The organism is Helicobacter pylori (assembly GCF_011175115.1).
GTDB classification, from domain to species: Bacteria; Campylobacterota; Campylobacteria; order Campylobacterales; family Helicobacteraceae; genus Helicobacter; species Helicobacter pylori_DF.
On sequence record NZ_SHOW01000005.1, the window covers coordinates 1 to 57671 of the forward strand.

A 57671-nucleotide genomic window follows, 5' to 3' on the forward strand; every position below is an offset into this window, starting at 1 on the left:
ATCAAGCGGCTTTTTAAAAGCCCTTGCTGAAACAAGGAAATGAAATTATAGTCATAGAAAGCTTAAGGTTTGCTTAAATTATAAAAATTTTTGACAGAGTAGGTTAAAATTTTAAAACGATTGGGTTTTGAGAAATCTAAATACCACCGACCACCGCCAAAAACACGCACGCATTCCCCATAAAACCACTATTATAAGCGCTAATTTATCTCTGTTTTCAAAAATCACTCCATAATAGAGAGCAAAAAATGAAATCATGAATTAGAAAAATCCGCTTAAGCTAACCCTTTTAAAATGGGTGCTTTTTTGTCCCCTTGGTGTGGGGATCGTGTTAGTTATTCTTAAAGAGTTGGTCTTTAAATGGGTTGTTAAAAGGCTCGTTGGGGGAAAAGTTCTTTTTCTTGGAGGTGTACTGATTTTTTGGCAAGTTATCTACAATGTCAGCGACACTGCGTTCTCTCACATTGCAAGACTTCTTCAAGTCTGAAGGGACAGAATTGGGGCTTTCTTGAATGTTGGCGATGAAGACTTCAAAGCCTTTCTCCCAAGCGGCTTCTAACACAGGCACAAAATCGGTATCCCTGCTGAACAGCAAAATACACCCTCCTTGTTTGGTGCAATACAGCTTGGTAATATCGTGCGCCAACAGCGCATCAACTTGTTTTTGACGCAACTTTAAGTAAGGTATGAAAATCTTGTCTTCTAGACCATTATAGACTTCTTTGTCTTCGAACTCATGTACGAATTTGAACTTTACCCGCCCGACCCGTAATTTCACTTGATTTTGTTGGGCGATCGCATGGTTGAAAGATTGGATAATCCCTGATTTATTCACTCTTTCCTCATATTCTTTAAAATTATTCTTTTTATACTCCTCAAGTTCTTCTTTTTTATTGCTCTTGATTCTAGGTTCAACTTCTGTGAAAGGCTCAGATACATAAAAATAGATCCGCTTCAATTCCTCTTCAGGCTCCAAAAACGAACGGATTAGCGCTAAGAGTTGATCGGGATTGTTGAAATTAAAATTAGACTCTTTTAAACGCTCATCCGTTTCTTGGATTGCTTTCAAATTCTTGGATTGCTTTCAAATCGGCGAGAAGATTTTCCCAATCCACAAAAATCGTGGTTTCAGTTTTTTCCATGCTTTCTCCCAAAATATGAATTTTGCCATAAGGGTTGAGTATAGCATGGGGATTTAAACATGCCTTGTTTTTTAAAATAAAGGTTCTGTTCTCATCAAACAGACACTCAAAGCCTTAATTAATTTCTTTCATTTTTTAAAAACTTTATAGTAAAACTTTCTTGAGAATATAGGGGGATATTTCGTGCTTTAATGTTCTTTCAAACCCTTTAAATCCCCTAACCTGATCGCTTTTTTTAAGGAGTTATCGTTTAACTTGCGTCAAGCTTTTTGTATTTTGATGGTAAAAAACGCTTTTTAACCTTTTTTAAAATTTGACAACCAACGCCCCATTAAAGCCAAAAATTCAGTTTAACAAACAGCAAGCTAGAAAAGAAGCGATTAAAGCTTTGCCTTGAAAAAAAACGAACACCAACGCTAAAAAGAGTTTAGAGTTTTAAAAAAGTCGGTGGTAAAACTAAAAAGGGATTAAAAAACTCTTTTTCAAGCCAATCCAATCCATTTAAAAAGTTTTACGCTAATTTTAAGAGAAGCGGTTAAAAAACGGATTTCAACCCCTAAAGAGCACTCTATCCATCAGCATGATGGATAAAAGAATCTTAAAAAAAATTAATGGCGGACTTCTTTAATCCTTGCTGCCTTACCTCTCCTATCGCGCAAATAGTAGAGCTTCGCGCGGCGCACCCTACCCACGCGCAACACCTCAACGCTCGCCAAACTTTCGCTATAAAAAGGGAAAATTTTCTCCACGCCGATATTGTTAGCCCCTATTTTACGCACGCAAAAAGTCTTATCCACGCCATTGCCTCTAATCGCAATACACACGCCTTCAAAATACTGAGTTCGTGTTTTTTCGCCTTCTTTAATGGTGATACCCAATCTCAAAGTATCGCCGGCTTTAAATGCTGGCATGGTCTTGTCTTTTAATTGAGCGTCTTCAAACTGCTGAATGTAGCGGTTTTTCATGTGTTTTCCTTAATGTCAATTTCATGATTTGTGCTGTTTGAATAAATCAAGGCGGTAGAATTTTGTCCTTAATTTTGACAAATCAAGTTTTAGTTGCTTGATTTTAGCATGATTTCCTTTAGAATATTCTAAAGGGGCAGGGATTTTATTGATTTCTTTGGATTTAAAAACAGCGTTAGCGAAATTAGGGGCCTCCAAATAATGGTTTTCAAAGCTCTCATTTTCTAAAGATTGGGCGTTACCCAAAACCCCTTGAATGTGGCGAGCGATACTATCTATCAAGCACAACGCCCCAAGCTCGCCCCCTGTTAAAATAAAATCGCCTATACAAAAAACCTCATCAGCGCTCAATTCAATAGAACGCTCATCAAATCCCTCATAACGCCCGCACACCAAAACGACATGCTTTTTTTGAGCCAAACGCATCGCGTCTATTTGCTTGAAAGGCTTGCCCACCGCGCTTAAAAAAATCGTGTGTTTAGGGTTTTTAACAGAATGGAGCGCGTTTTCTATCATCTCAGGGTCTAAAATCTGCCCCGCACCCCCACCAATGAGCGTGTGATCCGCTTTTTGATATTTATTAGCGCTAAAATCTCTAAGGTTTAACACTTCTAATTCAAAAAGATTTTTTTCTAACGCTCTTTTTAAAATAGAATCTTCAAAATAAGGCCATACAAGTTGTGGGAAAAGGGTTAAAACGCTGAATTTCACTCAACTATTCTCTAAAAGCGTTTTAGCGTTATGGGTGGTTATTTTTTTGTCTTGCAAAAGGATTTCTTGGATATAAAAATCCCTATAAGGGATTAAAAAAATCTTAGCCAAACCTTTTTCAACCAAGTTCAGCGTGGTTTCAACCATGAAATAATCTGTTTGAGAAATCCTTTGGATTTCTATGACTTTTCCTAGAATCTCGTTTTCTTCCACCACGCTAAGCCCTACTAAATCGCAATAAAAAAACTCCCCATCTTTTAAAACACAGAGTTTTTTACTCTCTGCTTCACTCATAAAAAGCCCTAAATTAGTCAGCTCTTTAGCCTTTTCAGGCGTGTGGATAGTTTCTAAAAACAACAAATTTTTGGCATGTTCATAAGAATGGATTGTATATTCTTTAAAAGAAGAAGCGCAAGAGAAAGCGTTGGTTGGAGCGACACTCACCTTAACGCCTTTTTTTAAGCACTCCGGAAAATCGCTCTCTAAATGAAGCTTTAACCCCCCATTAAGCCCCACGCTTTTACCAATTCTGCCCACTAAAAGCATGAAAAAAATTCAAGGCGTTTGATCGCCTAAAACATGGGGATTTTTATCGCTATTTTTATCGTTACTCGCAAAAACAACGATTTTATAAGAAAACCCATCTTTGGCTTTCACACCAGAAACAAACGCCTTAATCGCGCTCACCATTTTACCCTCTTTGCCAATCACATGCCCCATGTCTGATGGGTGGGTATAAATAGTGATTTGCTTGACTTTATCTTCTAAAAGCGTGTACTCCACGCTCAAAGCTTGCGGAAAAGAAACAACCTTTTTTAAATATTTTTCTAAAAAAGTTGCCACGCAATACGAATAGTCCTTACACTCAGCTTGAGAAAAAGGCGTGTTCAAAGGATCCAATTCGTGCATTTAGCCTCACAAAACCTTAGGCTTTTTGAGAAAGTTTTTCCACCCTCTCGCTCATTTTAGCCCCCACGCCTTTCCAATAATCCAAGCGCTCCTTATCAATTTTAATATCTTTAGGCTCGCTTAAAGGGTTGTAATACCCAATGGATTCAATCCAACCTCCATCCCTTCTTTTCCTAGAATCGGTTACCACCACTCTGTAAAAAGGCTTTTTCTTTCTCCCAATGCGCGTGAGTCTGATGACTGTCATTACAAAAATCTCCTAAAATATTCATATTAAATTTGAGATTATACAACAAAAGTGCCTAAAACATGCTTAAAAATCAGCGCATTTTAGGGGGTGTTTGATTTTTAGCCTGACTCATTAGATTCATCAAATCGCTAATACCCTTTTTATTCGTTAAGCGTTTCGCCATTTTGCTCGCTTGATCAAAGCGTTTGATGATGCGATTGATTTCAGACACTTCTAAGCCGCTCCCTAAAGCGATCCTTTTTCTTCGGCTGCCGTTTAAAATCTCGGGGTTTTCTCGCTCTTTTTTGGTCATGGAATTGACCATGGCCTTGATTTTTTTCACTTCTAAAGAGCTTTCTAAATCCGTGTCTTTTAAAGCGCTTGCCATGTTCCCTAAACCTGGAATCATAGAGATTAGAGAACTCATAGAGCCTAATTTTTTTACTTTTTCAATTTGGTTTAAAAAATCGTTGAAAGTGAATTGCCCTTTTTTGAGCTTTTTGCTTAAGTCTTTGGCTTCATTAGGGTTTAAAACGCTGGCGGTTTTTTCAGCGAGCGAGATAATATCTCCAGCCCCCATCAAACGCCCCACAATCCTTTCAGGCACAAACACGTCTAAATCAGGGATTTTTTCCCCACTCCCAATAAAACGCAAGGGTAATCCTAATTGGTAAGTGATGCCTAAGGCGATACCCCCTTTAGAATCGCTATCAAACTTGCTTAACACCACCCCGCTCACGCCTATTTCTTCATTAAAGGTGTTCGCGCTTTTGACCCCATCTTGCCCGCCCAAGGCGTCTGCAACATACAGCACTTCATGGGGGTTTAAGACTTCTTTAACTTCTTTTAATTCTTGCATAAGCTCTTTATCAATGGCTAAACGCCCCGCGCTATCCACGAGTAAAACATCAAATTGCGCTTCTTTAGCCCTTTTTAAAGCGTTGCTAGCGATTTCTTTCACGCTTTTATTTTCTTCGTAAAAAACTTCCACGCCCACCTGTTCGCCCAAAACCTTTAATTGCTCCACTGCCGCTAGGCGTTGCAAATCGCATGCGCATAAAAGCACTTTTTTATTTTTGGTTTTTAAATAATGAGCGAGTTTAGCGGTGGTGGTTGTCTTACCGCTCCCTTGCAAACCTGCCATTAAAACCACGGTGGGGGGCGTTTGAGCGAAAGTGAAACCACTGCTCCCTTTAGCGCTTAAAATTTCTAACAAACTCTTTTCTAAAGCGTCTAAAAATTGCTGCTTGCCAATGCCGCTCGCTTTAGTCTGGCTTTCCACTTTTTTGAGCAATTCTCTAGCCACTTTATGATGCACATCGTTTTTTAAAAGCGTTTTTTTCAATTCATCTAACGCCCGATCTAGTGCTTTTTCATCATCTTGAAAGCGGATTTTATTGAGCGCGTTTTTAAACCCATCGCTTAACGCTTGAAACATTTTCTATCCTTTGATTATGGTTGTTCTAATAAATCCAATTCTTGCTTGATCTTACCCTCTTTTTCTAAAAGCGTTTTTAAACTCTCTTTGGCTTTTTCTAGAACGCTTTTAGGCGCGTTTTTGACAAAATTTTCATTGTGCAAATTGAGTTTTAGTTTTTCTTTTTCCAATTTTTCTAGCTGCTTTTTTAAACGCGCAACCAGCGGGCTTAAATCAAGATTTTCTAAATCCGCATAAGTCTGGCAAAATTCCCCCACATCGCTCACGCTTTTTAAAGGCTTATAAGTTATCACGCTGACTTTTTCTAATTTCGCTAATTTTTGGGCGTAAGTTTGCAAACGCTCTGTGTTTTCTATTTTCTCCCTTAATCCCACGCTCGCTTCTTTTAAAACAATTGGTGGGGTTTCTAGCATGATTTTCAAACGCCTTAAAGACACGATGCAATCTTTAATCACTTCAAATTCATGCTCTAATGGTTCATCTCGCGCGATTTCTTTAGGGTAAGGCATGACCATGATAGATTCAGTGTTTTCTAGATCCGTGTTACTGAGCTTGTGGTATAAAGACTCACTGATAAAGGGCATGAAAGGGTGCAAGAGTTTTAAAGCCTCTTTTAACACGCTCCCTAACTCGTCTATCGCTTCATTTTCCACTTTGGAAAATTCAATGAACCAATCGCAAAATTCCCCCCACAAAAAGCGGTATAACAAAGTCGTGGCGTCATTAAAACGATAATTGTCTAAAGCGTTACGAACCTCTTTAGTAACAAGATTCAAGCGCGATTTCGCATAACGCCCCAAAGGCGTTTGGTATTCATCCAAACGCTCCCTGTCTTTAAAAGATTCTTGTTTGAGTTTCAAATAACTCACCGCATTGAAAATCTTGTTGGCGAAATTTTTGTTATTTTCTAAATGCGTAGTAGAAAGCTTAATGTCCCTGCCCGTAGCGCACAAATTGGCTAAAGTGAAACGCAGGCTATCTGCGCCGTATTTTTCTATCATCTCTAAAGGATCGATCACATTACCTTTAGATTTGCTCATTTTTTCACCCTTTTCGTCCCTAACCAAGGCGTGCAAGTAAATGTCTTTAAAGGGCAATTCGCCTAAAAGCGATTCGCTGCAAAAAAGCATCCTAGCCACCCAAAAAAAGAGAATGTCAAACCCGGTAATGAGCGTGGTGTTAGGGTAGAAATCTTTCAAATCGCTTTCATTAAACAAACCGCTTTTTTCTTGCCCCCACCCCAAAGTAGAGAACGCCCATAGCCCTGAACTAAACCATGTGTCTAGCACATCTTTATCTTGCTCTAGTTTTTCACTCTTACAAGTAGGGCAACTTAAAGGGGTGTCTAGGCTTACGAACTGGTGGTTATTCTCGCAAGTAAACACCGGTATTTGATGCCCCCAAAACAATTGCCTGCTGATACACCAAGGGCGTAATTCCCTCATCCAAGCGTTATAATTATTGATCCAATTAGAAGGGTAAAACCGCGCCAAACCTTGTTGGATTTTTTCAATAGAACTTTGAGCGATTTCAGGCTTGACAAACCATTGCTTAGACACATAAGGTTCTACCACATTATGACAACGATAGCAATGCCCCACTTGATGCGTGTGTTCTTCTATTTTTTCCAATAGGGCGTTTTCTTTTAATCTTTCTACGACCTTATCTCTGGCTTCTAATCGTTCTAAATTTTCAAACTCCCCGCAATGCGCGTTTAAAATCCCCTTTTCATCAAAGATTTTAATCATCTCCAAATGGTGGCGTTTGCCCACTTCGTAATCGTTAAAATCATGCCCAGGGGTAACTTTCACACACCCTGTGCCAAACTCCATTTCCACATGCGCATCAGCGATAACAGGGATTGTGCGATTGATTAAAGGCAAGATTACTTGTTGCCCCACTAAATACCTGTACCTCTCATCATTAGGATTGACCATAAGTGCGCTATCGCCAAACAAAGTTTCAGGGCGTGTGGTAGCCACCACTAAATAATCTTTTTGATTTTCTAAATAATATCTAATATAATACAACGCCCCCTTACGCTCTTCATACTCCACTTCAATATCGCTTAACGCCCCGTCTTTAGTGCACCAATTCACCATGTAGTTATCTTGAACAATAAGACCCTTTTCATACCATTTCAAAAACGCTAATTTAACCGCTCTTTGCAAGCCCTTATCCATCGTGAAACGAGTCCTAGAAAAAGCCGCGCTCACGCCTAAACGTTTCATTTGCTCTAAAATCGCTCCCCCGCTCTTTTCTTTCCACTCCCACACTTTTTGAATGAACTCTTCACGCCCTAAATCTTCTTTTTTAATCCCTTGATTTAAAAGCTGCTTTTCTACGACATTTTGCGTCGCAATGCCGGCGTGATCCAACCCGGGCTGATACAAGGTCTTATACCCGTCCATGCGTTTATAACGCGCTAAAATATCTTGCAAGCTTAAAGTTAAAGCATGCCCTATGTGTAAGATACCGGTCACATTAGGAGGGGGCATCATCAAGCAAAATCGCTTGCCTTTTTCTTGGATTTTTTCATTGCCATCAATTTCAAAATACCCCCTATGAGAGCAAATTTCATAAATCTTTTTTTCTATCTCTTGGGGCTGGTAAGTGGTGGGTTCTTGTTTCATTATTGTTATTATCCTAAAATAGAGCGTTCTTTCAGAAATGGTTGAATTTGGAACGCCTTTTGCTTTTACGCTTTTAATTGTTGCGTATTTTTTTAAAATTATACAACAAAGCATTTAAATTAAAAAGGATAGTCCAGTGAATTACTTTTTAAAAGCCCCTATTTTAGGATTTGAGCATATCAATGAAGTGCGTTTGGAAAAAATTGATTCCTTATTCAGCCGGTTAATTAGCCAAACCAATTCACCCATGGCGTTGGATATGGTCTTAGTGAATCCTTATTGTTTGAGGGAATACAGCTTTGTGATACCCAAATACATAGAATTACTGCTAGAATTAGATTCTCATTCCAAAGTTGAGGTGTATTGCGTGGTCGTGTTGCAAAAAAATTTAGAAGACTCTATGGTTAATTTCTTAGCCCCCTTAGTGTTTAATTCCAAAAATGGCTTTGGCGCTCAAGTGGCGCTTTCTATGATGGATTATCCGGATTTTGGCTTTAGAGATCCTTTAAAAAGCTTTGTGGTTAAAGAAAGAGAACGAGCTTAAAGGTTTTTAACATGAAGTTCGCTCTTACAGGGGGAGGCACAGGGGGGCATCTCTCTATCGCTAAAGCCTTAGCCATAGAATTAGAAAAACAAGGCATAGAGGCTATTTATTTAGGTTCCACTTACGGGCAAGATAGAGAATGGTTTGAAAATAGCCCCTTATTTAGCGAACGCTATTTTTTCAACACGCAAGGCGTGGTCAATAAAAGCTTTTTTAAAAAAATAGGCTCTTTATTCTTGCAAGCTAAAGCCGCTTTTAAGGCTAAAGAAATCTTAAAAAAACACCAGATCACGCACACCATTAGCGTGGGAGGGTTTAGCGCAGGACCGGCGAGTTTTGCAAGCTTGCTCAATCACATACCCCTTTATATCCATGAGCAAAATGCGATTAAAGGCTCTCTTAATCGCTACCTTTCCCCTAAAGCTAAGGCGGTGTTTTCAAGCTATGCGTTTAAAGATAAGGGTCGTCATGTTTTAACCTCCTATCCCGTGCAAAACGCCTTTTTTGATTTCGCTAGGACTCGAACTGAAATCAAGCATATCTTATTTTTAGGCGGTTCTCAAGGGGCAAAAGCGATCAATGAGTTTGCGTTATTAAACGCTCCTAAACTCACCAAACAAGGGATTAGAATCACGCACATTTGCGGCTCAAACGCTCATGAAAGAATGCGTTTTTTTTACCAGGAATTAGGGCTGTTGGACAAGGTAGAATTGTTCGCTTTCCACAACAATATCATAGAAGTCATGCACAGGGCGGATTTGTGTGTGAGCCGAGCGGGTGCTAGCAGCGTGTGGGAATTGTGCGCCAATGGCTTACCCACGATTTTTATCCCCTACCCTTTTGCGAGCAATAACCACCAGTATTACAATGTCTTAGAATTTGAAAAAGAAAACCTATGCTATGTCGTGCCTCAAAACGAATTATTGCCTAAAAAACTCTTTGAAGTCATTAGAAAGCTCAACCAAAAAGACGATCAAGGCAATAAAAACCTAACCATTATCAGCGCTAAATTGCAACAAAAAATCGCTAAAGACGGTGCAAAAACCATCATTGAAACGATCTTAAGCGCCTAAAATAGCCCATTTTAATCAACAATTAAGCGACCAACCATTAAACTTAAGCGATAAATAAGATAAAATTTAGGATAGCTCAAATCTTTTAAAAAGAAAAGGATAACCCCTTGCAAGACTTTATTTTTAATAAAAAATGGCTCATCTATTCTAGCCTACTCCCCTTATTTTTTCTTAATCCCTTAGCGGCTGAAGATGATGGGTTTTTTATGGGGGTGAGTTATCAAACTTCTCTAGCGGTTCAAAATGTGGATAACTCAGGGCTTAACGCCAGTCAAGACGCATCCACCTACATCCGCCAAAACGCTATCGCTCTAGAATCTGCGGCAGTGCCTTTAGCCTATTATTTAGAAGCGATGGGCCAACAAACCAGGGTTTTAATGCAAATGCTCTGCCCTGATCCTTCTAAAAGATGTTTGCTCTATGCGGGGGGCTATCAACAAAACGCCCAAAATGGCGATACAGGCAACAACCCCCCAAGAGGCAATGTCAATGCCACCTTTGATATGCAATCTCTAGTCAATAATTTAAACAAGCTCACCCAACTCATCGGCGAGACTTTAATCCGTAACCCTGAAAATCTTTCTAACGCCAAAGTCTTTAATGTCAAATTTGGCAATCAAAGCACCGTTATTGCTTTACCTGAAGGCCTAGCCAATGTCATGAACGCTTTAAACGATGACATTACCAACGCTTTAACCACGCTTTGGTATAACCAAACCTTAACGAATAAATCTTTTAATAGCGGTAATTCTGTGAATTTTAGCCCCGAAGTGTTGCAACACCTTTTACAAGACGGGTTAGCCACAGCAAGCGGTAATCAAACCATTTGCAGCACTCAAAACCAATGCACCGCTACTAATGAAGCTAACTCTATCGCTCAAAACGCCCAAAACATCTTCCAGGCTTTAATGCAAGCAGGGATTTTAGGAGGCTTATCCAATGAAAAGCAATTTGGCTTCACTTACAACAAAGCCCCTAATGGTAGCGATTCCCAACAAGGCTACCAAAGCTTTAGCGGCCCGGGTTATTACACCAAAAATGACGCTAACACCACGCAAGCCCCCTTAAAAACCTTGCCCGCTGGAGCGACAGTAGGATCAGGCAATGGCCAATACACCTACCACCCTAGCTCAGCAGTCTATTATTTAGCCGATAGCATCATCGCTAATGGCATTACCGCTTCCATGATTTTTTCAGGCATGCAAAATTTCGCCAATAAAGCCGCTAAACTGACAGGCACTTCAAGCTATGGCCAGATGCAAGAAGCGATCAACTATGGGGAAAGCTTGCTTAGTAACACCGTAGCGTATGGGGATTTTATCACCAATTGGGTCGCCCCCTATTTGGATTTAAATAACAAAGGTTTGAATTTCTTGCCTAACTATGGGGGGCAATTGAATGGCGCTAATAGTCAAACCCCACAATTAACCCCACAACAAGCCCAACAAGAACAAAAAGTGATCATGAACCAACTAGAGCAAGCCGCAAACGCCCCCACCCCTGCGCAAATAAACAGGATTTTAGCCAACCCCTATTCCCCCACGGCAAAAACTTTAATGGCTTATGGGCTTTATCGCTCTAAAGCAGTGATTGGTGGGGTGATTGATGAAATGCAAACTAAAGTGAATCAAGTCTATCAAATGGGCTTTGCTAGGAATTTTTTGGAGCATAACTCCAATTCTAATAACATGAACGGCTTTGGCGTGAAAATGGGTTATAAGCAATTCTTTGGCAAAAAGCGCATGTTTGGGCTTAGGTATTATGGCTTTTATGATTTTGGTTACGCTCAATTTGGTGCAGAATCTTCTTTAGTGAAAGCCACTCTCTCTAGCTATGGAGCAGGCACAGACTTTCTTTATAATGTTTTTACCCGAAAAAGAGGGACTGAAGCGATAGATATAGGTTTTTTTGCCGGTATCCAACTGGCAGGGCAAACCTGGAAAACGAATTTTTTAGATCAAGTGGATGGCAACCATCTTAAGCCTAAGGACACTTCTTTCCAGCTCCTTTTTGATTTAGGCATAAGGACTAATTTTTCTAAAATCCAAAATCAAAGAAGGTCTCGTTTTTCTCAAGGGATAGAATTTGGCCTTAAAATACCGGTGCTTTATCACACTTACTACCAATCAGAGGGCGTTACAGCGAAGTATAGAAGAGCCTTTAGTTTTTATGTGGGCTACAACATAGGCTTTTGATTAAACAAAATAAGGGAAAAATATGATAAAAAAAGCTAAAAAATTCATACCACTCTTTTTAATTGGCTCTCTCTTAGCTGAAGACAATGGCTGGTATATGTCTGTAGGCTATCAAATCGGTGGCACGCAACAATTCATCAATAACAAACAACTTTTAGAAAATCAAAATATCATCAACAGCGTAACCCAAAGCGCGATCAATATTGCAGGGCCTACTACCGGTTTAATCACTTTAAGCTCTCAAAGCGTCATTGACGCTTTAGGCTATGGCGTGAGTAACACCGTAGGTAACCAACTAAAGGGCATTTCTAATATCTTGAATCAAATTGGCAAAAGAAAAGATTTTTATTCTAGCCGTCAAATCTCTAGCATTTCCCAGCAAATCATAGGGCTTAAAGGAAGCTCTGATCCCTTAAAAGCCCATTCTTCACAAATCACAGCCAGACTCCTTTCTAACACCCAAAGCGCGTTTGATCAAGGCATCGCGCTAAGCTCTAGCATCATTAGTTCTGTTAATAGCCTTAATCCCAGCAACAACGCCAAAGAAGTCAAAGCCCAGCTCCAAAACACCGCACAATCCATGGCGGAATTATTGCAACAAATTGAAAACAGTATCACTAAAACCACTAGCACCACTTATGTGCAATCCTTGCTCACCAATCTAACCGATGCGGTGAACGCTTCTAGCAATAATACCGCTTATGTGAGCGCTCTTGTTAACGCTTTAAACACTTTAGGGGTGGGGGTTTTCCCCACCACAACCACAACGCATGTGGTGTTAAACCCACCGGGACAAATCGTATTCTATCCGGCTAATTCCCTTTTAGGCTCTACTTCTTCAAACAGCAACAACCAACAACAATACAACAACACCCTTTTAATGAACACCTTACAAGGGACATTAAGCGCTAATAATCAAATTAACCCCAATGGTTGCGCCAATCAAGTCCAGTGTTTGGAGCAATTCATCCAAAATTTAAGCCCTTTAGCCGCAACCCCCACTTCAAACAACCAAGCCAACCAGCAAGTCCAAGCCATCGCTCAAAAGCTTCAAAGCGTGGCTATCAACGCTTTAGACAACAATGCGATCAACAACACCACCTATAATTTAAACAACTTGCACAACGCTTTGAATTTCCAAGCCTATGAAAGCACGATAGAACAATACAATAACGCTTTAAAACAAATTTCTTGGATCAATTTCACTGAGCCTAAAAACTTGCTCAAAAACACTTCCAATAACTACCAAATCGGCACGGTTACCAACGCTCAAGGGCAAAATATCAGCGCCTATGATTGCGCAAGCGCTACCGGAAGCCTTTCTAGCGATGCTTCTAGCGGGATTTCATGCTCAGCCACAAGCTCTACAAGCTCCACAAATGGCTCTACAAACAGCTTTGACAATTCTTTAGTCGCTACCTCCAAAGTCCAAACCATCAACGGCAAAGAGCAGATCGGCGTGAATTCTTTCAACCTTGTTTCTCAAGTGTGGAGCGTTTATAACTCTTTAAAAACTTCAGAAGAAAATTTGCAAAAAAACGCCAAGATCTTATGCGCTAATGGATTGCCACCTGGGACAAGCTCATGCGGCAACTCTGGGGGTTTGAACATCAGCGGGAACGCCCAATTGCAAAACATTTTAAGCTCTACTAATGGGACTAGTGCTACCGCTCAAACTAAAAGCAACGCTTCCCAACTGAAAGCGGTGGTGGTGGTGAACAATGAAGAAGAAGCTAAAACGACTAATTTAGCTCAAAATAGTGGGCCAACCACACAATCTCCTAACAGCACGGTGATGGGAGCTTTAAACACCGTATTGCAAAATGTCAATAATTTCCAACAAAGCATTCAAAACGCTTTTCAAAGCCAAAGCAGTAATATCCAAGCTTGGGCGAACGCACTTTATAACACTAGTAACCCTAATGAGAGTCAATCGCAAAATTTAACTACTAGCAATAACCAAGATTTACGCATCCAATTGAGAGCGAATTTCTACCAGTTCATCAATACGATTAACCAGCAAGTGCCTACAGACATGAGCGCTTTAATTAATCAAAGCCAACAAACCCAACAAACAAGCGGAGCAACGAGCAATAATAACCCATGCACGAGCGGAACGAATGGGAGTAATAGCAACTGGTGCTATCAGCAATGGTCCGATTCTAAGGCTTATTACAGCGGGTTGCAAAACGCTTTAGGGTATCAAACACAAGCAACAACTCAAAGCGGGAGCAGTGGTGGGAACAGCATCACCTACAATGTCCAACAAATCACGCTCACTAGTAATGGTTTGCTCAATCAAATCATCACAAACCTTAAGGGCGTTAATGGGGGCAATGGTGCGAGTGGCGGAAGCGGAAATGGCACTAGCCCAATCAACACAGCCTACCAAATGCTCACAGACGCCAGCGATGGGAAATTAGGGACTTATAATAGTAGCGGTAATAGTGGCAGTAACAACGGCTACCAAACATGCACCAACGGGAGTAACGGGGCGAGTGGGAGCAATTGCTACACCCCCAACAAACAAAGCACCACAAGTGCCACCACCGCAAACACTAGCGAAAACAGCTTGCAAAAAGTCTATAATGACGCCCAAAAAATAGCCGACATTATCGCTAGTTCAGGGAATAATAAAGGCGTTGAAAACGGCTTAAAACAATTCTTTGAAGCCTTAAAAAGTAATAGTAGTAGTCTCAGTAATTTGTGTAATGGTAGTAGCGGTAGTAGTGGCAATTGCTCCGGTGGGCTTATCAACCTTTTAGGGGCAATCCCTATAAATGGGGTGAGCGATACGAACAATTTAATTAATCTGCTCACCGAATTTATTAAAACCGCCGGGTTTATCCAAAATAATGATAATAACGCTAGTAATGAGAGTCTCAAAAGCGCTTTTCAAACCATTACGAGTGCTATTTCTCAAGGGTTTCAAGCCTTGCAAAACGATATTAGCCCTAATGCGATTTTAACCTTGCTCCAAGAAATCACTTCTAACACCACCACCATTCAGTCATTCTCACAAACCTTACGGCAGCTTTTAGGGGACAAAACCTTCTTTATGGTGCAACAAAAGCTCATTGATGCGATGATTAACGCCAGAAATCAGGTTCAAAACGCGCAAAATCAAGCCAATAACTACGGCTCTCAACCCGTTTTAAGCCAGTATGCGGCCGCTAAAAGCACCCAACACGGCATGAGTAATGGTTTAGGGGTTGGCATAGGCTATAAATACTTCTTTGGTAAAGCGAGAAAATTGGGCCTTAGGCATTATTTTTTCTTTGATTACGGCTTTAGTGAAATCGGCGTAGCCAATCAAAGCGTGAAAGCGAATATCTTTGCTTATGGGGTAGGCACGGATTTTTTATGGAACTTGTTCAGAAGGACTTACAACACTAAAGCGTTGAATTTTGGGCTATTTGCTGGGGTCCAATTAGGCGGCGCAACTTGGCTTAGCTCCTTAAGGCAACAAATCATTGACAATTGGGGGAACGCCAATGACATCCATTCAACGAATTTTCAAGTGGCGCTGAATTTTGGGGTGCGCACCAACTTTGCAGAGTTTAAGCGTTTCGCTAAGAAATTCCACAATCAAGGGGTCATCAGCCAAAAGAGCGTGGAATTTGGGATCAAAGTGCCTCTCATCAATCAAGCGTATTTGAATAGCGCCGGGGCTGATGTGAGCTACAGGAGGCTTTATACTTTCTATATCAATTACATCATGGGGTTTTAAAAAGGGGTGCATCAATGGAAATCTTACAATTCATCGGCTATGGGAATATGGCTCAAGCGATCTTAGAAGGCTCTCATGAAATTTTATCCAAGCGTTTTATTTTAGAGATTACCGGGCGAAACCCTGAAAAAATCGCCCCCTTTTTACAAGAAAAAAACATTCAAGCCCAAATTGTGCCTTACAAAGACGCTATTGATATACACCAAAAATTCGTGTTTTTACTTTTCAAGCCCTATAACCTTAAGGATTTTAATTATCAAGGGCAAGCCAAAAGCGTTTTGAGCGCTTTAGCTGGCGTGAGTTTTGAAGCTTTAAGCAATGCGATAGATTCTTTACATTACTTAAAATGCATGCCCAACATTGCGAGCAAATTCGCCCTTTCTTCTACGGCGGTGTGCGAAAAATCGGTTATGCCTTCAATAAGCGAGAAAGCTTTGAGTATTATTGAGAGTTTTGGGAATTGCGTGCGAGTGGGTAATGAAGAGCAGGTGGATGCCAGTATAGCGACCAATGGGAGCGCGCTCGCTTTTTTAAGCTTGGTAGCGAGCAGTTTGAAAGATGCCGGTATTAGAGAGGGCTTGAACGCTAGAGATTCTTTAGAGTTGGTAAAAATGAGTTTTAAAGGCTTTGCCAAGCTGTTAGAAAAAGAACGCCCTGAGGTGATCATAGAGCAAATTTGCACCCCTAAAGGTGCAACGATTGAAGGCTTGAGCGTTTTAGAAAAAAAGGGGGTTAGGGGAGCGTTCATCAAAGCATGCCATGAAAGCGTGAAAAAAATGCACCTCTAAAGAATTACACTCTTAAAAAATCAGCACGATGCATTTAGACAGACAGAGTTTAGAAAAAGCCAAGCATTTGATCCAAAGCGGTCTGATTGACGCCATAGAAGTAGGCACGATCAAGGGCTTGCAAGAAATCCATCGGTTTTTGTTTGAAGGGCTGTATGAATTTGCCGGGAAAATCAGGGATAAAAATATTTCTAAAGGGAATTTCAGGTTCGCTAACTGCTTGTATTTGGATTTGATTTTACCCAGAATTGAGAGCATGCCGCAAAATAATTTCAATCAAATCATAGAAAAATATGTGGAAATGAATATCGCCCACCCTTTTTTGGAGGGTAATGGCAGAGCGACTAGGATATGGCTTGATTTGTTGCTTAAAAAGGAATTGAAAAAAATCGTGCTTTGGGAAAGGATTGATAAAGCCGCTTATTTGAGCGCGATGGAAAGGAGTCCTGTGAATGATTTGGAAATCAAAACGCTTTTAAAAAAGCATTTGAGTTCTAATACCAACGATCCCTTAACTCTCATTAAAGGCATCACGCAGTCGTATTATTATGAAGGGCTTTGAAAAAATACTAAAATCATTTTTTATAATCCAATACGAAAGAGTTTGACGCTAGTCAAGAGATAGTTTTTTATAATGCGATCTTAGGGGATTAGTGGGATTTAGTTGGGGGTTGCAGGAGGAAATGTTTTACCTCCTATCCCCCCTTTACTATAAAATAAAATTTAAAATATAAGACAAAATAATTAAAGCCCCATTTTAAAAGAAATTAAAAGCTTTATTTGTAAGCATTAAAGCAATCTAAAACTAATCTTGTGTCCGTTCAATCAAACTCAAAGGCAAGTTAAAGGCTTTAATGAGTTCGCCCTCTTTTTGGCGTTGTTCACCCTTATCTTTTTCATGGTCATAGCCTAACAAGTGCAACACCCCATGAATGAATAAAAGAGCGATCTCATTTTCTAATCTATGCCCTAATTTCAGAGCGTTTTCTTGAGCTAATGGTGCATTAATCACCACGCTCCCTAAAGGGGTGTGAGGAATCGCTTCTAAAGGGAAACTCAAAACATCGGTAGCGTAATCGCAACCCCTTAAATCCCTGTTGATTTCTCGCATGGTTCCACCGCTCACCAAAACAAGCTCAATGATTTGAGTGGGGGCTAAAACATTTGCGATTTTTTCTAATAATAAAAAATCCGATTCTAGTGGGGTTTGGTTGTCTATTTCTAGCATTAAAGATATAAAAAGAAGTTTAAAAAAGCCCTAAAATTTAGGGCTTATAAAGATTAAGCGAAAGAACCTTTAACTTGTTCTACCCATTTTGAAATCCTCTCATCAGTGAGATCGTCTTGATTGTCTTCATCAATCACAAGACCCACGAATTTACCGCCTTCTACCGCTTTAGAAGCTTCAAAATGATAACCATCAGTAGAAGTTTGCCCTACCACTTTGCCGGCTTTAGCTTTTTCATAAATGTGGAAAATGCCTTCCGCAAAAGTTTCGCTGTAAGTGTCTTGATCGCCCAAGCCTACAAGCCCAATGGTTTTATTCGCAAAGTCGCTCGCTTCTAGTGTGCCTAAAAAGTCTTCCCAATCTGTTTGCAAATCGCCCGCACCAGCTGTTGGAGCGACTAAAATAACCTTTGTAAAGCCATTAAATTGATCTTTAGAAGCCTTAGCCACATCAATCACTTCGGCATTACCAATAGCCTTGCTGATTTTTTCGGCAATGGCTTCAGCGTTCCCGCTATCTGTCCCAAAAAAGATACCAATTTTTCCCATGTTCTCAATCCTTATTTTTAAGATATTAACGCACCCACTTTATGCGAATGCTTGTGAGCGTAGTCTAGCGCATTTAATTAAAAATCTTGCTTAAAAACCCATTTTGCGCGAATATCGTTTCAATAAAAACCATATTAAAAGCACGATAAGAGCAAAGCTTATCACAAAAAACGAAGTGTAATGAGAAAGCCTTTCATACAGCGTTTTCACCCAATCGCTCGCTTGAAAAGAAACGCTCCCCACGATTAACGCCCACAAAAAACTGGATAAAACATTAAGCCATAAAAATCTTTTTAAAGGGTATTTGCTAAAACCAATTGCCAAAGGCACAACGCTTTTAATCCCATACAAATATTTATTGACAAAAATCATTAAAAAAGCGTAGCGTTTCACCCACAAACTCGCCAAAGCGAGCTTTCTTCGGTGCTTATGGAAATACTTTAAAAACTCTCTTTTTTGATAGCGGGCAAAGACTACAAGAGCCCCACTCCCTATTAAATTCCCTACAAAAGCGACAAGAATCGTTATTTTTATATCCAAAGCGTGCGTGGTAGCGCTCAAAATGGAAGCGATGACAATCCCCACATACCCACCCCCCAAAGAATACACAAATAAAATAAGATAACCCCACTCTTTAAAGCCCTCTTGAAAACGCAACAACGCTTCTTGCATTCAAACCCTCTTTTTAATTTTCTCATTTTCATGTTATCCAAACTTATTCAACCTATTGGTGATTTAAACGCTATCTTTTAGTATAATAATCAGTTCATGCAATCCTAATCATAAAGATTAAAGAGATGAATACAGAAATTTTAACCATCATGTTAGTTGTCTCAGTGCTTATGGGATTGGTAGGCTTAATAGCGTTTTTATGGGGGGTTAAAAGCGGTCAGTTTGACGATGAAAAACGCATGCTTGAAAGCGTGTTATATGATAGCGCGAGCGATTTGAACGAAGCGATTTTGCAAGAAAAACGCCAAGACCCCAAAAATTAAAAAAATAAAAATAAAAGGATAGAAATGAGCCAAGAAATTTTAGACGTGTTGATAGTGGGTGCAGGGCCTGGGGGCATTGCCACAGCGATAGAATGCGAAATAGCCGGCGTTAAAAAGGTGCTTTTATGCGAAAAAACCAAAAGCCATTCAGGCATGATAGAGAAGTTTTATAAAGCCGGTAAAAGGATTGATAAAGATTATAAAAAGCAAGTCGTAGAGCTTAAGGGGCATATCCCTTTTAAAGACAGCTTTAAAGAAGAGACTTTGGAAAATTTCACTAACCTTTTAAAAGAGCACCGCATCACGCCAAGCTATAAAACCGATATTGAAAGCGTGAAAAAAGAGGGCGAGCTGTTTAAAATCACCACCACTTCTAATACAACCTATCATGCTAAATTTGTGGTGGTTGCGATCGGGAAAATGGGCCAGCCAAACCGCCCTACTGCTTATAAAATCCCTGTTGCGCTCTCCAAACAAGTGGTTTTTAGCATCAATGATTGTAAGGAAAATGAAAAAACCCTTGTGATCGGCGGAGGCAACTCAGCGGTGGAATACGCCATCGCTTTGTGTAAAACCACCCCTACCACCCTCAATTACCGCAAAAAAGAATTCAGCCGTATCAATGAAGACAACGCTAAAAACTTGCAAGAAGTCCTAGATGATAACACGCTTAAAAGCAAGCTTGGAGTGGATATTGAAAGCCTAGAAGAAGATAACGCTCAAATTAAGGTTAATTTCACCGATAACACGAGCGAGAGTTTTGATCGCTTGCTGTATGCGATCGGCGGCTCTACCCCTTTAGAGTTTTTCAAACGCTGTTCTTTAGAATTAGATCCTAGCACGAATATCCCTGTGGTGAAGGAAAATTTAGAGAGCAACAATATCCCTAATTTGTTCATCGTGGGCGATATTTTATTCAAATCAGGAGCGAGCATCGCTACCGCTTTAAACCATGGCTATGATGTTGCACAGGAAATCGCTAAAAGGTTGCACTCTTAAAACCGCTCACTCATCAAACGGCTTAGCCTTATACAAAAAGAAAAAGAGGATGATAAGCGTTAGGGCAAAATGCATGGTGATGATAGTTGGGGGTGAAAAATAACGCAGTTCTAAACTGCTTAAGGATAAAACTAGCACAGAGACCACGCGCACGCAGCTTGATGAAAGCGATGAGAGCGATGAAATGTTGTTTTTAGAAACGAATTTGGAGAATTGATACCCCAAGCAATAACTCATGTAAGTGAAAAACGCCACCATGAGCGCATACACCCCTATGAAACAATAAGGGATATTGCTAAGCAATAAGGGGCTAACGCTTAACAACACCACAAGCGAACTCAAGGCGATTTTTTGGTTATAACTAGAGGCTTTTAAAAAATGAATGAGGATAGAAATCACTTGAAAAGCGATATAAAACATGAAAAGGTATTGCTCTTTAACGCCTTGTTTTAAAAAATACGCTTGCCACATTTGAAAATGGCTCATAAAAAAGATGGGCGCAATCAAATGCCCCACTAACAAAATTTTAAGCTTGGGGTTATCTCTAAGCTCTTTAAGACTGCCTTTGACTTGATCTTTAAGGAGTTTCAGGCTTTTTTGGCTTTTAAAATCCGCTTCTTTTTCTTTAAAATAAAACACAATCGTTAGCGCACAAAGCATGATTAAAAAAATCCCCACGATATACAGCATCGCATGGATTTTGAGATACAAAAACGATCCCAAAGAACTCCCTATAATCATGCCTAAATAAGTAATTTGATTGTTTTTGGCTAAAAACTTGGATAAATCTTTTTTATTTTCTTTAATGTCTGTGATGAGTGAAGCTTCAATCGTGCCGCTAGAGCATGCGCTATACAAACCATACAGCCCCCATGCTAAAAGCATGAAAATAAAGCTATCAAAAAACAGCACAAACGAAAAACTAGCGATTAAAAAAACATTAGAAACCAGGAATAAATTCTTCCGGCTCATCAAATCCGCTAAAACGCCGCTCGGGTATTCAGCCACCAGCACGCAAAAGCTAAAAAAGGTTTGCACGAGCAAGATTTCACTCAAACTAAGCCCTTTAGAAAGCAACAAGGGGGTTAAAATCGCATGAGGCAAGCTTTGAGCGATGATTAAGAGAAAATTCGCCCCATAGTAAGCTAAAATGTTTTTTCTTAACATTTGAAAATTATAATTAAAACTAGCTTATAATACAGCGTTATATCTTTTATTTAAGGGGTATTGATGCTGACTCAATTAAAAACTTATCCAAAATTACTCAAACATTATGAAGAAATCAAAGAAGCGCACATGCGCGATTGGTTTTTTAAAGACAAAGAGCGAGCGAGCCGTTATTTCGTGCAATTGGAAAGCTTGAGCTTGGATTATTCCAAAAACCGCCTGAACGATACCACTTTAAAGCTTCTTTTTGAATTGGCGAATGACTGCTCTTTAAAAGAAAAGATTGAAGCGATGTTTAAGGGCGAAAAAATCAACACCACCGAAAAAAGGGCCGTTTTACACACCGCCTTAAGGAGTTTGAATGACGCAGAAATCTTACTAGACAACATGGAAGTGTTAAAGAGCGTGAGAAGCGTTTTAAAACGCATGCGAGCCTTTAGCGATAGCGTGAGGAGCGGTAAAAGATTAGGCTATACCAATCAAGTGATCACTGATATTGTCAATATCGGTATTGGGGGGTCAGATTTAGGCGCGTTAATGGTTTGTACCGCCTTAAAACGCTACGGCCACCCAAGATTAAAAATGCATTTTGTGTCTAATGTGGATGGCACGCAGATTTTAGATGTTTTGGAAAAAATCAATCCGGCCAGCACGCTTTTTATCGTGGCTTCCAAGACTTTTTCCACTCAAGAAACCTTAACCAACGCCCTAACCGCTAGAAAATGGTTTGTAGAAAGGAGCGGCGATGAAAAGCATATCGCTAAGCACTTTGTAGCGGTATCCACCAACAAAGAAGCCGTGCAACAATTTGGCATTGATGAGCATAACATGTTTGAATTTTGGGATTTTGTAGGGGGGCGTTATAGCTTGTGGTCGGCCATTGGCTTATCCATTATGATCTATTTAGGGAAGAAAAATTTTAACGCTCTTTTGAAAGGGGCGTATTTGATGGATGAGCATTTTAGAAACGCCCCTTTTGAAAGCAATTTACCCGTTTTAATGGGATTAATTGGCGTGTGGTATATCAATTTTTTCCAATCCAAAAGCCACTTGATCGCCCCTTACGATCAGTATTTAAGGCATTTCCCTAAATTCATCCAGCAATTGGATATGGAAAGCAACGGCAAACGCATCAGCAAAAAAGGCGAAACCATCCCCTATGACACATGCCCTGTTGTTTGGGGCGATATGGGTATTAACGCTCAGCACGCTTTTTTCCAGCTCTTGCATCAAGGCACGCATTTAATCCCCATTGATTTTATCGCTTCTTTGGATAAAAAGCCTAACGCTAAAGGCCATCATGAGATTTTATTCAGCAATGTTTTAGCGCAAGCGCAAGCCTTCATGAAAGGCAAAAGCTATGAAGAAGCGCTTGGGGAATTGCTTTCTAAAGGTTTAGACAAAGATGAAGCCAAAGACTTGGCCCACCACAGGGTGTTTTTTGGCAACCGCCCCTCTAATATCCTTTTATTAGAAAAGATTTCACCAAGCAATATTGGTGCGTTAGTGGCTCTTTATGAGCATAAGGTCTTTGTGCAAGGGGTCATTTGGGATATTAACAGCTTTGATCAATGGGGCGTGGAGCTTGGGAAAGAATTGGCCGTGCCGATTTTACAAGAATTAGAAGGGCATAAAAGCAACGCTTATTTTGACAGCTCCACTAAGCATTTAATAGAATTGTATAAAAATTACAACCAATAGGCTTTGTTTGATAACCAGATAAAACCTAAAAAACGATAAAACAAAGCTTAACCCCATTTTCAAGCGCTCCATTCAAAATCATCCGTTAATCATAACGGATTTTAGCACCATATATTAGCCATTTGAATTTAAAGAGAGTAAATTTTCCACAAATTAATCGTTTTTAGCTTTTAAAAGCTTGACTTTCTCATCATATGCATTATTTTACATATTATAATTATTTCAAAGCTAAGAATAATAAAAACTAAAGAATAGATTTATCTTTAAAGTATTTGCATTTATCAATCTCATTTTAGGAGGCATGCATGAAAAAGGCAAGTCAGGTTTTATTCTTTGGGGCATTTTTAAGCTCTTCTTTACAAGGTTTTGAAGCTAAGCTCAATGGCTTTGTGGATCAATCCAGCACGATCGGTTTTAACCAGCATAAAATCAATAAAGAAAGAGGCATCTACCCTATGCAGCAATTCGCAACGATTGCGGGCTATTTAGGGCTTGGTTTTAGCCTGTTACCCAAAAAGGTTTCAGACCATGTTCTAAAAGGCAAAATAGGGGGCATGGTCGGATCTATTTTCTATGACGGCACAAAGAAGTTTGAAGATGGATCTGTGGCTTACAATCTCTTTGGTTATTACGATGGGTTTATGGGGGGCTATACAAACATCTTACAAACCGATAGCCTTGAAACACAGAACATGAAACACAACAAAAATGTCCGCAATTATGTCTTTAGCGATGCGTATTTAGAATACGCTTATAAGAATTATTTTGAAATAAAAGCCGGACGCTATTTATCCACTATGCCTTATAAAAGCGGGCAAACGCAAGGCTTTCAAGTTTCTGGACAATACAAGCATGCGCGTTTGACTTGGTTTAGCTCTTTTGGGAGGGCGTTCGCTTATGGTTCGTTTTTAATGGATTGGTTTGCCGCACGGACCACTTATAGCGGAGGCTTTACCAAAAACGATAAGGGAGGTTATGATAGCCATGGGCGAAAGGTGCTTTATGGCACGCATGCGGTGCAACTCACCTATAAACCTCATCGTTTCCTCATAGAAGGCTTTTATTACCTTTCACCTCAAATCTTTAACGCTCCGGGCGTTAAGATTGGTTGGGACTCTAACCCCAATTTTAGCGGCACAGGCTTTCGCTCTGATACAGCTATCATAGGGTTTTTCCCCATTTACTACCCTTGGATGATCGTTAAATCCAATGGAAGCCCGGTCTATAAATACGACACGCCTGCCACTCAAAACGGGCAAAACCTTATTATCCGCCAACGCTTTGACATCAACAATTACAATGTTTCAATCGCTTTTTATAAAGTCTTTCAAAACGCTAATGGTTGGATAGGCAACATGGGGAATCCAAGCGGTGTGATCATGGGGAGTAACAGCGTCTATGCGGGTTTTACAGGCACAGCCCTTAAAAGAGACGCCGCTACCATTTTCCTTTCTTGTGGTGGCACTCATTTTGCCAAAAAATTCACATGGAAATTCGCCACACAATACTCCAATTCAGTGGTCTCTTGGGAAGCGAGAGCGATGATCTCTTTAGGCTATAAATTCAATGAATACTTGAGCGGTAGCGTGGATCTTGCGTATTATGGCGTGTATACTAACAAAGGCTTTAAACCGGGTGAAAACGGGCCTGTGCCTAAAGACTTCCCCGCCCTTTATTCTGACAGGAGCGCGTTATACACGGCTCTAGTAGCATCTTTTTGATGCTACCCTATGATTATAGTAGGCGTCTTTTTGATGCTATGATCACAAAATATAGTAGGCATTATTTTGATGCTGTCTCCTACGATATGATAGGCGTTTTTTAACGCTGTTCCTCTAATCTTTAAATCATCTTTAAAATTGAGCTTTTAAAAATCAAGCGATAGCCTTTTAAGAACCCAAGCAGAAATCCCAAACATCTTTAGTGTTTGCACGCTTCACAAACAGGGTCAAACTTTTTTTATGGATTTAAAGGGGGGTTAAAACCCCTTTTTTATTCAAGCGGCTTTGATATAGGGCGTTTCAGCCAGCGGCGGATAAATTTGATTTTTAAAATAAGCGTTTGAGCAAATCCTAACGCTCACTATTAAAACCAATAGCGCTACAAGCATGAAAAACACGCACAAAATCGCATCAATCGCATGGTTAAAAAAGGATTTTTGGAGCGTTTTTAGCGCTTTTTCATCGGTAGTGGTAGCCATTTTTTCTTTAATGATTTGCATTTGCGCCACATGCGAAACGTTATTCAGCACGCTATCATTACTCTTTGGCACCACCTTTAAAATACCGCTATAAAAAGTGATGGATAAAATCAAAACTGCCGGCAAGGCGCTTATCATCGCCCCCTTAAAACGCCCCATTTTAAACAACACCACCGTAACCAACAACAACGCCATGCCCGCTAACATCTGGTTACTCACGCCAAATAAAGGCCATAGCGTATAAATCCCCCCTTTAGGATCAATCGTGCCTTGATACAAGAAATACCCCCACCCTGCCACGCACAAAAGAGTGGCAAAAATCCCAGCCTTATAAGAGCTAAGATCGCCCAAAGGTTTATAAACATTACCGAGCAGATCCTGGATCATGAAACGAGCGGTTCGTGTGCCAGCATCCACAGCGGTTAAAATGAACAAAGCTTCAAACAAAATCGCAAAATGATACCAAAACGCCATCACGCTTGGATCCCCTAAAATGTGATACACAATCATCGCTAAACCGATCGCAAAAGTGGGCGCCCCACCGGTGCGGCTCAAAATGGAGCTTTCACCGATGTTTTTAGTCATCTCACTGATTTCTTCAGCGCTGATACTAAACCCCCATGAGCTAATCACCGAAGCCGCATCAGCTATATCTTTACCGATGCTCACTTCTGGGGAATTGATAGCGAAATAAAGCCCTGGGTGCAAGATCCCTGCGCACACCAACGCCATAAGAGCCACGACGCTCTCCATCACCATAGAGCCATAGCCCACTAGCCTGGCGTCGCTTTCTTTAGCGAGCATTTTAGGGGTCGTGCCTGAAGAAATTAAAGCATGAAAGCCGCTAATCGTCCCGCAAGCCACCGTGATAAACAAGAAAGGGAACACGCTTCCTGCAAACACAGGCCCACTGCCATCTACAAAGGGCGTGATTTTAGGGATTTGTAAGGGCGGAGCGACAAAAACAATAGCCACAACCAACACCCCTATAACGCCAATTTTTAAAAAAGTGCTTAAATAATCTCGTGGAGCGAGTAAAAACCATACCGGTAAAATAGAAGCCACAAAACCATAGCCCATGATCATCCACGCTAAAGAACTGGCATCAAAGGTGAAGATTGACGCTAATTTAGGATCTAAAGAAACGTATTTACCCGCATAAATCGCTATAATCAACAAAATAAAGCCAATAACAGAAACTTCCAAAATCTTATGCGGCCTGAAAAACCGCATGTAAAGCCCCATAAGAATCGCAATGGGAATAGTCATTGCGATCGTAAAAAAGCCCCAAGGCGAATGCGCCAAAGCCTTCACCACCACCATCGCTAAAATCGCAATGATAATGAGCATGATCCCTAAAATCCCTAAACTAGCGATCATGCCTACAAATTGACCCATTTCAAGCTTGATCATTTCGCCTAAAGACTTGCCATCGCGCCTAATGGAAGCAAAAAGCACCACAAAATCATGCACGCAACCCCCTAAAACCGAGCCTATCAAAATCCATAAGATAGAGGGCAAGTAACCCATTTGAGCGGCTAGTATCGGGCCTACTAAAGGGCCAGCCCCAGCAATAGCGGCGAAATGATGCCCAAAGGTGATCGCTTTATCGGTCGGCACAAAATCCTTGCCGTCATTCCTTATGCATGCAGGCGTGGCTCTGCTATCGTCTAGCTTTAACACCCGATAAGCGATAAAATGGCTATAAAAACGATAGCCTATGCTATAAATGCAAGCGCTCGCTACTACAAGCCATAGCGTGTTGATGCTCTCGCCCTTGTGTAAGGCTAACACCCCTAAACAGATCGCCCCTAAAATAGCGGCAAAAACCCAAGCCAAAGAAACTAAACTTTTTTGCATGTCCTCTCCATTTAATGATTATTTAATCATTGTTGTTAATTTCAGCCAGTTTTTTATTATAATCCAAATTTTCTTTGAATAGTGGAAAAACGGCTCATAAACTTCCCGCATAAAGGCTTGGGTTTCCAAACTTCTAACAATTAGGGCAAATAAGAGCTGTTTTTAAACATGATGCTTTAAAGCGTCATTAATTTTAAGGTATAGCGTTATGGCATTAGATTGGGATTTTATGTTGCACTCCATCCCTGCGTTTTTTAAGGGGTTAGAACTCACGCTTTATATTTCTTTTTTTGGGATTTTACTCTCTCTTTTGGTGGGGTTTTTGTGTGCGATCGTTTTGTATTTTAAAACGCGCTTTATTTCTCCTATCGTCTATATCTATGGCGAAATCGCTAGGAACACGCCCCTACTCATCCAGCTTTTCTTTTTGTATTACGGGTTGAATGAAATCGGTTTGAGCGCTTTAGAGTGCGCGATTTTAGCGTTAGGGTTTTTGGGTGGGGGGTATATGAGTCAGAGTTTTTTGCTTGGGTTTAAAAGCTTAGCTTCCATTCAAAGAGAAAGCGCTTTGAGTTTGGGGTTTGGCCCTTTGAAAATGATGTATTACATCATTCTGCCTCAAAGTTTAAGCGTTTCTATGCCTTCCATAGGAGCGAATGTGATTTTTTTACTCAAAGAAACTTCTGTGGTGGGCGCGATAGCCCTAACCGATATCATGTTTGTGGCGAAAGATTTGATTGGCATTTATTACAAAACGACTGAAAGCCTTTTGATGTTAAGCCTCACTTATTTGATCGCTTTACTCCCTTTAAGCGTTTTGTTTGTGATCTTAGAGCGTTTCTTTAAAAAGAAAGTGGCTTAAAATGGGAGTTTTACTAGAATTAGACAATCTTAAGCGTTTGTTAGAAGGGTTTGAAATTACCCTTTTGATCGCTCTTAGCTCTGCGGTTATTTCAATCATTGTTGGAATGCTTTTAGGGAGTTTGATGGCGTTTGGCTCTAAAATAATGGTTTTGGCGTGTCGTGTGTATTTAGAAAGCATTCGCATTATCCCGCTTTTAGCATGGCTTTTTATTGTGTATTTCGGGTTAGCGAGCTGGTTTGATTTGCATATTAGCGCGGTTTTGGCGAGCGTTATTGTTTTTAGCTTGTGGGGTGGCGCTGAAATGATGGATTTGACTAGAGGGGTTTTAACTTCCGTGAGCAAACACCAAGTAGAAAGCGCTCTAGCTTTAGGCATGGATTCAAAAAAGGTGATTTTTAACATTATTTTCCCCCAAAGCTTTTTGTCTTTACTGCCCTCAAGCCTTAATTTATTCACGCGCATGATTAAAACCACGGCCTTAGTCTCTCTCATTGGAGCGATTGATTTGTTAAAAGTGGGCCAGCAAATCATAGAGCTTAATCTCTTACGCATGCCCAATGCGAGCTTTGTGGTTTATGGCGTTATCTTAATGTTTTATTTTAGTTTATGCTATAGTTTGAGCCTGTATAGTTCCTATTTAGAAAAAAAATTCCAACACATTAGAGGGTAAAATGAGCACGATTTTAGAAACCAAAGGGTTAAAAAAAACCTATCAAAACCATTTGGTTTTAGACGGCATCAATTTCACTTTAAATAAGGGTGAAGTGGCAGTGATTTTAGGGCCTAGCGGGTGCGGGAAAAGCACTTTTTTAAAATGTTTGAACGGGCTTGAAAAGATTGATGGAGGTGAAATTCTTTTTGAAAACACTAACCTTAATACGCCAACCACTAATTGGAATCAAATGCGCCAAAAAATAGGCATGGTGTTTCAAAATTATGAATTGTTCCCGCATTTAAATGTGTTAGATAATATCTTACTCGCCCCCTTAAAAGTGCAAAAACGATCCAAAGATGAGGTCATTTCTCAAGTCATAGAGCTTTTAAAGCGAGTGGGTTTGGAGCATAAACAACAGGCTTACCCTAAAGAATTGAGCGGCGGGCAAAAACAGCGAGTAGCCATTGTGCGCTCTTTGTGCATGCGGCCAAAAATCATGCTTTTTGATGAAGTAACCGCCTCATTAGACCCTGAAATGGTTAAAGAAGTTTTAGAAGTGATTTTAGAATTAGCCACAACGGGCATGAGCATGGTGATTGTAACGCATGAAATGAAATTCGCCCAAAAAATCGCTAGCAAAATCGTGTTTTTTGATAGCGGTAAGATCGCTGAAGAAAACAGCGCCAAAGAGTTTTTTAACCACCCGAAATCTCAAAGAGCGCAAAAATTTTTAGAAACTTTCCATTTTTTAGGGAGCTGTTAAATAAAGTTTGCTAAAAAGATGATTTTAATTTCAAAAAAAGGTGTTTTTATGAAAACGAACGGGCTTTTTAAAATGTGGGGGCTATTTTTAGTTTTAATCGCTTTAGTCTTTAACGCATGCTCTGATAGCCATAAAGAAAAGAAGGACGCTTTAGAAGTCATTAAACAAAGGGGGGTTTTAAAAGTGGGGGTTTTTAGCGATAAGCCTCCTTTTGGATCTGTGGATTCTAAAGGGAAATATCAAGGCTATGATGTAGTCATCGCTAAACGCATGGCTCTTGATTTATTGGGCGATGAGAATAAGATTAAGTTTATTCCTGTAGAAGCCTCAGCTAGGGTGGAATTTTTAAAAGCCAATAAAGTGGATATTATCATGGCTAATTTCACGCGCACTAAAGAAAGGGAAAAAGTCGTGGATTTCGCTAATCCGTATATGAAAGTCGCTTTGGGGGTGATTTCTAAAGATGGGGTCATTAAAAATATAGAAGAGTTGAAAGATAAAGAGTTGATTGTGAATAAAGGCACGACAGCGGATTTTTATTTCACTAAAAATTACCCCAACATCAAACTTTTGAAATTTGAACAAAACACAGAGACTTTTTTAGCCCTTTTAAACAATAAGGCTACCGCTCTAGCCCATGATAACACTTTGTTGCTCGCTTGGGCGAAACAGCACCCTGAGTTTAAATTAGGCATTACAAGCCTTGGCGATAAGGATGTGATCGCTCCAGCGATTAAAAAAGGCAACCCTAAGCTTTTAGAATGGTTGAACAACGAAATTGATTCCCTCATTTCTAGCGACTTTTTAAAAGAAGCTTACAAGGAAACTTTAGAGCCTATTTATGGCGATGAAATCAAACCGGAAGAAATTATTTTTGAATGATTTCTTTAGGCTTTGATTTCTTGACAGAGTGCGTTTTTGTTGCTAAATTAGCAATTTTGTGATCTTTTTGTTTTTCATTTTGAGATATATTTGTTTGATTTTACATTGAAAGGATTTGTTGATGAGTTGTTTTTATAAGCGTTGTTTGAAATTTTCATTAATTGGGTTGCTAGGGCTTTTGAGCGTTCAGCTTGACGCTAGGAGTTTTGTTGATGGGGATTTGGACATTCAAAAATTCAGCTATGAAGATTCTCTGCTTAAAAAGGGAGATCCTAATGGCGTGCATAAGGTGCAGGTGCGAGATTATAAGGGCAAAATGCAAGAAGCTGAGATCCACTCAGAAATACGCATTGCGGTTAAACCGGGGGTTAAAAAAGAAGTTAAAAAAGGCAAAATTTATAGCGCTCAAATCAATGATGGCATGTGCTATGCTTTTAGAATGCTCCAAACCGGCGATAATACCACAGGTCTTGATTCTAAAGAGTTCCCCAAGCAAAGTCGTGAAAAAAAGGGGCGAGTGATCACTTTAATCGGTAAAGATGAAGTGCCTTATCTTATTTTAGAAACCGATTGCCAAGTGGGCGATATTGCAAAGATCTCTTTGGTGGGTAATTTTGATGGCACTGGGTTTCTTACGGAATATAAATTCAAAGACGCTAAACCCATTTACTAGTCTTTATTCTTCGCTTCATTCTTAAAATCTCTTAATCTTTTGTGGTTAGGAGATTTTTCTTATTCATTAGCAGTGTTTTTGATTGCATCTTAAAAATTTTAAAAACCCTGTTTGTGTTTTTGCTTCAAGCGTTAAAAAAGCTCTGTCCCCATCAAATACTGACAAATAAAACCTTTTATAGAGCGCTTGCTTGATTAAAGTCAAGTTCTTTATTACTGATTTTTAAAACAAGATAAAAGAAAGAAAATAAAAGAGAAACCCCCCCCTTTTTTTAGGAGTTTTCTTCTTGCTTATACCCTTTAAGCGCAAAGAAGAGGATATAAAAATAGCACAACAACGGCACACCATAAGCGTAGAGCAAATTTGATTCGGTTGCTGTGAGCATGTCTGTAACCGCGCCTTGAATGGGGGGGATTAACGCTCCTCCTACAATCGCCATGCTAATCACTCCAGAAGCCTTAGAAGTGAGATGCCCTAAATTGAGCGTAGCCAAAGAAAAGATGGTAGGGAACATGATAGAGTTGAAAAAGCCCACAAAAGTCAGAGCGAATAAAGCGATCTTGCCTCCAATGAGAATGGCTAAAGCAATGAGGACAATAGAGCTTAAGGCGTTGAAAGCCAGGTATTTATTAGGGGCAATTTTATTCATCAACACACTGCCTAAGAAACGGCCCACCATCGCGCCTCCCCAATAATACACCAAGTAATGCGCGCTTGATTGAGGATCTAAATTCAAAAGCTTTTCAAAGCTTAGCACCAAGAATGAGCCAATCGCCACTTCTCCCCCCACATAGAAAAAGATCCCCAAAGCCCCAAAAACAAAGTGTTTGTGCGAAAAGAGGCTTTTTTGTGTCGTCTCTTTGGGCATTTCTTTTTCCACATCAGGCAATTTCAAAAGATACATGATGAGCGCCAAAAGAAGCGAAAACACCGCTAAGCCCAAATAAGGCATTTGAACGCTTTTAGCGTCCGCTAATTTGTCTATCAAACTTGCATTATCGCCCATTTTAGTCGTGCTAAAAATCAACAAGCTCCCAAAAATAGGCCCTAAAGTTGTGCCAAGCGAATTGAACGCCTGGACTAAAACCAAATTTCTAGCCTCTTTACCTTTAGAAAGCAAGGTTACAAAGGGATTACCAGCGGTTTGTAAGCACACAATCCCGCTCGCTAAAATAAACAACGCTCCTAAAAAAAACCCATAGGAGCCAAAATGTGCCGCCGGATAAAACAACGCGCACCCCGTCGCTGTGATCACAAAACCAAGCACCACGCCAAAAGGATAGCCGATTTTACTGATCACATTCCCAAAAACTCCTCCCATGATGAAATACGCCCCAAAAAAGCAAAATTGAATGAGTGAAGCTTCAAAATAGGTCAAGTCAAAAATGGGCTTTAAATGCGGAATCAAAATGTCGTTTAACACCGTGATAAAACCCATTAGAAAGAATAGCGCCGTCAAACTCCCCAGCGCCAGAGTGTTAGAAGTTTTTTGCATACCTTCTCCTTTTTTATTGAGTTGATATAATAATAATGATATTACAATTATTTTAAGATAATAATCTGTCTAAATAAAGAAAAAGAGGCATGAAATGGGTAAAAAATGCAAAGCCCCTTAAAAAGAGCTTAACGAAAGATAAATACAGAAACAGAAATGATGCAAAGAATGATGATGCCTGAATTGAGCGCTTTGAAGTCTTTTTGAACCAATTTGATGATACTATAAGACAAAAAGCCAAAGGCTAAGCCATCGGCAATGGAGAAGGTTAAGGGCATCATCACCACGGTTAAAAAAGTGGAAACGCTAATGGCCATGTCTTTAAAATTCACCCCCTCTAACACGCTAAACATCAAAACCCCTACTACCACTAGCACCGGATAAATCGCATTGCTAGGAATGGCTTTTAAAAGAGGCAAGCAAAAGAGCGTTAAAACAAAAAATAATCCGGTAAAAACCGCTGTAAGCCCTGTGCGGCCCCCCTCTTCAACCCCACTCGCGCTCTCTATAAAAGCCGTCGTGGTAGAAACGCCCACCACCGCGCTCCCTAAAGAAGCCACCGCATCCGCTTCCAAAGTCTTTTCCAATTCCTTGTTTTTTTCTTCATCATTGAAAAAATCAGTCTTGTGACCAATCCCTGCAAGCGTGCCTAAAGAATCAAACAAATCGGTTACAAAAAAAGTGATGATGACTGGCACTAACGCTAAAGTGAAAGCCCCACTCGCATCAAAAAAAATGCCCTTAAAATCTAATTGAAAGGCGATAGGGCCAATGCTAGCGGGCATGGAAAAAAACTCGCTAGGGTAAGGGGCTAGCTTTAAAACCCATGCGAGAATGGAAGTGATTAAGACTGCTATAATGAAAGAACCCCTGATTTTGAGCGTGTAGAGCGCGAAAGTCAGAATGATCCCCACAACCCCCAATAACACATGCGGATCGCCAAAATCGCCTAAGGTTACAAGCGTAGCCTTATGGGTAACGACGATATGCATTTCTTTAAGGCCAATAAACGCGATAAAAGCCCCTATCCCCGCGCTCACCGCACGCCTTAAATCGCTAGGAATGCTTCGCATGACCCAACTTCTAAATTTAGTGAAAGACAAAATCACAAAAATCGCTCCCGAGAGCGCTACGATGCCTAAAGCACTCTGCCAAGGGAGTTTTAGCCCCTGAACTAACCCAAAGCTAAAATAAGCTGACAGCCCTAAGCCCACGCTCATAGCGATGGGGGTGTTTGCCCACAATCCGTTAAACACGCTCGATAAGATAGTGATAATGGCAGTCGCACTCAAAAGGGCTTCATAAGGCATGTTGGCGTGAGAAAGGATAAGAGCGTTTAAGGGCACGATGTAAATCATGGTGATAAAGGTCGTTAAACCCGCTCTAAACTCGGTGGCAATGTTCGTGTTGTGTTCTTTAAGCTTGAAAAACCCCATGTTAGATAACTCCTTACTATTTGGTATAGATTAATTTAATAAGGGGCTTTGGGGTTATGCTAGCGCTATTTTATTTTAAATTGCCTTAAGATGCTTGATTGTGTTGTTTCAATCAAAAGAAGTGAGTAAAAAACCCTTTTTTTTAAAAACTCCGCTAAAAAATGATCGTTTTTAATAAAAATCGCAAAAAAGCTCATCTTGTAAGGTAATTTCACTCTTTAGTGGTTTTTGAGAGCGTTTTTTAAATTTGAAAAGATTGTTGCAAAATAACCCCCATAAGTCGGATTATGGGGATAAATTCTAAAAAGGAGTTTGCCATGGAAAACTAAAAACGAAAAATAAGAATGGCGAAAACATTATACCTTAAAATTTCTTTTTTTTAGGTTTAATAACTATTTTTTTGAAAATTTTTAGGTTTAGAGGTTTTTTAGAAGTTTAACCCCCCCTTTTTTTTAAAAAGGAGATTTTTTAATAAGCAAACACATAATTGAGATACACGCTATAAAGCCTTCGGTATTCTAGCTTAGTGCCTAAAAAAGAATAGTAATTGGTGTTAATGGTAGGGATTTTCACGCCCAATTCCATGCCATGTTGAGCCGCATGATGGCTATCTTTTTTCTTAGGTCTAGCGAGATTGGTTCTCAAGCCTAAATTGAATAAAAATTGGAAATTAGCCGTATTCACTTTAGCGCTATAGACATTGCTGATGGTTTTTAAATTCACGAATTGAGAATTAAGCCATGAAGTCCCTGCTAAGGCGATTCCTCCAAAAAGCCCAAAAGAAATCTGGTTATTCTTGCCTAAGAAATTGGTGTTTTTATCATTGATGAAATTAAACAATAAATCGCTACCCACCCCATAAGTCCATACATCAGAAGCCGAGTTAAAGAAATTGGATTTGATATAGGCGTGGTTGTAATCAAAGAAACCATAATACCTTAACCCCCATCTTTTCTTTTCTCCAAAAAATTGCTTATAACCCGCTTGCACCCCAAGGCCATTCAAGGCGCCGTTATTCGTGGTTGAAGAAGCGATCATGCCCATATTCCTAAAAGGGTTGTTGCCAAGTTCTTGAATAAGGGTGTTGGCTAGGTTTTGTGCTTGATTGATTTGAGGCGTTTGGTTGTTAAAATCAGCGGCGCTTGTTTTTAATAAAGACAGAGTTTCTTCCACGCCAGCACACCCGTTCCCCCAATTGTTCTTTTGATTTTGCATTGTCATATTCGCACTGCTTATAGCGCTCGCATCGCATTTCCCTATGTAGTCTTTAAGATGGCCTGAAGAAAGTTTGTTAAAATCGCTCTCCACTTGATTGGCTAGTTTTAAAATTTCTGCTTGAGATTGCGCGTTTTTGAGCATTTTTTGAGCTAAAGCCGTAAGACTGCTAGGGGTGTTAAGGTTGAGATTATGGGGTTGTGTGATATTTTTTGGTTGGTTGGCGCTGAGTTGTTGGGTTTCTTGAACGATTTTTTGCGCATTATTAATCATGTCTGAAGCGGCACTAAACTCCGCACCAAAAGTCGCGCATGAATTTTTGCCGCCACCGGCTGTTTGCCATGAAGGGGCGTTTGTAGGAGCTTGGTCACTACTTCCACTACTAGATCTCGCTATCAACATGGGGCAATAATCTTTAAGGGTATTGACAATCGTTTGCGCTTGAGTCAAAAGATTTTGCGCATCATTAGTCGTATCAATAACAGAAGTTGTCGTTTTAGTTTGATTACCTGATTGATACTTTGATGTGGTTACATGCGCTTCTAATTTTTCCCCTTTGCTATTTAAAGGAGCAAGCCCAGCTTGTTTTAAAGCTTTTGAAAGAATCTGATAAGCTTCATGGATTTTTTCATATTGCTCAATAGATAGAGAAACATTTTTGTCTGCTTTTAATGTATTTGTGCCACTAGAACTAAGAGTGCCATTACTATTTATGCTCCCACCGCAATTGATTGTAGTGCCGTTGCCATTCTCATCGGTGTAGTGGAAATTTTTTTGATTGTTTTCGCCTGGACTTTTGGTATAGCCTCCGCATATGACCGCATAACCCATGCTATTCCATAGCCCTAACACCGATCTCAACGCTAAAAGCGTGGCTTGATAGGCAGGGGAATTGGTTGTCCCACCGGCTAAAGTTTTTGCGCGTTCGTTCAAATTATTAACCGCTTGGTTGATCGCTTGCGCGCTTGTCTTTGAGTTTGTGCCACTATCGTTGGTTAAAAGCCGGCTTAATTGTTCATAAGTGTCTGAAAGCTTTTGGATCTTGTCGGCGTTTTTCACTTTTTGAACCGCTTCACCGATTTGATAGCCCACGCTTAAAAAAACGCCGTTGTCTTCAGCGTGCAGTAATGATGCCGCAAGAGTTAGAGAAAGCAGAATCGTTTTTTTCGTTTTTTTCATAAAATGTTCCTTAAAGTAATGTTTTATTGCAAAAAATGTATCAAAATGAGAATTTATTTACAATGGGTTTAATTTTACCATAAATTTATTGAATTTTTCATAAAATGTTACTTTTTAAATTTTGAAATAAGGATTTTGTATTGTCTTTGTATGGGATTTTATTTTTGTTTGTGTTGTTTTAGGCGTGGTTTTAACGCTTCAAAACCCCCTACTCCAGCCAAACAAAAATCAAAGGCTTTTATCACAAAAGATTTACAATGATTTTTCTCATTGCGCCATCATCTCTAAAGCCAGAATTATCATGTTATCAAAGCTTTCTATTCTTTCTTTAGGGCTTAAGGCTTCTTTAGTGATCAGATGATCTGAGACAGAGCATAAGCATAAAGCCTTAGCGTTCAATTCCATCGCCGTGGCGTATAACCCTGCCGCTTCCATTTCAATAGCCAAGTGGTTGTATTGGGCCATTAAATCAAAAGCATGCGTTTCAAAAGAATAGAAAAAATCGCTTGAAAAAACATTGCCTATTTTCAAATCAATACCCAAACGCTTTGCTGTTTGATACGCCCTTAAACTCAATTCAAAATCAGGCGTTGCACTCAAATCGTGGTTTAAGAAACGCACCCGATTGGTTTTAGAATCCGTTGAAGCTCCAGTGGCCATGACAATGTCTTTCAGGCCAACCTTTGGGCTAATCGCCCCGCAAGTGCCAATCCTTAAAAGTTCTTTAACCTGATAGGTTTTAATGAGTTCGGTTACATAAATCGTGCATGACGCAATGCCCATGCCATGCCCCATTAAAGAAATCCCCCTACCCTTATACTTCCCGCTAAAGCCTAGCATGTTACGCACATTCGTGATCTCTTTAGCGTCTTGTAAAAATTTCTTCGCAATGTAGCTCACCCTTAAGGGATCGCCGCATAAAAGGCATTGAGGATAAAAATCGCCGATTTTAGCGTTGATGTGAGGGGTCATGGTTGTCCTTTAAAGTTTAATAAGTTTTTGCCATAATCTAGGGGGCTTAATCCCAAAAAGTGAGCGATACTTTGCCCAATATCCGCAAACGACTCGCTCTTGCCTAAAAAGGTGGGTTGCAAATCTTTATGATAGAACAAAACAGGAATGTATTCTCGTGTGTGATCGGTGCCTTTAAAGCTGGGATCGCACCCATGATCGGCGCAAAGAATGAGCAAATCGTTTTCTTTTAAATTGTCTAAAACCTCTTTTAAGCGCATATCAAAATACTCTAAAGCGTTAGCATACCCGCTAACATCGCGCCGATGCCCATAATCGCTATCAAAATGCACAAAATTCGTAAAAATCAAGCTGTTGTTTTTAGCGTTTTTGACTTGCTCTAAAGTAACATCGCATAGCTCCATCAAACTACCGGCTTTGAACTTTTGAGTGATCCCCACATGAGCGTAAATATCAGCGATTTTTCCAATGCTGATGACTTCGCCCTGCTTTTCTTCAATAAATTTTTCAAAAAGCAATTTTTTATGGGGCTTTATCGCATAGTCTTTACGCTTAGCGGTGCGTTTGAAATCCTCTCTGTTTGCGCCAATAAAGGGGCGCGCGATCACTCTAGCGATCTTTAAGGGCTCTAGAATTTGAAACGCTTCTTCACAAAGAGCGTATAAATTATCCAGCCCAAACTTTTCTTCATGTGCAGCGATTTGAAACACCGAATCCGCTGAAGTGTAAAAAATGGGGTATAAAGTTTCTAAATGCTTTTCGCCTAAATCTTTAATAATTTCAGTCCCTGATGCGTGGCAATTCCCTAAATAACCCTTAATCTTAGTTTTGTGCATGATTTCATCTAAAATCTCTTTAGGAAACGAATCATTTTTGTCTTTAAAATACCCCCATTCAAAAAGAACGGGCGCGCCCATCATCTCCCAATGTCCAGAAATCGTATCCTTAGCGCTAGAAAGTTCTTGCGCATAAGTGTAAGCCCCTATTAAATTAGGTTGGGATTGAAAGCCTAAGGGCAATTCATTTGCGGCTTTTAAAGCGCTCAAACCTAAACCCAAACTCTCTAAATAAGGCAGTTTCAAAGCCCCACTGCGATCGTTAGAATCAGCCAGGTTGTTAAAACAAGCCTTAGCGATATTGCCTAAAGTGTTCGCCCCCAAATCGCCAAAATCTTTAGCGTCTTCGCTAGCCCCTATACCAAAAGAATCCAATAATAAGATTACCACTCTTTTTTGCATGTTTTGTCCTTTTAATGAGCGTTTAGTCCTATGAATAACCCGGCGATAGTCGCGCTCATGAAATTAGAAAGCGTGCCTACAAGCACCGCTTTTAAAGCAAGCCTTATAATGAGATCCTTCTTTTTAGGCACTAAACTGCCAAGCCCCCCAATGAGCATAGCGACTGAACTTAAGTTAGCAAACCCGCACAACGCAAAAGTGATGATCGCTTTAGTTTTCTCGCTCAAGATTAAAGGAGGGTTATCGCCCAAATAAGGCAATAACTGCATATAGCCCACAAATTCATTGAGTGCGATTTTAATGCCTATGATTTCCCCGGCAATCCCGGCCTGACTCCACGGAATGCCTAGCATAAAGGCTAAGGGTTTTAAGAGCGTGCCTAAAATCAACCCTAAAGACAAATGCTCCATGCCTAAAAATCCCCCTACAACCCCTAAAAGCCCGTTAATGAGTGCGAGCATCCCCACAAAGGCTAAAAGCATCGCTCCCACATGCAAGGCTAAATTTAGCCCTGTACTTGCCCCATTAGCGATAGCTTCTATGGCATTGACATGCTCTTCTGCAGAAACATCTGCATGGCTAGAAATGGTTTCGTTTTGCGGGTAAATGATTTTAGCGAACAACAACCCCCCAGGAGCGGACATAAACGAAGCGGCTATTAAATAAGGCAAAGGAATGCCCATGCTCGCATACCCGGCTAACACCGGCCCCGCAACGCTAGCCATGCCCACGCACATGACCGCAAAAATCTCTGAATCGCTCATGCTTTTCAAATAAGGTTTAATGACTAAGGGCGCTTCGGTGTGCGCTACAAAAATATTAGCCGCTGCGCTCATGCTTTCTGCTTTAGAAGTGCCTAAGCATTTTTGCAACGCCCCACCGATGAGATTGATAAATAAAGGCATGATTTTTAAATAATATAGAAGTGAAATCAAGCTAGCAAAAAAGATAATGATCGCTAAAACATTGATCGCAAAGACAAACCCCCCTATCCCTTGATCGCCATTAGCGTTTGGAGCGAGATTACCAAATAAAAAACGCACCCCCTCATAGCCGTAAGAAATCACGCTTTGTATGCCGCTGGCTAAGCCTTGCAGCATTTCCCTACCCAAAGGCACATATAAAGCCAACGCCCCTAAAGCCACTTGGATCACAAAGGCGCTGACAATCGTGCGATAATTTATAGCCCTTTTATTGCTAGAAAACACCCAAGCAATAAGAAAAAGCACCGCCATCCCTACAACACTAAAAAGAGAGCTAAAAATCATCGTCAAATCCCTAATGTTAAGAAATTAAAAGATGCAACGCTATTGTAGTTTAGTTTTGCTAAAAAAAAGATTAAATGAATATTAAATGAAGATTAAAACAAAATCATGGTGTCAAGAGGGGGACTTGAACCCCCGACCTCCGGCTTATGAGACCAGCGCTCTAAACCAGCTGAGCTACCTTGACACAAGCAATTTTATAAAAAATAAAGAATGAGATTATACAAAAAATTTTCTTAAAAATCCATTAAATTTTTATTATCAATCCTACTTTCCTAAATTAATGATAAAAATTAGAGATTTTCTTGTAAAATACCACGCATGTTTAAGAAAATTTTTCCATTAGCGTTAGTTTCGTCGTTGCGGTTTTTAGGGCTTTTTATCGTTTTGCCTGTCATCAGTTTGTATGCGGATAGTTTCCATTCAAGCAGTCCCTTGCTCGTGGGTTTGGCTGTGGGTGGGGCGTATCTCACGCAAATCATTTTTCAAACCCCCATGGGCATTCTTAGCGATAAAATCGGCCGTAAAGTAGTCGTTATGGTGTGCTTGTTATTGTTTTTAATTGGCTCGTTAGTGTGCTTTATAGCGAATGATATTATTACGCTCGTTATCGGGCGCTTCATTCAAGGCATGGGGGCTTTAGGGGGGGTCGTTAGCGCGATGGTGGCGGATGAAGTGAAAGAAGAAGAGCGCACCAAAGCGATGGCGATCATGGGGGCGTTTATTTTCATTAGCTTCACTATAAGCATGGCCATAGGCCCTGGGGTTGTGGCGTTTTTTGGGGGGGCAAAATGGCTCTTCTTGCTCACGGCGATCTTAACTTTATTGAGTTTGTTGATGCTTTTAAAAGTCAAAGACGCCCCCAAAATTTCTTACCAAATCAAAAACATAAAAGCTTACCAACCCAACTCTAAAGCCTTGTATCTTTTATACATAAGTTCTTTTTTTGAAAAGATGTTCATGACGCTTATTTTTGTGCTGATCCCTTTAGCCTTAGTGAATGAATTCCATAAAGATGAAAGCTTTTTAATCTTGGTGTATGTGCCTGGAGCCTTATTGGGGGTTTTAAGCATGGGAGCAGCGAGCGTTATGGCTGAAAAATACAACAAGCCTAAGGGGGTGATGCTTTCTGGCGTATTGTTGTTTATTGTGAGTTATTTGTGTTTGTTTTTAGCGGACTCTAGCTTTTTGGGTAAATATTTATGGCTTTTTATTCTTGGGGTGGCGTTTTTCTTTATTGGTTTTGCCACCTTAGAGCCGATCATGCAATCTTTAGCGTCTAAGTTCGCTAAAGTGCATGAAAAAGGCAAGGTTTTAGGGCAATTCACTACTTTTGGCTATTTAGGGAGCTTTGTTGGGGGCGTGAGCGGGGGGTTGAGCTACCATCATTTAGGCGTTTCTAACACAAGTTTAATCGTTGTAGCTTTAGGGCTTATTTGGGGTTTATCGCTCTTTTTGCTCCATAACCCTTCCAAGCAAAAAAATGTCTATTTCCCTTTAGACGCTTATAATGAGGAACAATTTGAAACTTTAGGGGACAAAATCATTGAATGGTATGTCAATATTAGCGAAGAAATCATTATTGTGAAATATAATTCTGATCACATTAGCGAAGAAGAAATCATTCACTTAGCGCGAAACTTTAGAAAATAAACATAATCAAGGATCAAAAATGGCTTATGAAATTTCCAAAAAAGTCTTGCACATTGTAGGCAAGACAAACGCCACTTACAAACTCATAGAAGAAGGCGATAAAATCTTATTAGGGTTGAGCGGGGGCAAGGATTCTATCATGCTCGCTTGCATCTTAGCCAGGATGCAAAAACATGCCCCTTTCAAATTTGATTTTAAAGCGGTTACCGTGCATTATGGTTTGGGCGAAAATTTAAAATGGTTGAGCGATTTGTGCCAAGAGCAAGGCATTGAGCATGAGATCATTTACACCCAAATCGCTGCCACGATCAACGAAAAACGCCGTGAAAAAAGCTCGTTTTGTTCGTTTTGCTCTCGTTTGAGGCGAGGGACTTTGTATTCTAAAGCCTTAGAAGAAGGCTATAATAAAGTCGCTATCGCGCACCATTTAGATGATGCGGTGGAGAGCTTTTTTATGAATTTCACTTATAACGGGAGTTTGAGGAGCATGCCCCCCATTTATAGGGCTGAAAACGGCTTATTAGTGATCCGCCCTTTGATTAAGGTTCGAGAAGCCAGCAGCATTCATTTTGTCACTTCTCAAAATATCCCGGTTGCCCCTGATTGCAATTGCCCAGCCAAACAGCCCACTTCCGATAAACCCCCTATCGCGCGATTAGCCACTAAAAATTTCTTAAAAGAAATGCAAAACTTGCACCCTCATTTCTTTGACAGCTTAGAGAATGCGTTTAATAACGTTCAAGCGAACAGCTTTAGCGACGCTAAATATTTAGACGCTTAAAGCTTTAAGCTTTTTTGTTAAGCATTTTGATCGCAATGGTGAATAACACCCCTTCAAAGATAGCCGCCATGAGCAACGCGTAGTAGGTGTTTTGCGAGATCGCTTGCACTTTTAAACCCACTGCGGCTGTGGTTACTAAAAAAGTTAAAGGCATAGAAGCCCCTAAAGCAAATGAAAATAAATGCTTGGCTTCTTTAAAGTATTTGCGCCACAATAAGGTTGAAGTGATTAAGTGCAAACTCAACATCGCTATGACAATCAATATCCCTTGGAGAATCAAATGCGGGTTTAAAAACACTAATTTTAAGTCTAAAGTAGAGCCTACATGGATGAAAAACAAAGGCACAAAAAACCCAAAACCCACATCATTGAGCTTGTGGATCAATTCTGATTTATGAGGGAAAAAAGTAGAAACGACTAACCCTGCTAGAAACGCCCCTAAAACCATTTCTATTTTGAGCCACACCACGATCGCAACCAAGGAAAAAAAGAGCATGAGCGAAAAACGCACATCTTGGTTAAACTGACTGCTTTTAGGCATCACAAAAAGCTTTAAATGCGGGAACCACCAAAACAAAGTCTTAAAGATTTGAAACGCCACGATAATTAAGATGAGAAAAACAATGAGAATGCCTAAATCTTTGATTAAATCCACGCCCAAACCATGCGAATACACCCCATCCACGACCACCAAACCAAAAATGCTTAACAACTCCCCAATAACGCCCACTTTTAAGACTAAATCAAGCCACAAAATCTCTTTACGATAATCTTTAACTAAAGTCATGATCATGCCCAAACTGATAATAGGGAAAATCACCATAAAAATAGGCTCTAAATTAAGGCTAAAAGTAAGGATGAATGAAAGCGTGTATAAAATCAACAGATAAGCAAAAATGCGTTTTAAAAGAGAAACCCCTAATTTTTTAAACAAATAAATTTCCACTTCCAAACCGCATAAAAACATTAAAAACAAAAAGCCAATTTCGGACATGATTTCAAAGCCCTTAGTAGGCTCAATAAAACCCACATACGCCCCAACAGATCCAAATAAAATCTCCACAACCGTGATAGGCAAACGAGAGATTCTAGACATATAGGGAGCCATCACGATTAAAAGCATAATGAGCGCGAAAGTGAAAAATTCTGCATGCATGTCTTAATTTTACCTTATTTATTGGTTAAGTTTTCAAAGCGATAGGGTTTTTCTCTTTATAAGTGGTGAAAACCCCTTTTTTGATTTCGTAATAAGTTACCCCTAACGCTACTAAAAACGCTAAAAATTGCGCGATAGGGTAAGTTACCCAAACGCCATTAATCCCATAGAAATGACTTAAAATCGGCAATAGAATAACCATAAACCCTAGCGTGTGCGAAAGGGTGATGATAAACGAACTTTTAGTGCGTTGGATGGATTGGAAAAACACCGCGCACAACAAAGTCATGCCTAAAAAAACATAGCCAACATAATAAATATTCATCGCTCTTTTAGTCTCTTGCATAAAAAGGGGGTCTTGTTCGCTTGGCTGTAAATAAAGCTTGATTAAAAATTCATCTAAAAAATAATAAGCGCTATAGAAAACAATCCCTATACAAAACGCTACTTTCAAACCAAAGACAAACACCTCTTTCACGCGCTCTAAATTTCTAGCCCCATAGCTAAAGCTCGCGATCGGTTGGATGCCTTGAGAAATCGCAAACAAAGTCGTAAAAAAGATAATCGCATTATACATAACGATCCCATACACGCTCACAAACCTTTCCCCTGCAGTGTGCATGATAGCGGTATTAAACAATAAAATCATAACAGAAGCGCTAAATTCTGCCGTGCTTTGAGGCACGCCGCTTTTGGCTGAAGAAATGACTGAAGACAAAGAAAAACGCTTGATGAAATACAATTGCCCTTTTTTAAACCAAAAATGCTGCATTAAGACTAAAAACCCTATCGCATGCCCTATCACGGTGGCTATCGCGCTGCCTTGAACCCCCACTTTTAAAACAAAAATAAACAAGTAGTTGAAAAAGATATTCGCTAATGAGCCAATCAGCATCGCTACCATCGCTAAAATGGGGCGTTTGTCGTTGATCACAAAAACATCCGCCAAAGGGTGCAAAACCATAAAAACCGCGCCCATTAAAATGATTTCAATGTAGCGTTTGGACATGCTCAATAAAGCGTCATTGCTCCCAAAAAGGCACGCGATAGTTTCGCTAAAAGGCAATAACGCCATGCTCAAAATAAAGGCGCTTAGAGCGACAAAATAAAACACGCTGCTAAACACAAGCCTAGCCCTATGGGTTTTATTTTGACCCAAAAAATACCCCACAATACTCGCTGCCCCAAAACCAAAAAGCAATTCATACGCAATAAGCCCTGGAAAAATAGGCCATGCGATATTGACCGCAGCGATCGCTTCTTTACCCAGTTTCTTGCCCACAAACATGCCATCTATCATAGAATAAGTGGAAAGTGAAATCATAGAAAAAGCTAAAGGGATAAAATAATAAAAAAAGAGCTTTCTTATCGAATCTTTATGCAAATCAATCTTTTTTTTGAGCATTTAAACCACACACCGCTTAAAATTTATGACAAATTTTTCTATTTTAACATAAAAAGAGAGACAATCTATCCGTTAGCGCGGTTGGATTCAAGCCGTATCACTAAATTTTAAAAATGGTTTTTAACGCAAAAGGGATTTTCCTTTATTGGGCTAATCCTTTTAACGCTCTTTATGTTTTTTTAAACTTTATCGTAATGAATCTAAGCCAAAACAGCGCCAACAACCCCAAAGCCCCACCCACAAAGCCAATATACCCTAGCCCTAATTGGTGGATCACAATACTGCCAAACAGCGCTCCTGCTCCAATCCCCACATTATAGCTCCCCGAAAAAATCGCGCTTGCAACATCCGTGGCATCTGGTGCGAGCTGTAACACCCTCATTTGCAAGGAAATCCCAAGCGAAGTGATCCCAATCCCCCATAAGAAAATTTGCAAGAAAACCACCCACTCTGAATTTTTAAACACAAAAAGCAAAAGTTGCGGGCAAATGACTAAAACCATCGCAAAAGCGATAAATTTTCTTGAATTTTTCGCATACAAACGGCCGAATAAAAAGCTCCCCACCACGCCTGCTAACCCAAACACAAACAGCATTAGCGTCGTAATGTCAGGGGAAAATTGGCTGATTTGAATGATAAAAGGCTCAATATAGCTATAAGTGGTGAAATGCCCAGAAATAACCATGATCACAAGCAAATAAATCCCCATTAAAAGCGGGCGTTTCATTAATATAGGGACACTTGCGAGCGTGCCGGCGTTTCTACTCGGCAAAGGCGGGAGCAATTTATACATCAGCAACGCTATAAGAGTCGCAACGCCCCCAATCACGCCAAAAGTAGAGCGCCAATCTAGCATTTGCCCAATGATCCTCCCAAGCGGCAACCCTAAAATCATCGCTAACGAACTCCCTAACGCTAACAGCCCTAAGGCCTGTTGTTTTTTATTTCTTGGCGCGACACGAATGACTAAAGAAGCCGTGATGGACCAAAAAATAGAGTGGGCAAAAGCGATACCCATACGAGAAAGGAGAAGCACCCAAAAATTCCACGCTAACGCTGAAAGGATATGGCTGAGAATAAAAAGGGCGAAAAGAAAAAGCAATAAGCGTTTCCTTTCAATTTTAGCGCTAAGCAGCATCAAGGGCAATGAGCCAAGAGACACCACCCATGCATAAGCAGTGATCATAAGCCCCACTGTTGCACTCTCCATTTCAAAACTTTTCGCAATGTCTGATAAGAGCGCGACAGGGACAAACTCCGTGGTGTTAAAAATAAACGCCGAAAGCGAAAACACAAAAACCCGCATCAAGGCGAGTTTTTTATACGATTGTTTGGTTATCATCATTTAAATCTTAAGGGGTTAAATTTTATTCCATTTGAAAACTTGGAGTATAAGACAAAAATTTTAATCGCTTGTAAATTGGGGGGTGGTTAAAACAAATATTCCCGCTCCATAGTGCATTAATTTAATGGAGTTGTTACCATATAAAACAGAATTTAAAGTCATTTCCAACTTTTAACCAATCTATTTTTTGTAACTGCGGTCATTGTTGATTAAGCGCTAAAATTAAGCCGTTGCCTTTTTAATAATTTTAGAATTTTAAAATAAAGGATAATTAAAATGAAAAAAACTTTTTTGATCGCTTTAGCGCTAGCCACTTCTCTTATAGGCGCTGAAAACACCAAATGGGATTATAAAAATAAAGAAAACGGCCCGCACCGCTGGGACAAATTGCACAAAGATTTTGAAGTGTGCAAAAGCGGTAAAAGCCAATCGCCCATCAACATTGAGCATTACTACCACACGCAAGATAAAACCGATTTGCAATTCAAATACGCCGCTTCCAAACCTAAAGCGGTCTTTTTCACTCATCATACTTTAAAAGCTTCGTTTGAGCCGACTAACCACATCAATTATAGAGGGCATGACTATGTGTTGGATAATGTGCATTTCCACGCCCCTATGGAGTTTTTAATCAATAATAAAACCAGGCCTTTGAGCGCGCATTTCGTGCATAAAGACGCTAAAGGGCGTTTGTTGGTGTTAGCGATTGGTTTTGAAGAAGGGAAAGAAAACCCTAACCTTGATCCTATTTTAGAAGGCATTCAAAAGAAACAAAATTTTAAAGAGGTGGCATTAGACGCTTTCTTGCCTAAAAGCATCAATTACTACCATTTTAACGGCTCTCTCACCGCTCCTCCTTGCACAGAAGGGGTGGCATGGTTTGTCATAGAAGAGCCTTTGGAAGTCTCTGCCAAACAATTGGCTGAAATCAAAAAACGCATGAAAAATTCGCCTAACCAACGCCCCGTCCAGCCTGACTACAACACCGTAATCATTAAAAGCTCAGCTGAGACCCGTTAAAGACCCACTAAAATAAAAACCCTCTCTTTATAAAGAGAGGGATATAAAAATCATTCTTCATGAAACACCGCATAAAAATTGCAACCGCTTGTATTTTGTGAAACGCTCAAACGCTAAAGACGATTGGAATCCCTACTAAGGAGTTTAAAAAAGGCTCTGCTCTAATTGGGTAACATAGAGCCTTTAAAATACCATAAATAAGCGATAGAACTTGGTTTATAAAAATCCACTTGTTTAGCGATAGCTTTTTGTGAATAGGGCAGAGATTCCAGCTCTTTTTGCAAATAAGCTATAAGCTCTTGCGCTTTTGATCCTCTTTGAGAGCGGGGTTGTTTAGAACTTGGGAGGTGTTTTGGCTGGATAGGGGTTTGATTGGTTTTTGTGGGTTTAGGGGTTTTGCATTCAGCTTCTACTTCTATACCAATACCAGCCTTAATTCCTACTTTTTTAATAAAGAATTGATTATGATTTTCTTGGCAATTTTGTTCTGCTTTTTTAATGAGATCTTTCTGTGTATTAATTGTCTTTTGTTTTTCTTGTTCTGTCTTTTGTTGTTCTTGTTCTACTTTTATTTGGTTATTAGTCTCTATATTGCTTGTCTTTTGTTTTTCCTGTTCTACTTTTATTTGATTATTAGTCTCTATATTGCTTGTCTTTTGTTTTTCCTGTTCTACTTTTATTTGATTATTAGTCTCTATATTGCTTGTCTTTTGTTTTTCTTGTTCTGTCTTTTGTTTTTCTTGTTCTACTTTTATTTGGTTATTAGTCTCTATATTGCTTGTCTTTTGTTTTTCTTGTTCTGTCTTTTGTTTTTCTTGTTCTGTCTTTTGTTTTTCTTGTTCTACTTTTATTTGGTTATTAGTCTCTATATTGCTTGTCTTTTGTTGTTCTTGTTCCAATTCTATCCCACTCTTGTTTGCTCTATCCCTAGCATTTTCAGCTTCCTTTTGAGTTTCAGCCACTTCCTTTTTGGATTGGTCATCAGCAAAACACACGTTCATAAGCATGGCTGTTATCGTTGTTACACCTATTGCTGAATTAAACCATGAGTTAGGATGCGTTTTTAAATAATCATCCGCAGTCTTAACATTCCCGCATATCCAATTGCTTTTTTTAATTTGTTTTTTTATCGAGTCTTTTATCGCCTCCCAAAAAGCAATCCCCATTATAGACACTCCCACATTCTTAAAAACTTTCTTTTCTTTTGCCGTTTTTACTAATTTCATCATCATTGTTGCAAGCATTACTAAAACCCTTATAATAGGCATTTAAATCCTTTCAAAAAACAATCTCACCTTTCAAAATCTTATTACTGTAGTATATATAGCCATATTTAATCGCTATTAAACAATTGGTTTGAAAAATTGTAAGGGTCAATCCAATCAGATTTTTCTAATCCATTCCAACAAAATTTGATACAAGTTTCCCTTATACCTTAAACCCACACCCTTTTAAATGGGATAATAGGCAATAACTCGCTAGCTAAACATTCACTCTCTGCTTGAGTGTAAGCCTTTATATTCCTTTTGACCTACCAAATATTAGCATTTCTCTCAATCAAGCCTTGAGAAATTCAATTACACCCTTGTTTAACATCGCAAGCCTAGTAACTTAAAGCTCTTTTTTAGAGATTGGGTTAGATTGATCCTTATCCTTAATTCAAGCGCATGCGCATTCATCTTTGTTATCTTTGAATAAACTCAAGCGTTCTTAATGTAATGCATGGCGATTTTGAGCGCGTTGGTGGCTGCCCCCACTCTTAATTGATCCGCCACGCAAAAGCCGTGCAAGGTTTTTTTGTCAAACAAATCCTTCCTCAAGCGCCCTATAAAGACGCTATCCGTGTGGCTCGCTTTTAAGGGCGTGGGGTAAAGATTGCGGCTAGGATCATCGCAAACAACCACGCTAGGGGCGTTTTTTAAAACTTCATAGACTTCTTTGAGATCGAATTCTTTTTCAAAAGCGATACTCAAACTCTCGCTATGGCTCCTCAATACCGGCACGCGCACGCAAGTCGCACTGATAGGGAAATCCACACCCATGATTTTATGGGTTTCATGCACCATTTTTAGCTCTTCTTTCGTGTAGCCATTCTCCTTAAAAATATCAATATGAGCGATCGCATTGAAAGCGATCGGGTAAGGGAAAGCCCCGGCTCGCAAAACCTGGTTTAAATCAATAGCGGGGTCTTTTTCCAAATATTCTAATGCGGTTTTTAGCTCATTTTTCAAACTCTCTATCCCCTTGTTCCCTGCCCCACTCACGGCTTGATAGGTGCTAACAATCACGCTTTTTATCTTAAAATGAAGGTGTAAGGGGTTTAAAATTTGCGTCATTTGAATGGTGGAGCAATTAGGGTTAGCGATGATATTTAAAGGAGCGTTAAAAATTTCTTTAGCGTTGATTTCAGGCACGACTAAAGGCACATCTTTATGCAATCTAAAAAAGCTCGTGTTATCAATCACTAAGGCCGTTTTTGAAGCGCTTATAGCAAATTCTTCGCTCACGCTCCCCCCAGCGCTAAAAAAGGCGATGTCTATTTTTTCTTTTTCAAAAACTTCATGCGTGGTTTCTAAAATTTCATAGTCTTTATTGAAAGCTCTGATCTTTTTACCAGCACTCCTAGTGCTAGCGAGCGGGACAAATTTTTTAATTGGGAAAGAAGAATTTTCTAAACCTTTAATCAGTTCTTGGCCTACTGCCCCACTGGCCCCAACAATAGCGACATTATAAGTCTTCATCGTTTTCTCCAATGATTTCAAGGGCTTTTAAAAAACTCAAGCAATTCAACTGCATGCCTGAATGCATGTTTTTCAAGCTTAAAGTTTCGCTTTTAAATTCTTTTTCACCAATGACAGCCACAAACTCATGCCCTTTGTGGTTAGCATAAGAAAAGGGTTTTTTGATTTTTTGAGCTTCTGGATAGACTTCGCTAAAAATACCGCTTTGCCTTAAAGACTCCGCTAAGCGGTTGGCGTAAGAAAAATACTCTTCATGCATGCAAGCGATTAAGACTTTAGCTTGGGTGGAACGCTCGTCTAATAATTGCATTTCACTCAAAGCCACAATCAATCTATCAATCCCAATAGAAGCCCCCACCCCTTGTAAATTCTCTTTAGAAAAATTTTTAGTCAAATGATCATAACGCCCCCCTGAACACACGCTCCCTAAAGACTTCATATCATTAAGCGTGGTTTCATACACAATCCCTGTATAATACCCTAAGCCCCTAGCGATAGAAAAATCAATTTTATACAAGTTTTGAGAAATTTGCAAATCCCCTAGCAGCTGGTATAACCTTTCTAAATCCTGTATGCCCTTTTTCAGACTTTCATTATAGTCTTTCAAATAAGCAATTTTTTCAAAAAATTCCGCATGGCTTAAATCGTTTTGTTTGATTTGAACCATTTCTAAAAGCTCTTTAATGGTGTTTGGGTTTAAACCGCACTCTTTTTTTAATTCTTCTTCAACCCCATTCAAGCCAATTTTTTCTAATTTATCCACAATGCGCAGCACTTCATTCACTTGAGAGATCCCAAAATATTCGCATATCCCATTCAAAATTTTCCTGTGGTTGATAGAGACGCAAAAATCTTCTAAATCCAAAGCTTTTAAGGAAGCGATGATCACTTGAATGATCTCAGCATCGCACACCAAACTCTCGCTCCCTATAAAATCAAAATCGCATTGCGTAAATTCCCTATAACGCCCTTTTTGCGCCCTTTCGCCCCTAAAGACATTGCCTATAGCGTAGCGTTTAAAGGGCATGCCTAATATTTGGTGGTGCAAAGAGACAAAGCGGGCTAATGGCACGGTCAAATCAAACCTTAAAGCCACATCCCTATCCCCATGGTCTTTAAAACGATAAATTTCTTTTTGAATATCACTGCTCGCATCAGGTAGTAGCGCTTCAGCGTATTCCAAATGAGGGGTTTCAATCGGCACAAAACCAAAACTTTGAAACACGACTGAAACTTTCGCAAGCAATTGGGCTTTTTGTATCGCATCTTTAGGCAAGCGGTCTTTAAACCCGCTCAACACTTTAGGGGTAATCATTCCATTTCCTTGTATTTGTATGCTAAAATTTTAGCTTAAAATCTTTAAAAAAGGGCTATTGATGAGCGTAAATGCGCCCAAACGCATGCGTATTTTATTGCGTTTGCCTAATTGGTTAGGCGATGGGGTGATGGCAAGCTCGCTTTTTTACACCCTTAAACACCACTACCCTAACGCGCATTTTATCTTAGTGGGCCCACAAATCACTTGCGAACTTTTCAAAAAAGATGAAAAAATAGAAGCCGTTTTTATAGACAACACCAAAAAATCCTTTTTCAGGCTATTAGCCACTTACAAGCTCGCTCAAAAAATAGGGCGTTGCGATATAGCGATCGCTTTAAACAACCATTTTTATTCCGCTTTTTTGCTCTATGCGACAAAAACGCCTATCCGCATCGGTTTTGCTCAATTTTTCCGTTCTTTGTTTCTCAGCCATGCGATAACTGCTGCCCCTAAAGAGTATCATCAAGTGGAAAAATATTGCTTTTTATTTTCGCAATTTTTAAAAAAAGAATTGGATCAAACAAGCGTTTTACCCTTAAAATTAGCCTTTGATCTCCCCACTCACACCCCAAACACCCCTAAAAAAATCGGCTTTAACCCTAGTGCAAGCTATGGGAGCGCTAAAAGATGGCCGGCTTCTTATTACACTGAAGTTGCGGCTGCTTTGTTAGAAAAAGGGCATGAAATTTATTTTTTTGGGGCTAAAGAAGACGCTATCGTTTCTGAAGAGATTTTAAAATCCGTTAAAAGCTTATTGAAAAACCCCTTATTATCCCATAACGCTTACAATCTGTGCGGAAAAACAAGCATTGAAGAATTGATACAACGCATCGCTGTTTTAGATTTATTCATCACTAACGATAGCGGCCCTATGCATGCGGCTGCTAGCACGAAAACCCCCTTAATCGCTCTTTTTGGCCCCACCGATGAAAAAGAGACTCGCCCCTATAAAGCCCAAAAAACGATTGTGTTGAACCACCATTTAAGCTGTTCGCCCTGCAAGAAACGAGTTTGCCCTTTAAAGAATGAAAAAAACCATTTGTGCATGCGAACTATCACGCCCCTTGAAGTCCTAGAAGCCGCTCACACCCTTTTAGAAGAGCCTTAAACGCCCTTTGTATGTTTTTTAGAAACACAGCTATATTTATTGAAAAAATTGAAAAATCTGCATGCGAAAAATTAAAGAGTGGTAAAAAGTGATAGGATAATATTCAAAAAAGCGTTTTTAAAAACGCTTTTTTGAGTCAAAAGCCCTTAAGCCACTGAGTTTTTAGGTTTTTTAGCGTCTTTTTTATCTTTGTGAGCCACTAATTGAGAGCTTAACTCAGGTTTTTTAGCGTCTTTTTTATCTTTGTGAGCCACTAATTGAGAGCTTAACTCAGGTTTTTTAGCGTCTTTTTTATCTTTGTGAGCGTATGCAGAACTCACTGCCAAAACTGATAATAAAACACCTGTCAAGATTTGCTTTTTCATACGAAACTCCTTGTGATGATCTTAAAAGCGAGAGAATTATATTTCTCAAAAGTAAATGAATAGAAACCAATCAAATTTTTGATTGGTTTGGTGGTTTTGCTACCTTAAAAAAACTATAATACAAAAAACTTGATAAATTATCTTTGGTTTTAGAAAGTTTGACAAAAATTAAGATTGCGGTTATACTGAAAAAACAATATGAAATCAAGGAGTTTGTATGCAACAGCGTCATTTAGGCCCTTTAAAAGTGGGTGCGTTAGCTCTAGGGTGCATGGGCATGACTTATGGGTATGGGGAAGTCCATGATAAAAAGCAAATGGTTAAACTTATCCATAAGGCTTTGGAATTGGGTATTAACTTTTTTGACACTGCAGAGGCTTATGGGGAAGATAATGAAAAGCTTTTAGGCGAAGCAATCAAGCCTTTTAAAGACAAGGTTGTGGTAGCGAGCAAGTTTGGGATTTACTACGCAGATCCTAATGACAAATACGCAACCATGTTTTTAGACTCCAGTCCTAACCGCATTAAGAGCGCCATTGAAGGGAGTTTGAAACGCTTAAAAGTAGAATGCATTGATTTATACTACCAACACCGCATGGATACTAACACGCCCATAGAAGAAGTGGCAGAAGTTATGCAAGCTCTTATTAAAGAAGGAAAAATTAAAGCTTGGGGGATGAGTGAGGCAGGGTTATCTAGCATCCAAAAAGCCCATCAAATTTGCCCTTTAAGCGCGTTGCAGAGCGAATATTCCTTGTGGTGGCGCGAACCTGAAAAAGAGATTTTAGGTTTTTTACAAAAAGAAAAAATTGGATTTGTCGCTTTTTCGCCTTTGGGTAAGGGGTTTTTAGGCGCGAAATTTGAAAAAAATGCCACCTTCGCTAGTGAGGATTTTAGAAGCGTTTCTCCTAGGTTTAATCAAGAAAATCTAGCCAAAAATTATGTCTTGGTGGAATTAATCCAAGATCATGCACACGCTAAAGGCGTTACACCAGCCCAACTGGCTCTCTCATGGATTTTGCACACGCAAAAAATCATTGTCCCTCTCTTTGGCACCACCAAAGAATCCAGGCTCATAGAAAATATAGGGGCTTTGCAGGTTTCTTGGAGTCAAAAAGAATTGGAGATTTTCCAAAAAGAATTGACTGCAATCAAAATAGAAGGGGCCCGCTACCCTGAAAGAATCAATAAAATGGTGAATCAATAAAAGTATTGGGTATTTATAATTGCATTGGCTTTTTTAAAAGAGATTGAGCGTTAATTTTCTGTTTGTTAGTGTGTTTTTATCCCCTTGACAAACTTTTTAAGGCATTTTAACAAGGCTTTGTTTTAATAAAAAATTGATTATAAAAATTTGAAAAATACCAAAAAGCGTTTTTTAAGATTGAATACAAAAGAGCTTGTCGTTAGTCAAGCAAAATTTCTTGTAAGGCGGTCTTATAGTGTAAGAGTTATTTCAAAATGTACCCTCTATCTCTTAAAAAATGAGTTTTAAATAAACTTAAGAAAATGAATTTTACTATAAAACAAAATAACCAAAACCCCATTTTTTAAAAATTAAAAAGTTTTAGTTACCCCTATTTGACAAGAATAGAGCGAAAAATCAATTTCATAGGCAAACTAAAAACGAAAAAAGATAGCTAAAAGGATAAAAGGGAGAATAAACCCACTCAAAAAGTCTTTTTAATTCAAAAGAGAAAGAATTTAATTCAAAAGAGAAAGAATTTAATTCAAAAGAGAAAGAATTTAATTCAAAAGAGAAAGAATTTAGATAGCACTTGCAACAACGCCCTCTCACAAGAGAGCGTTATTACAAAATCAGCCTTTGCGTTTTTCCACGATTTCCTTAGCGATATTGCTAGGCACTTCGCCATAATGATCAAACTCCATAGAGTAAGTCCCACGCCCTTGAGTGGCTGATCGTAAATCTGTGGAATAACCAAACATTTCCACTAACGGCACGAAAGCGTTCACGATTTTCAAGCCTAATCTATCGTCCATAGAATTGATTTGCCCTCTTCTTCTGTTTAAATCGCCAATCACATCACCCATGTATTCTTCAGGGACTTCCACTTCCACTTTCATCATAGGCTCTAATAAAACCGGGTTAGCCGCACGACTCGCTTCTTTAAACGCCATAGAGCCAGCGATTTTAAACGCCATTTCTGAAGAATCCACATCATGGTAGCTCCCATCATAAAGGGTAACTTTAAAATCCACCACCGGATAGCCCGCCAAAACGCCATTTTGCATCGCTTCTTGAATACCCTTATCCACCGCAGGGATATATTCTTTAGGGATCACGCCCCCAGAAATTTCATTCACAAATTCATACCCACTGCCAGGCTCTTTAGGCTCAAGCTTGATAAACACATGCCCGTATTGCCCACGACCACCGCTTTGCTTAGCGTATTTATGCTCTTTGCTCACGCTTGAGCGGATAGTCTCTCTAAAGGCGACTTGCGGCTGACCGATTTCAGCTTCCACCTTAAATTCTCTCTTCAATCTATCCACGATGATTTCTAGGTGCAATTCACCCATACCGCCAATGAGAGTTTGCCCGGTTTCTTCTTGAGTCATCACCCTAAAGCTTGGATCCTCTTCAGCGAGCTTGCCTAACGCTACGCCCATTTTTTCCTGGTCTGCTTTCGTCTTAGGCTCCACAGCAATGTGAATGACCGGCTCAGGAAATTCCATTCTCTCTAGAACAACCGCATTTTTTTCATCGCAAAGCGTGTCCCCAGTTAGCGTGTCTTTTAAGCCCACAAACGCACAAATCTCACCCGCATAAACTTCTTTAATGTCTTCTCTCTTATTGGAGTGCATTTTAAGGAGTCTTCCCACGCGCTCTTTTTTGTCTTTGGTGGAGTTATACACATAGCTACCGGACTCTAGCTTGCCGCGATACACGCGCACAAAAGTGAGTTGGCCCACAAAAGGATCCGTCATGATTTTAAACGCCAAACCGGCAAACTCGCCATCATCGCTGGATTTCACAAAAACCTCTTCTTCAGTTTTTGGATCAATCCCCTTAATATCCACAACCTCCGTAGGCGCTGGCAGGTAATCAATGACTGCGTCTAATAAAGTCTGTACGCCTTTATTTTTAAAAGAAGAACCACAAAGCATGGGGACAAGGCTCATGTTCAAACAACCCGCTTTAATGCCTTTTTTGATTTCTTCAATACTCAATTCTTCACCGCCTAAATACTTTTCCATCAAGGCTTCATCTTGCTCAGCTACGGCTTCTACAAGCTTTTCTCGGTATTGTTTAGCCTTTTCTAACAAATCGCTAGGGATTTCTTCCACATCGTATTTGGCTCCCATGGTTTCATTATTCCAAACGATCGCTTTCATTTGGACTAAATCAATCACGCCAATGAAAGTGTCTTCAGCCCCAATAGGGATATTAATAGGCACAGGATTAGCTTTCAAGCGAAGCTTAATCTGGTTTTCTACATTATAGAAATTCGCCCCAATCCTATCCATTTTATTGACAAAAACAATCCTAGGCACGCCGTATTTATTCGCTTGACGCCACACGGTCTCGCTTTGAGGCTGCACGCCCCCAACCGAGCAAAACACCGAAACCGCGCCATCCAGCACGCGCATGGATCGCTCCACTTCAATAGTGAAATCCACATGCCCTGGGGTGTCAATCAAATTGATTTGGTGATCTTTCCAAAAACAAGTCGTTGCCGCAGAAGTGATAGTGATCCCTCTTTCTTTTTCTTGCTCCATCCAATCCATTGTCGCTGCACCGTCATGCACTTCACCAATCTTATGGCTCACGCCTGTGTAGAATAGAATCCTTTCAGAAGTGGTGGTTTTCCCAGCATCAATGTGAGCGGCGATACCGATATTTCTGATCCTGTTTAATGGGGTTTTTCTAGCCATTCTAACTCCAATTACCAGCGGTAGTGCGCGAACGCTTTATTCGCTTCTGCCATTTTATGCACATCTTCTTTTTTCTTAAAAGCCGCACCCTTATCGCTAGCCGCATCCATAAGTTCGTTAGCCAGTCTATCCACCATCATTCTTTCATTGCGTTTTCTGGTCGCTTCTAAAATCCAACGGATAGATAGCGACTGCTGGCGGCTCGCCCTCACTTCTACCGGCACTTGATAGGTAGCCCCACCCACTCTTCTGCTGCGCACTTCCACTAAAGGACGCACTCTTTCTAGGGCTTTTTCAAACACTTCAATCCCTTTTTCACCGCTTTTTTCTTCAATCTTATTAAAAGCTTTGTAAATGATTTTTTCCGCTACGCTTTTCTTGCCATCGAACATCATTTTATTGATAAACTTCGTTACCACCTTGTTCCCATAAACAGGATCGCCCAAAACCTCCCTAACGGGTGCTTTTCTTCTTCTCATGTTTTTGTTTTCCTCTTATTTTTTCTTGTTGTCGGTTGCTTTCTTGTCGGTTGCTTTAGCTTTTTTAGTCCCATATTTAGAGCGTGAAACCGTTCTTTTATTGACCCCTGCAGTGTCTAAAGCACCACGAACGATGTGGTATTTCACACCGGGTAAATCCTTAACCCTACCCCCACGCACTAACACAATGGAGTGTTCTTGCAAGTTATGCCCTTCACCAGGGATATAACTGATCACTTCAAATTTACTGGTCAAACGGACCTTAGCGACCTTTCTTAAAGCCGAGTTAGGCTTTTTAGGGGTAGTCGTATAAACCCTAGTACAAACCCCTCTTCTTTGAGGGCATTCCACTAATGCAGGTGATTTCGTTTTTTTAACCACCTTTTTCCTTTCTTTTCTAATCAACTGATTGATAGTAGGCACTATTCTTCCTTATTCTAAAAATTTAAAACTAAAAGTTCCCCCATTTTACCCTAATTTTTCTTTTAAAAATCTTAACCGATTTTTTATATCAAAATTTAGAGTTATCCTCAAGCGTTCTTAGCACGATTTTTTTATTCTTATACATGCCCGTTCCCACAGGGATCATCCTCCCCAACACCACATTCTCTTTCAAATCCTCTAAAAAGTCTTTTTTCATAGCGATACTGGCTTCTGTTAAAACTTTAGTCGTTTCTTGGAAAGAGGCCGCTGAAATGATGCTATCGCTC

49 protein-coding genes, 1 tRNA gene and 1 pseudogene (1 of these 51 running past the window's edge) are annotated in these 57671 nt (G+C 39.8%); 20 read left to right on the plus strand and 31 right to left on the minus strand.

What is annotated here, in order from left to right; translation table 11 throughout:
• Positions 1-331 precede the first annotated feature (331 nt).
• From EXS92_RS05620 to valS, 8 genes and pseudogenes are all read right to left on the minus strand, one after another.
• Positions 332-1142: pseudogene (locus EXS92_RS05620) on the minus strand (NYN domain-containing protein).
• 608 nt (positions 1143-1750) lie between these two features.
• Entirely contained in the window at positions 1751-2107 is a 357-nt protein-coding gene (gene rplS / locus EXS92_RS05625) for a 50S ribosomal protein L19 (RefSeq protein ID WP_000797699.1), read from the minus strand.
• A gap of 21 nt (positions 2108-2128) precedes the next feature.
• Positions 2129-2818 carry a tRNA (guanosine(37)-N1)-methyltransferase TrmD gene (gene trmD, locus EXS92_RS05630; protein WP_000672953.1) on the minus strand — a complete coding sequence of 230 codons (690 nt, stop codon included), beginning with the start codon at positions 2816-2818 and terminating at the stop codon, positions 2129-2131.
• Positions 2819-3364, minus strand: coding sequence for a ribosome maturation factor RimM (rimM, locus tag EXS92_RS05635; protein ID WP_165515831.1), 546 nt, complete (start codon positions 3362-3364; stop codon positions 2819-2821). It abuts the gene before it with no gap.
• A 9-nt stretch (positions 3365-3373) separates the two neighbouring features.
• Positions 3374-3727, minus strand: coding sequence for a KH domain-containing protein (locus EXS92_RS05640; RefSeq protein ID WP_165515832.1), 354 nt, complete (start codon positions 3725-3727; stop codon positions 3374-3376).
• Positions 3728-3743: 16 nt separating this feature from the next.
• Complete coding sequence (rpsP, locus tag EXS92_RS05645; protein ID WP_000216122.1) at positions 3744-3974, minus strand: 30S ribosomal protein S16; 231 nt, start codon at positions 3972-3974, stop codon at positions 3744-3746.
• A 73-nt stretch (positions 3975-4047) separates the two neighbouring features.
• Positions 4048-5394 carry a signal recognition particle protein gene (gene ffh / locus EXS92_RS05650; RefSeq protein ID WP_165515833.1) on the minus strand — a complete coding sequence of 449 codons (1347 nt, stop codon included), beginning with the start codon at positions 5392-5394 and terminating at the stop codon, positions 4048-4050.
• Positions 5395-5408: 14 nt separating this feature from the next.
• Positions 5409-8027 carry a valine--tRNA ligase gene (valS, locus tag EXS92_RS05655; protein WP_165515834.1) on the minus strand — a complete coding sequence of 873 codons (2619 nt, stop codon included), beginning with the start codon at positions 8025-8027 and terminating at the stop codon, positions 5409-5411.
• 136 nt (positions 8028-8163) lie between these two features.
• Between valS and fliW the strand changes: the two genes are divergently transcribed.
• The 6 genes from fliW to fic all read left to right on the plus strand — a co-directional run bounded on the left by fliW (position 8164) and on the right by fic (position 16919).
• A complete protein-coding gene (fliW, locus tag EXS92_RS05660) occupies positions 8164-8571 on the plus strand; it encodes a flagellar assembly protein FliW (protein ID WP_001105855.1) in 408 nt (135 codons plus the stop codon).
• Between the two features lie 11 nt (positions 8572-8582).
• Positions 8583-9644 (plus strand): undecaprenyldiphospho-muramoylpentapeptide beta-N-acetylglucosaminyltransferase, encoded by a 1062-nt coding sequence (gene murG / locus EXS92_RS05665; protein ID WP_165515835.1) that lies wholly within the window; start codon positions 8583-8585, stop codon positions 9642-9644.
• A 107-nt stretch (positions 9645-9751) separates the two neighbouring features.
• Positions 9752-11839 carry a Hop family outer membrane protein HopI gene (gene hopI / locus EXS92_RS05670; protein WP_165515836.1) on the plus strand — a complete coding sequence of 696 codons (2088 nt, stop codon included), beginning with the start codon at positions 9752-9754 and terminating at the stop codon, positions 11837-11839.
• Between the two features lie 22 nt (positions 11840-11861).
• Positions 11862-15569: a Hop family outer membrane protein HopL gene (hopL, locus tag EXS92_RS05675; protein WP_165515837.1), complete on the plus strand. Its 3708-nt coding sequence runs from the start codon at positions 11862-11864 to the stop codon at positions 15567-15569.
• Between the two features lie 14 nt (positions 15570-15583).
• Complete coding sequence (gene proC / locus EXS92_RS05680) at positions 15584-16357, plus strand: pyrroline-5-carboxylate reductase (RefSeq protein WP_165515838.1); 774 nt, start codon at positions 15584-15586, stop codon at positions 16355-16357.
• Between the two features lie 28 nt (positions 16358-16385).
• Complete coding sequence (gene fic / locus EXS92_RS05685; protein WP_165515839.1) at positions 16386-16919, plus strand: protein adenylyltransferase Fic; 534 nt, start codon at positions 16386-16388, stop codon at positions 16917-16919.
• A 243-nt stretch (positions 16920-17162) separates the two neighbouring features.
• Here fic and ybeY read toward each other — a convergent pair whose 3' ends face one another.
• The 3 genes from ybeY to EXS92_RS05700 form a co-directional block, all read right to left on the minus strand.
• A complete protein-coding gene (gene ybeY / locus EXS92_RS05690) occupies positions 17163-17585 on the minus strand; it encodes an rRNA maturation RNase YbeY (protein WP_165515840.1) in 423 nt (140 codons plus the stop codon).
• Between the two features lie 53 nt (positions 17586-17638).
• Positions 17639-18133, minus strand: coding sequence for a flavodoxin (locus EXS92_RS05695; RefSeq protein ID WP_139531960.1), 495 nt, complete (start codon positions 18131-18133; stop codon positions 17639-17641).
• Between the two features lie 90 nt (positions 18134-18223).
• The gene (locus EXS92_RS05700; RefSeq protein WP_165515841.1) at positions 18224-18805 is read right to left on the minus strand and encodes a DedA family protein; all 582 of its coding nucleotides are present in this window, start codon (positions 18803-18805) and stop codon (positions 18224-18226) included.
• 125 nt (positions 18806-18930) lie between these two features.
• Here EXS92_RS05700 and ccoS point away from each other — a divergent pair, with 125 nt between their 5' ends.
• Positions 18931-19128, plus strand: a complete 198-nt coding sequence (gene ccoS / locus EXS92_RS05705; RefSeq protein WP_001090947.1) for a cbb3-type cytochrome oxidase assembly protein CcoS — start codon at positions 18931-18933, stop codon at positions 19126-19128.
• Between the two features lie 24 nt (positions 19129-19152).
• The gene (locus EXS92_RS05710; protein WP_165515842.1) at positions 19153-20127 is read left to right on the plus strand and encodes an NAD(P)-binding domain-containing protein; all 975 of its coding nucleotides are present in this window, start codon (positions 19153-19155) and stop codon (positions 20125-20127) included.
• 6 nt (positions 20128-20133) lie between these two features.
• On the opposite strand, the gene EXS92_RS05715 is transcribed toward EXS92_RS05710, so the two are convergent.
• On the minus strand, positions 20134-21294 hold the full coding sequence (locus tag EXS92_RS05715) for an HP1165 family MFS efflux transporter (RefSeq protein WP_165515843.1): 1161 nt from the start codon (positions 21292-21294) through the stop codon (positions 20134-20136).
• A 63-nt stretch (positions 21295-21357) separates the two neighbouring features.
• On the opposite strand from EXS92_RS05715, the gene pgi reads away from it, so the two are divergent.
• Together pgi and hofH are read left to right on the plus strand one after the other, a co-directional pair.
• A complete protein-coding gene (gene pgi, locus EXS92_RS05720) occupies positions 21358-22995 on the plus strand; it encodes a glucose-6-phosphate isomerase (RefSeq protein ID WP_000957566.1) in 1638 nt (545 codons plus the stop codon).
• A gap of 305 nt (positions 22996-23300) precedes the next feature.
• Positions 23301-24716, plus strand: a complete 1416-nt coding sequence (hofH, locus tag EXS92_RS05725; protein WP_165515844.1) for an outer membrane beta-barrel protein HofH — start codon at positions 23301-23303, stop codon at positions 24714-24716.
• Between the two features lie 275 nt (positions 24717-24991).
• On the opposite strand, the gene EXS92_RS05730 is transcribed toward hofH, so the two are convergent.
• The gene (locus tag EXS92_RS05730; RefSeq protein WP_165515845.1) at positions 24992-27055 is read right to left on the minus strand and encodes a carbon starvation CstA family protein; all 2064 of its coding nucleotides are present in this window, start codon (positions 27053-27055) and stop codon (positions 24992-24994) included.
• Between the two features lie 208 nt (positions 27056-27263).
• Between EXS92_RS05730 and EXS92_RS05735 the strand changes: the two genes are divergently transcribed.
• The 5 genes from EXS92_RS05735 to EXS92_RS05755 all read left to right on the plus strand — a co-directional run bounded on the left by EXS92_RS05735 (position 27264) and on the right by EXS92_RS05755 (position 30893).
• The gene (locus tag EXS92_RS05735) at positions 27264-27917 is read left to right on the plus strand and encodes an amino acid ABC transporter permease (protein ID WP_165515846.1); all 654 of its coding nucleotides are present in this window, start codon (positions 27264-27266) and stop codon (positions 27915-27917) included.
• Between the two features lies 1 nt (position 27918).
• Positions 27919-28590 carry an amino acid ABC transporter permease gene (locus EXS92_RS05740; RefSeq protein WP_097705646.1) on the plus strand — a complete coding sequence of 224 codons (672 nt, stop codon included), beginning with the start codon at positions 27919-27921 and terminating at the stop codon, positions 28588-28590.
• A gap of 1 nt (position 28591) precedes the next feature.
• Complete coding sequence (locus EXS92_RS05745; RefSeq protein WP_165515847.1) at positions 28592-29338, plus strand: amino acid ABC transporter ATP-binding protein; 747 nt, start codon at positions 28592-28594, stop codon at positions 29336-29338.
• 48 nt (positions 29339-29386) lie between these two features.
• Positions 29387-30220: a transporter substrate-binding domain-containing protein gene (locus EXS92_RS05750; RefSeq protein ID WP_165515848.1), complete on the plus strand. Its 834-nt coding sequence runs from the start codon at positions 29387-29389 to the stop codon at positions 30218-30220.
• A 121-nt stretch (positions 30221-30341) separates the two neighbouring features.
• Positions 30342-30893 (plus strand): hypothetical protein, encoded by a 552-nt coding sequence (locus EXS92_RS05755; RefSeq protein WP_097710051.1) that lies wholly within the window; start codon positions 30342-30344, stop codon positions 30891-30893.
• A gap of 271 nt (positions 30894-31164) precedes the next feature.
• Here EXS92_RS05755 and EXS92_RS05760 read toward each other — a convergent pair whose 3' ends face one another.
• The 7 genes from EXS92_RS05760 to EXS92_RS05790 form a co-directional block, all read right to left on the minus strand.
• Positions 31165-32388, minus strand: coding sequence for a sugar MFS transporter (locus EXS92_RS05760; RefSeq protein ID WP_001174190.1), 1224 nt, complete (start codon positions 32386-32388; stop codon positions 31165-31167).
• Positions 32389-32516: 128 nt separating this feature from the next.
• On the minus strand, positions 32517-33824 hold the full coding sequence (locus EXS92_RS05765; RefSeq protein WP_000505429.1) for an NCS2 family permease: 1308 nt from the start codon (positions 33822-33824) through the stop codon (positions 32517-32519).
• Between the two features lie 468 nt (positions 33825-34292).
• The gene (hopQ, locus tag EXS92_RS05770) at positions 34293-36218 is read right to left on the minus strand and encodes a Hop family adhesin HopQ (protein WP_165515849.1); all 1926 of its coding nucleotides are present in this window, start codon (positions 36216-36218) and stop codon (positions 34293-34295) included.
• 267 nt (positions 36219-36485) lie between these two features.
• Positions 36486-37190 carry a purine-nucleoside phosphorylase gene (gene deoD, locus EXS92_RS05775; RefSeq protein ID WP_165515850.1) on the minus strand — a complete coding sequence of 235 codons (705 nt, stop codon included), beginning with the start codon at positions 37188-37190 and terminating at the stop codon, positions 36486-36488.
• Positions 37187-38428: a phosphopentomutase gene (locus EXS92_RS05780; RefSeq protein ID WP_165515851.1), complete on the minus strand. Its 1242-nt coding sequence runs from the start codon at positions 38426-38428 to the stop codon at positions 37187-37189. Before EXS92_RS05780 ends, deoD begins: the two co-directional genes overlap by 4 nt.
• A gap of 11 nt (positions 38429-38439) precedes the next feature.
• Positions 38440-39696, minus strand: coding sequence for a NupC/NupG family nucleoside CNT transporter (locus EXS92_RS05785; protein WP_165515852.1), 1257 nt, complete (start codon positions 39694-39696; stop codon positions 38440-38442).
• A gap of 106 nt (positions 39697-39802) precedes the next feature.
• Positions 39803-39880 (minus strand) — tRNA-Met (locus tag EXS92_RS05790).
• A 173-nt stretch (positions 39881-40053) separates the two neighbouring features.
• Between EXS92_RS05790 and EXS92_RS05795 the strand changes: the two genes are divergently transcribed.
• Both EXS92_RS05795 and EXS92_RS05800 read left to right on the plus strand, forming a co-directional pair.
• Entirely contained in the window at positions 40054-41346 is a 1293-nt protein-coding gene (locus tag EXS92_RS05795; protein WP_341848055.1) for an MFS transporter, read from the plus strand.
• 19 nt (positions 41347-41365) lie between these two features.
• Positions 41366-42127, plus strand: coding sequence for a tRNA 2-thiocytidine(32) synthetase TtcA (locus EXS92_RS05800; RefSeq protein ID WP_000312878.1), 762 nt, complete (start codon positions 41366-41368; stop codon positions 42125-42127).
• Positions 42128-42131: 4 nt separating this feature from the next.
• Here EXS92_RS05800 and EXS92_RS05805 read toward each other — a convergent pair whose 3' ends face one another.
• The 3 genes from EXS92_RS05805 to EXS92_RS05815 form a co-directional block, all read right to left on the minus strand.
• On the minus strand, positions 42132-43283 hold the full coding sequence (locus EXS92_RS05805; protein ID WP_165515854.1) for a cation:proton antiporter: 1152 nt from the start codon (positions 43281-43283) through the stop codon (positions 42132-42134).
• 25 nt (positions 43284-43308) lie between these two features.
• Entirely contained in the window at positions 43309-44688 is a 1380-nt protein-coding gene (locus tag EXS92_RS05810; protein ID WP_165515855.1) for an HP1184 family multidrug efflux MATE transporter, read from the minus strand.
• A gap of 169 nt (positions 44689-44857) precedes the next feature.
• Positions 44858-46033 (minus strand): sugar transporter, encoded by a 1176-nt coding sequence (locus tag EXS92_RS05815; RefSeq protein ID WP_165515856.1) that lies wholly within the window; start codon positions 46031-46033, stop codon positions 44858-44860.
• 276 nt (positions 46034-46309) lie between these two features.
• On the opposite strand from EXS92_RS05815, the gene EXS92_RS05820 reads away from it, so the two are divergent.
• Positions 46310-47053 (plus strand): carbonic anhydrase, encoded by a 744-nt coding sequence (locus EXS92_RS05820; RefSeq protein ID WP_001879301.1) that lies wholly within the window; start codon positions 46310-46312, stop codon positions 47051-47053.
• Between the two features lie 161 nt (positions 47054-47214).
• Here EXS92_RS05820 and EXS92_RS05825 read toward each other — a convergent pair whose 3' ends face one another.
• The 3 genes from EXS92_RS05825 to hisS all read right to left on the minus strand — a co-directional run bounded on the left by EXS92_RS05825 (position 47215) and on the right by hisS (position 51109).
• Complete coding sequence (locus tag EXS92_RS05825; RefSeq protein ID WP_165515857.1) at positions 47215-48321, minus strand: DUF874 family protein; 1107 nt, start codon at positions 48319-48321, stop codon at positions 47215-47217.
• A 432-nt stretch (positions 48322-48753) separates the two neighbouring features.
• A complete protein-coding gene (gene asd, locus EXS92_RS05830) occupies positions 48754-49794 on the minus strand; it encodes an aspartate-semialdehyde dehydrogenase (RefSeq protein ID WP_165515858.1) in 1041 nt (346 codons plus the stop codon).
• Positions 49781-51109, minus strand: coding sequence for a histidine--tRNA ligase (gene hisS / locus EXS92_RS05835; protein WP_165515859.1), 1329 nt, complete (start codon positions 51107-51109; stop codon positions 49781-49783). Before hisS ends, asd begins: the two co-directional genes overlap by 14 nt.
• Before the next feature lie 61 nt (positions 51110-51170).
• On the opposite strand from hisS, the gene waaF reads away from it, so the two are divergent.
• On the plus strand, positions 51171-52220 hold the full coding sequence (gene waaF / locus EXS92_RS05840) for a lipopolysaccharide heptosyltransferase II (RefSeq protein ID WP_165515860.1): 1050 nt from the start codon (positions 51171-51173) through the stop codon (positions 52218-52220).
• 146 nt (positions 52221-52366) lie between these two features.
• On the opposite strand, the gene EXS92_RS05845 is transcribed toward waaF, so the two are convergent.
• A complete protein-coding gene (locus tag EXS92_RS05845) occupies positions 52367-52585 on the minus strand; it encodes a hypothetical protein (RefSeq protein ID WP_000744170.1) in 219 nt (72 codons plus the stop codon).
• Between the two features lie 217 nt (positions 52586-52802).
• Here EXS92_RS05845 and EXS92_RS05850 point away from each other — a divergent pair, with 217 nt between their 5' ends.
• A complete protein-coding gene (locus EXS92_RS05850; protein ID WP_165511753.1) occupies positions 52803-53792 on the plus strand; it encodes an aldo/keto reductase in 990 nt (329 codons plus the stop codon).
• 611 nt (positions 53793-54403) lie between these two features.
• On the opposite strand, the gene fusA is transcribed toward EXS92_RS05850, so the two are convergent.
• The 4 genes from fusA to EXS92_RS05870 all read right to left on the minus strand — a co-directional run.
• The gene (gene fusA / locus EXS92_RS05855) at positions 54404-56482 is read right to left on the minus strand and encodes an elongation factor G (protein ID WP_108356091.1); all 2079 of its coding nucleotides are present in this window, start codon (positions 56480-56482) and stop codon (positions 54404-54406) included.
• 11 nt (positions 56483-56493) lie between these two features.
• Positions 56494-56961 (minus strand): 30S ribosomal protein S7, encoded by a 468-nt coding sequence (gene rpsG / locus EXS92_RS05860; RefSeq protein WP_001254357.1) that lies wholly within the window; start codon positions 56959-56961, stop codon positions 56494-56496.
• A 15-nt stretch (positions 56962-56976) separates the two neighbouring features.
• Complete coding sequence (gene rpsL / locus EXS92_RS05865; protein ID WP_001142321.1) at positions 56977-57384, minus strand: 30S ribosomal protein S12; 408 nt, start codon at positions 57382-57384, stop codon at positions 56977-56979.
• A gap of 88 nt (positions 57385-57472) precedes the next feature.
• Positions 57473-57671, minus strand: the end of a protein-coding gene (locus tag EXS92_RS05870; protein WP_165515861.1) for a DNA-directed RNA polymerase subunit beta/beta'. 8474 nt of this gene lie beyond the right edge of the window; 199 of the gene's 8673 nt are visible here — the last part of the coding sequence; its start codon lies off the right edge, out of view — the gene reads right to left on this strand; it ends in the stop codon at positions 57473-57475.

What these genes read in the sequence shown, in the direction of transcription:
- ccoS (WP_001090947.1), top strand. Translation starts at nt 18,931, where the DNA reads ATGAATACAGAAATTTTAACCATCATGTTAGTTGTCTCAGTGCTTATG.
- hisS (WP_165515859.1), bottom strand. Translation starts at nt 51,109, where the DNA reads ATGATTACCCCTAAAGTGTTGAGCGGGTTTAAAGACCGCTTGCCTAAA.
- valS (WP_165515834.1), bottom strand. Translation starts at nt 8,027, where the DNA reads ATGAAACAAGAACCCACCACTTACCAGCCCCAAGAGATAGAAAAAAAG.
- EXS92_RS05820 (WP_001879301.1), top strand. Translation starts at nt 46,310, where the DNA reads ATGAAAAAAACTTTTTTGATCGCTTTAGCGCTAGCCACTTCTCTTATA.
- hofH (WP_165515844.1), top strand. Translation starts at nt 23,301, where the DNA reads ATGAAAAAGGCAAGTCAGGTTTTATTCTTTGGGGCATTTTTAAGCTCT.
- EXS92_RS05640 (WP_165515832.1), bottom strand. Translation starts at nt 3,727, where the DNA reads ATGCACGAATTGGATCCTTTGAACACGCCTTTTTCTCAAGCTGAGTGT.
- EXS92_RS05730 (WP_165515845.1), bottom strand. Translation starts at nt 27,055, where the DNA reads ATGCAAAAAAGTTTAGTTTCTTTGGCTTGGGTTTTTGCCGCTATTTTA.
- fic (WP_165515839.1), top strand. Translation starts at nt 16,386, where the DNA reads ATGCATTTAGACAGACAGAGTTTAGAAAAAGCCAAGCATTTGATCCAA.
- proC (WP_165515838.1), top strand. Translation starts at nt 15,584, where the DNA reads ATGGAAATCTTACAATTCATCGGCTATGGGAATATGGCTCAAGCGATC.
- EXS92_RS05710 (WP_165515842.1), top strand. Translation starts at nt 19,153, where the DNA reads ATGAGCCAAGAAATTTTAGACGTGTTGATAGTGGGTGCAGGGCCTGGG.
- EXS92_RS05850 (WP_165511753.1), top strand. Translation starts at nt 52,803, where the DNA reads ATGCAACAGCGTCATTTAGGCCCTTTAAAAGTGGGTGCGTTAGCTCTA.
- rpsP (WP_000216122.1), bottom strand. Translation starts at nt 3,974, where the DNA reads ATGACAGTCATCAGACTCACGCGCATTGGGAGAAAGAAAAAGCCTTTT.
- fusA (WP_108356091.1), bottom strand. Translation starts at nt 56,482, where the DNA reads ATGGCTAGAAAAACCCCATTAAACAGGATCAGAAATATCGGTATCGCC.
- ybeY (WP_165515840.1), bottom strand. Translation starts at nt 17,585, where the DNA reads ATGCTAGAAATAGACAACCAAACCCCACTAGAATCGGATTTTTTATTA.
- rimM (WP_165515831.1), bottom strand. Translation starts at nt 3,364, where the DNA reads ATGCTTTTAGTGGGCAGAATTGGTAAAAGCGTGGGGCTTAATGGGGGG.
- ffh (WP_165515833.1), bottom strand. Translation starts at nt 5,394, where the DNA reads ATGTTTCAAGCGTTAAGCGATGGGTTTAAAAACGCGCTCAATAAAATC.
- EXS92_RS05805 (WP_165515854.1), bottom strand. Translation starts at nt 43,283, where the DNA reads ATGCATGCAGAATTTTTCACTTTCGCGCTCATTATGCTTTTAATCGTG.
- rplS (WP_000797699.1), bottom strand. Translation starts at nt 2,107, where the DNA reads ATGAAAAACCGCTACATTCAGCAGTTTGAAGACGCTCAATTAAAAGAC.
- EXS92_RS05760 (WP_001174190.1), bottom strand. Translation starts at nt 32,388, where the DNA reads ATGCAAAAAACTTCTAACACTCTGGCGCTGGGGAGTTTGACGGCGCTA.
- EXS92_RS05800 (WP_000312878.1), top strand. Translation starts at nt 41,366, where the DNA reads ATGGCTTATGAAATTTCCAAAAAAGTCTTGCACATTGTAGGCAAGACA.
- pgi (WP_000957566.1), top strand. Translation starts at nt 21,358, where the DNA reads ATGCTGACTCAATTAAAAACTTATCCAAAATTACTCAAACATTATGAA.
- EXS92_RS05785 (WP_165515852.1), bottom strand. Translation starts at nt 39,696, where the DNA reads ATGATTTTTAGCTCTCTTTTTAGTGTTGTAGGGATGGCGGTGCTTTTT.
- EXS92_RS05765 (WP_000505429.1), bottom strand. Translation starts at nt 33,824, where the DNA reads ATGGGGTTTTTCAAGCTTAAAGAACACAACACGAACATTGCCACCGAG.
- EXS92_RS05695 (WP_139531960.1), bottom strand. Translation starts at nt 18,133, where the DNA reads ATGGGAAAAATTGGTATCTTTTTTGGGACAGATAGCGGGAACGCTGAA.
- hopL (WP_165515837.1), top strand. Translation starts at nt 11,862, where the DNA reads ATGATAAAAAAAGCTAAAAAATTCATACCACTCTTTTTAATTGGCTCT.
- EXS92_RS05845 (WP_000744170.1), bottom strand. Translation starts at nt 52,585, where the DNA reads ATGAAAAAGCAAATCTTGACAGGTGTTTTATTATCAGTTTTGGCAGTG.
- EXS92_RS05740 (WP_097705646.1), top strand. Translation starts at nt 27,919, where the DNA reads ATGGGAGTTTTACTAGAATTAGACAATCTTAAGCGTTTGTTAGAAGGG.
- EXS92_RS05825 (WP_165515857.1), bottom strand. Translation starts at nt 48,321, where the DNA reads ATGCCTATTATAAGGGTTTTAGTAATGCTTGCAACAATGATGATGAAA.
- murG (WP_165515835.1), top strand. Translation starts at nt 8,583, where the DNA reads ATGAAGTTCGCTCTTACAGGGGGAGGCACAGGGGGGCATCTCTCTATC.
- EXS92_RS05700 (WP_165515841.1), bottom strand. Translation starts at nt 18,805, where the DNA reads ATGCAAGAAGCGTTGTTGCGTTTTCAAGAGGGCTTTAAAGAGTGGGGT.
- EXS92_RS05815 (WP_165515856.1), bottom strand. Translation starts at nt 46,033, where the DNA reads ATGATGATAACCAAACAATCGTATAAAAAACTCGCCTTGATGCGGGTT.
- EXS92_RS05810 (WP_165515855.1), bottom strand. Translation starts at nt 44,688, where the DNA reads ATGCTCAAAAAAAAGATTGATTTGCATAAAGATTCGATAAGAAAGCTC.
- EXS92_RS05745 (WP_165515847.1), top strand. Translation starts at nt 28,592, where the DNA reads ATGAGCACGATTTTAGAAACCAAAGGGTTAAAAAAAACCTATCAAAAC.
- deoD (WP_165515850.1), bottom strand. Translation starts at nt 37,190, where the DNA reads ATGACCCCTCACATCAACGCTAAAATCGGCGATTTTTATCCTCAATGC.
- EXS92_RS05750 (WP_165515848.1), top strand. Translation starts at nt 29,387, where the DNA reads ATGAAAACGAACGGGCTTTTTAAAATGTGGGGGCTATTTTTAGTTTTA.
- EXS92_RS05780 (WP_165515851.1), bottom strand. Translation starts at nt 38,428, where the DNA reads ATGCAAAAAAGAGTGGTAATCTTATTATTGGATTCTTTTGGTATAGGG.
- EXS92_RS05715 (WP_165515843.1), bottom strand. Translation starts at nt 21,294, where the DNA reads ATGTTAAGAAAAAACATTTTAGCTTACTATGGGGCGAATTTTCTCTTA.
- EXS92_RS05755 (WP_097710051.1), top strand. Translation starts at nt 30,342, where the DNA reads ATGAGTTGTTTTTATAAGCGTTGTTTGAAATTTTCATTAATTGGGTTG.
- rpsG (WP_001254357.1), bottom strand. Translation starts at nt 56,961, where the DNA reads ATGAGAAGAAGAAAAGCACCCGTTAGGGAGGTTTTGGGCGATCCTGTT.
- waaF (WP_165515860.1), top strand. Translation starts at nt 51,171, where the DNA reads ATGAGCGTAAATGCGCCCAAACGCATGCGTATTTTATTGCGTTTGCCT.
- asd (WP_165515858.1), bottom strand. Translation starts at nt 49,794, where the DNA reads ATGAAGACTTATAATGTCGCTATTGTTGGGGCCAGTGGGGCAGTAGGC.
- EXS92_RS05735 (WP_165515846.1), top strand. Translation starts at nt 27,264, where the DNA reads ATGGCATTAGATTGGGATTTTATGTTGCACTCCATCCCTGCGTTTTTT.
- hopQ (WP_165515849.1), bottom strand. Translation starts at nt 36,218, where the DNA reads ATGAAAAAAACGAAAAAAACGATTCTGCTTTCTCTAACTCTTGCGGCA.